The following is a 56,893-nucleotide window of genomic DNA, read 5'->3' on the forward strand; positions in this document are numbered from 1 at the left end:
GCCATCAGGTTTCCGTTTCCTGCGCTGAGGGCGACACAGGCTACGTTTATGATCAGCTGCTCGACTTCGACGTCACCAGTTCGCAGGTCGATTCACTGCCTGAACTGCCGCTGAAAATCATGATGAACGTGGGCAACCCCGATCGTGCTTTTGATTTTGCCTGTCTGCCGAACGAGGGTGTTGGCCTGGCGCGGCTGGAATTTATTATTAACCGAATGATTGGCGTCCACCCTAAAGCGCTGCTTGAATTTGATCAGCAGACGCCGGAACTGCAGCAGCAGATCCGTAAAATGATGAAAGGATTTGATAATCCGGTGGAGTTTTACATCGCTCGTCTGACCGAGGGAATTGCCACGCTTGGTGCAGCATTTGCACCGAAACGCGTAATTGTCCGACTTTCCGACTTTAAAACCAATGAATATGCCAACCTCGTTGGCGGTGAACGCTATGAGCCGCAGGAGGAAAACCCGATGCTGGGATTCCGTGGTGCAGGTCGCTATGTGGCGGATAACTTCCGCGACTGCTTTGCGCTGGAGTGTGAAGCGGTAAAACGCGTTCGCAACGAGATGGGCCTGACCAACGTCGAAATCATGGTTCCGTTTGTGCGTACTGTGGATCAGGCGCAGGCCGTGGTGGAAGAGCTGGCCCGTCAGGGGCTGAAGCGCGGTGAGAACGGGCTGAAGATCATCATGATGTGCGAGATCCCGTCTAATGCGCTGCTGGCAGAGCAGTTCCTGCAGCACTTTGATGGCTTCTCTATCGGCTCTAATGACATGACGCAGTTGACGCTGGGGCTGGACCGCGATTCCGGTGTCGTCTCCGCGCTGTTTGACGAGCGTAACGAAGCCGTGAAAGCGCTGCTTTCCATGGCCATCAAAGCAGCCAAAAAGCAGGGCAAATATGTTGGAATCTGTGGGCAGGGACCGTCAGACCATCAGGATTTCGCCGCATGGCTGATGGAAGAGGGCATCGATAGTCTGTCGCTGAATCCGGATACCGTAGTGGAAACGTGGGTGAGTCTGGCACAGTTAAACAAAACCGCCTGACACCGCTTGCAGAAATGATGAAAGGCCCGCACTGCGGGCCTTTTTCTGTTATAGCTGGTCAGGTTCAGGCAAAAAAAAAGCCCATCACAGGGGATGGGCAAAGACTACACACAGCAATTCTTTACGCTACTCAGGGGAATCAGGTTGTCTGAAAATCAATAGCTTGACTTCGAACATAGGAAACATGTTATTCATACCGCTGGCTGGCGTCTTTAAGAATCCTCTTATTAGTTTAAAGCCGATAATCTTTTGTCACCTTTACTTCGCCGTTTGACTTAAGAAACAGTGCAGAAAGTAATCTTTTTTAGGCCGCAAAGGTCAAATAAAGGCCAAAGATGGCTTTTTTCTTAAAAATCGCTAATGGAAAACAGAATTTATCTGATTGGTGAGAGTAGGTGCGGTTAATCATCATTAACCGCACTAATCAATGCTCAAAAGGGGGATTGGCGAAACGCGTTACTGCATCGCATCAGACGGCAGGCGGGGTTCCCTCATGATCGGCCAGCGCATCCGCCACGGCCAGCGGGTCATTATCTGGCGCTGGCGCTTCATGAACCCAGACGGAAACGAGACGGTAAGAAACAGCCAGAACTACCGGCCCGATAAACAAACCAATCATGCCGAAGGCAAACAGGCCACCTATTACGCCAGAGAGGATCAGGATCATCGGCAGATCGGCACCCATCCGGATTAACATGGGGCGCAGAACGTTATCCATTGTACCGACCACACAACTCCAGACCAGCAGCACGGTCCCCCAGGTTGTATCGCCGCTCCAGTAGAGATAGATAATGGCCGGGACCAGCACCAGCAGCGGGCCAAGCTGAACCAGACAGCAGAGGATCATCAGCACCGTTAACAGCGTGGCATAGGGAATGCCGGAGATCGCCAGACCAATACCGCCCAGCACGCCCTGCACCAGTGCCGTCACTACCACGCCAAGCGCCACGGCACGAATGGACTGTGCTGCCAGCAGCACGGCGGCATCACCGCGCCGTCCCGCCATGCGGAAAGCAAAGTGACGGATGCCCTGGGCAGCCTGTTCGCCACGCCAGTAAAGCAGCACACTGAATAGCAACATCACGCCCAGATGGATCATAAAGCGGCCAAAATGACCGGCCTGCGCGACAAAAAAGCCGGTAGTACGGCCAATGTAGGGCTGAATTTTGGCCATGATGCCGGCACCACCGCTCGCTACCAGCGTGTCATAACTGACATAAAGCTTTTTGCCGACCATCGGCACATCCCTGAGCCACAGCAACTGCGGCATCGTATGACCCTGGGTAACCCAGGCGATAACCGGGGCACTGTTATCGATCAGGCTGCTGACCAGCAGTGCGATAGGGATGATAAACAGCAGCAGCAGCAGCATTGTCATCACGATCACCGCCAGCGAACGGCGCCCCCATAACAGTCGCTGGAATTTCAGCATCAATGGCCAGGTCGCAATCACCACCATGCTGGCCCAGGCAAAGCCCAGAATAAACGGCTGCACCACCCATAAGCAGGCGACGATCAGCAGCAGAATGAACATCAGGGTGAAGAGTATTTGCGGTAAATCCATATCCCGGTACTGGCTTTTCATCATTGACTCATAACCTCGTCTTAATCCTTCATTTCAGGGCATTCGGATGCCCGTTTTTATCATGATCTATTTGCCAGGGTTTAAACAGCGTCGCGGAGAAAGGTTTTTGTCTTTTCTGAAAAAAGGGCAGTCGCAGAAAAAATATGATAAAACGAGAAATCGCTCACGTATAAACGCAAACGTTTACAACACCTTCGGTCAGACAATCATGATCCCACAGATTTCGCAGGCACCGGGCCTCGTTCAACTGGTGCTGACGTTCCTTGAGTCGCTGAAAGAGCAGGGTTTTACCGGCGACATTGCAACCAGCTATGCCGATCGTCTTTCACTCTCCACCGATAACAGCATCTATCAATTGCTGCCCGACGCGGCGCTCTTTCCGCGTTCGACGGCGGACGTTGCGCTGCTGGCCCGTGTGGCTGGAGAAGCACGTTTTGCCAGCCTGGTGTTCACCCCGCGCGGCGGCGGCACCGGCACCAACGGTCAGTCGCTGAATCAGGGCATTGTGGTAGACATGTCGCGCTACATGAACCGCATCCTGGAAATCAATACCGATGAGGGCTGGGTACGCGTCGAAGCCGGCGTCATCAAAGATCAGCTGAATGCCTGGCTGAAGCCTTTCGGCTTTTTCTTTTCGCCTGAATTGTCCACCAGTAACCGCGCCACGCTGGGCGGCATGATCAATACCGACGCGTCGGGCCAGGGATCGCTGGTCTATGGCAAAACCTCAGACCATGTACTGGGCCTGCGCGCCGTGCTGCTGGGCGGCGATATTCTTGATACGCGGCCGATGGCCACCGCGCTGGCTGAAACGCTGGCACAGACGGCAACCCTCGAAGGCCGTATTTATCAGCAGGTGCTGACACGCTGCCGCGAGCACCGCGATCTCATTGTGGAAAAGTTTCCCAGGCTGAATCGCTTCCTGACCGGATATGACCTGCGTCATGTCTTCAGCGACGATATGCAAACCTTTGACCTGACACGTCTGCTATGTGGCGCTGAGGGCACACTGGCCTTTGTCACTGAGGCGCGTCTCGATATCACCCCGCTGCCGAAAGTGCGGCGGCTGGTGAACATTAAATATGACTCCTTCGATTCTGCCCTGCGTAACGCGCCCTTTATGGTGGAAGCGCAGGCGCTGTCAGTTGAGACCGTTGATTCCAAAGTGCTGAACCTGGCGCGGGAAGATATCGTATGGCACTCGGTACGTGAATTGATTGCTGACGTACCCGATAAAGAGATGCTGGGTCTGAACATCGTTGAGTTCGCGGGTGACAATGCCGCGCTCATCGATCAGCAGATCGAAAAACTGTGTGCCCGGCTTGATGCGCTGATGCAGCAGCAGCAGGGCGGCGTGATTGGCTATCAGTTCTGTAACGATCTGGCGGGCATTGAGCGCATCTATAACATGCGTAAAAAAGCGGTAGGTCTGCTGGGAAATGCTAAAGGCCGGGCTAAGCCGATTCCGTTTGTCGAAGATACCGCCGTTCCGCCGGAAAAACTGGCGGACTACATTGTCGAGTTTCGCGCGCTGCTCGACAGTCACGGCCTGAGCTACGGCATGTTTGGTCACGTCGATGCAGGCGTCCTGCACGTGCGTCCGGCGCTGGATATGTGCGATCCGCAGCAGGAGATGATGATGAAACAGATCTCTGACGAAGTGGTGGCGCTGACCGCGCGCTATGGCGGCCTGCTGTGGGGCGAACATGGCAAAGGGTTCCGCGCCCAGTACAGTCCGGCATTTTTCGGTGAGACGCTGTTTAATGAGTTACGTCGCATCAAAGCGGCGTTCGACCCGCTTAACCGCCTGAATCCGGGCAAAATCTGTACGCCCTTTAACAGCAACGACGAGATGATGCAGGTTGATGCGGTTAAGCGCGGAACATACGATCGGCAGATTCCGTTAACGGTCCGGGATGAATGGCGTGGAGCGATGGAGTGTAACGGCAACGGGTTATGTTTCAATTTTGATGCCCGCAGCCCGATGTGTCCCTCCATGAAGATTACCCGCAACCGTATTCACTCGCCAAAAGGGCGGGCAACGCTGACGCGGGAGTGGCTGCGGCTGCTGGCCGGGCAGGGCGTTGATCCGCTGGTACTCGAAAAACAGCTGCCGGAAAACAGCCTGTCGCTACGCGGGTTGATCGCCCGTACCCGCAACAGCTGGCACGCCAGCAAAGGGGAGTATGACTTTTCACACGAGGTGAAAGAGGCCATGTCCGGCTGTCTGGCCTGTAAAGCCTGTTCCACCCAGTGTCCGATTAAAATTGACGTACCTGCTTTCCGTTCGCGCTTTCTGCAGCTCTATCACACCCGTTATCTGCGCCCGGTCAGCGATCATCTGGTGGCGGCAGTCGAAGGTTATGCGCCTCTGATGGCGAAGGCACCAAAAGTGTTCAACTTCTTCCTGCGCCAGCCGTGGGTGAAAGAGTTAAGTAAAACGCATATCGGCATGGTCGATCTGCCGCTGCTTTCGTCTCCTAACCTGAAACAGCAGCTCAGCGGCCATCCCGCCATGAACATGACGCTGGAACAGCTGGAGGGACTGACAGCCACGGAACGCGCCAGCTGTGTGCTGGTGGTACAGGATCCCTTTACCAGCTTCTATGAGGCACAGCTGGTGAACGATTTTGTCAGGCTGATTGAGAAGCTGGGTTACCGCCCGGTGCTGCTGCCTTTCTCGCCAAACGGTAAAGCGCAGCACGTGAAAGGCTTCCTGCAACGTTTCGCACGCACGGCAGCCCGTACCGCCGATTTTCTCAATCGGGTCGCAAAACTGGAACTGCCGATGGTCGGCGTCGATCCGGCTACCGTGCTCTGCTATCGCGATGAGTATCGTCACACGCTGGGTGAATCGCGCGGCGACTTCAACGTATTGCTGGTGCATGAATGGTTAGAGCGTGCCCTGGCAGAACGTGAGGTACAGGCCACGGGCGGGGAGTCCTGGTATCTGTTTGCACACTGCACTGAGGTAACAGCGCTGCCTTCAGCGCCCAACCAGTGGCAGGCGATTTTCTCCCGTTTTGGCGCAAAGCTGGAGAACATTAATGTAGGTTGCTGCGGCATGGCGGGCACTTATGGGCACGAAAGTCAGAACCTTGAAAACTCGCTGGGGATCTATGCGCTCTCCTGGCATCCCCAGCTTCAGCGACTGCCGCGCCAGCGCTGTCTGGCCACCGGCTATTCATGCCGCAGCCAGGTCAAGCGTGTGGAAGGCAACGGCATGCGCCATCCGCTACAGGCATTGTTAACGCTAATGTAAAAAAATTGTGCGCGACGTCACGCCGTGACTGGATTAGAATATCCAGCCTGCGTGACGCACGAAGTCACTTTGCAGCACGGCGGCTTTGTTCCACTCTCCGACCATAGCCAGTTGATGGCAGAGGCGGGTCAGGGACAATCGCGCCAGTTGATAGGCCTGAAGGCGAAACAGGCGATCGCGATCGTTGTTTCCCATCTCCTGCACCAACCGGTGATGCAGTTTACCCATCGCATGCAGGTAACTCTGATCGTCACCGTTCAACTGGCAGACTTCTGCCATATCCTGGCAGGCATCGTTAAACTGACGTAGCTGATGAATCGTGCAGTCGGCCCGGTCGAGTTTTGCCTGCGCCATATAAAAGTCGACGGTGATATCACGCACCGAAAACTGGTACTCGTCGATTTTATGCTGCAGCCAGGCGGAGACAGAAAGCATTATGGCGTCACCCTCAATGTTAATGATAATAATTATCATATTCATTTGGGGCGCGATTGCAATTGCAGGAGAGAAAAATTTATCGATTTATCCTGCCTGTCGGTATAATCGGAAATAACAATCTGTTTACATCAGAGAAAGGCGTAACCTATCAATAAGCATTTTTATCAAAAATGGTTATTTCAAATAGAGTGATTTATTAATAGGTTATCACTGGCTTATTGAGACTGACTCTGTTCACACAGGATGAACGGAAGCAGCTATGCTTAATAATTGAGCGAATAAAACAGCACAAGATGATTATCCCTGCAAAACAAGAGGTTGAAGTGATTGGTCAGATCACTACCATAGGGGGATAGCCTGAAAAGGTCCGGACTCAAGAGGTATCAACATGGCATCTGTTAATACAGACTCTTTCTCACCCGACGATTTTGTCTGGAAAGGTCTGACGCTGACTGAAACCGCAGCGCAACAAATTCTCAATCTGGCGGCTCAGGACCCTGAAGTCAAGGGGCTGCGTCTGGGCGTAAAACAATCCGGCTGCGCCGGTTTTGGCTACGTCATGGATCTGGTGAAAGAACCCGTCGAAGACGATCTGCAGTTCTCATTCCACGGCGCAACGCTGTTTGTGCCGCTACAGGCGATGCCATTCGTTGATGGCACTGAACTGGATTACGTTCGCGAAGGCCTGAATCAGATTTTTAAATTCAATAACCCTAAAGCTCAGCACGCCTGCGGGTGCGGTGAGAGCTTTGGCGTCGAGTAAGTGAAATATGTCACGACACAGCGAAACATCTGACGATGTACAAATCTGGGAAGGCAAGCTCAACTACAAAGAGGGCTTCTTTACCCAACTGCAGACCGAAGAATTTGCCAACGGCATCAATGAAGATGTGGTGCGGGCGATCTCGGCTAAGCGTAACGAGCCAGAGTGGATGCTGGAGTTTCGTCTTAAAGCGTTTCGTGCCTGGCTTGAAATGGAAGAGCCGCACTGGCTGAAAGCGCACTACGAAAAACTCGACTATCAGGATTACAGCTACTACTCCGCGCCCTCGTGCGGTAACTGCGATGATACCTGCGCCTCAGAGCCGGGTGTGACGCAGGCTTCAGGCAGCGCGCCAGCCAGCGACTACCTGACGCAGGAAGTGGAGAACGCTTTTAATCAGTTGGGTGTGCCGGTGCGTGAAGGGCGGGAAGTGGCGGTTGACGCCATTTTTGACTCCGTCTCTGTGGCAACCACCTATCGCGGCAAGCTGGCGGAGCAGGGGATTATCTTCTGTTCATTCGGCGAAGCGATTCAGGAACACCCGGAGCTGGTGAAGCAGTATCTCGGTACGGTGGTTCCGGCTAACGATAACTTCTTTGCCGCACTGAACTCGGCGGTGGCCTCTGACGGCACCTTCGTCTATATCCCGAAAGGGGTGCGTTGCCCGATGGAGCTGTCGACCTATTTCCGCATTAACGCAGCAAAAACCGGTCAGTTCGAGCGCACCATCCTGATTGCCGATGAAGACAGCTACGTCAGCTACATCGAAGGCTGTTCAGCCCCCGTGCGTGACAGCTATCAGCTGCATGCCGCCGTGGTGGAAGTGATCATCCATAAAAATGCTGAAGTGAAATATTCGACCGTTCAGAACTGGTTCCCTGGCGGCGAAGGCGAGGGCGGTATCCTCAACTTCGTGACCAAGCGTGCGCTGTGTGAAGGTGACCACAGCAAGATGTCCTGGACCCAGTCTGAAACCGGTTCAGCGATCACCTGGAAATACCCGAGCTGCATTCTGCGCGGGGATTATTCGGTGGGTGAGTTCTACTCGGTGGCACTGACCAGCGGTCGTCAGCAGGCCGATACCGGCACCAAGATGATCCACATTGGTAAAAACACCAAATCGACCATTATCTCCAAAGGGATTTCGGCCGGTAAAAGTCAGAACACCTATCGCGGCCTGGTAAAAATCATGCCAACTGCCACCAATGCCCGTAACTTTACGCAGTGTGACTCAATGCTGATCGGCCCTGATTGCGGCGCACATACGTTCCCGTATGTCGAAACCCGCAACAATACTGCCCAGCTTGAGCATGAAGCCACGACCTCACGTATCGGCGAAGACCAGATGTTCTACTGTCTGCAGCGCGGTATCAGTGAAGAAGACGCCATCTCGATGATCGTGAACGGCTTCTGTAAAGACGTATTCTCGGAGCTGCCACTGGAATTTGCTGTGGAAGCCCAGAAATTGTTAGCCATCAGCCTTGAGCACAGTGTGGGCTGATGCCGTCACACGCCTTGCCGGAAGCAATGTGAAGGAATAAGAATGTTAAGCATTAAAGATTTGCAGGTCAGTGTTGAAGATAAAGCCATTCTGCGTGGCCTGAATCTCGAAATTAAACCGGGCGAAGTGCATGCCATCATGGGGCCGAACGGCTCAGGTAAAAGCACGCTGTCAGCCACGCTGGCAGGCCGCGAAGATTATGAAGTCACTGGCGGTTCAGTCAGCTTCAAAGGTAAAGATCTGCTGGAGCTGGCCCCTGAAGAGCGTGCCGGTGAAGGCATTTTTATGGCGTTCCAGTATCCGGTAGAGATTCCGGGCGTCAGCAACCAGTTTTTCCTGCAAACCTCGGTTAATGCGGTGCGCAAATATCGTCAGCAGGACGAGCTGGATCGCTTCGATTTCCAGGACTTCATTGAAGAAAAAATTCAGCTGCTGAAGATGCCGGAAGATCTGCTGACCCGTTCAGTGAACGTTGGCTTCTCAGGTGGTGAGAAGAAACGTAACGACATCCTGCAGATGGCGGCGCTTGAACCTGAGCTTTGCATCCTGGATGAGACTGACTCCGGTCTGGATATTGATGCCCTTAAAATCGTGGCTAATGGCGTGAACAGCCTGCGTGACGAGAAGCGTGCCTTTATCATCGTCACTCACTACCAGCGTATTCTGGACTACATTAAGCCAGACTTCGTTCATGTTCTGTATCAGGGCAAAATCGTGAAATCTGGCGACTTCTCGCTGGTGAAACAGCTGGAGGAGCAAGGTTATGGCTGGCTTACCGACGAAGAGTGATTCTGCGCTGCAACAGTGGCATCACCTGTTTGAATCACGTGGCGACGTGCGTTCTCTGCAGGCACAGCAGCACTGGCAGCAACTGATGCGGGTTGGCCTGCCAACCCGCAAGCATGAAAACTGGAAGTACACGCCGCTGGATACGCTACTGTCCCAGCAGTTCGTGCTGCCCGATGCGCCGCAGACCCTGAGTGCTGAACAGGTTGATGCACTGGCCCTGCCGCTGGATGCGATCCGTCTGGTGTATGTCGACGGTCAGTTCCAGCCCGCCTTCAGCAGCCGCGACGTCGAACTGTTTGAGATCCAGCACAGCGTGGCCGCCGAGCGCCGTCCGCTGCCTGCAGCGGTTCAGCCGGAAGTCTTCCTGCACCTGACCGAGAGTCTGGCAGAAGCGGTGACGACACTGCGTCTGGCACGCGGTAAAGCCGCAGCCCGTCCGGTCTACCTGCTGCATATCACCAGCGGCCAGCAGACGGGCATGAACACAGTTCACTATCGTCATCACCTGCAGCTGGAAGAGAGTGCCGAGGCGGAAGTCATTGAGCACTACGTTTCACTGGATGAGCGCGCCCATTTCACCGGCACGCGCTTTACCTTTGCGATTGGTGACAATGCGAAACTGACTCACACCAAGCTGGCCTTTGAAAGCAGCGCCAGCTACCACTTTGCGCATAACGATCTGGTGATTGGTAACGATGGCCAGGTCAGCAGCACCAGCTTCCTGCTGGGTGCGGGCCTGTCGCGTCACAATACCAGTACTCAGCTGAATGGCGAAAATACCACGCTGGCAATTAACAGCCTGGTTCTGCCGGTGAAACAGGAAGTGGCGGATACCCGTACTTACCTGGAGCACAACAAAGGCCACTGTGTCAGCCGCCAGATGCATAAAACCATCGTGCGTGACAAAGGGCGTGCGGTTTTTAACGGTCATATCAAAGTGGCGCAGCATGCACTGAAGACCGACGGGCAGATGACCAATAATAACCTGTTGCTGGGCAAGCTTTCTGAAGTCGATACCAAACCGCAGCTCGAAATTTACGCGGATGACGTTAAATGCAGCCACGGTGCTACCATTGGTCGTATTGATGATGAGCAGATGTTCTATCTGCGTTCTCGCGGTATTGAGCAGGATGCGGCACAGACCATGATTATTCATGCGTTTGCAGCTGAACTCACCGAAACACTGGAAAATGAGGTGATGCGTCAGGCCGTGCTGCAGCGTATCGCGCAACGTTTTCCCGGAGGCGACATATGATGAACTTCGATCTCGAACGCGTCAGGGCTGATTTTCCTATCCTGAAGCGTGAGGTCAACGGTCATCCGCTGGCCTATCTTGACAGTGCGGCCAGCGCACAGCGTCCACTCTCGGTGATTAACGCCGAGAGTCATTTCTATCAGCACGGCTATGCGGCCGTGCATCGTGGTATCCATACGCTGAGCCAGCAGGCGACCAGTGATATGGAGAACGTGCGCGATCAGGCTGCCCGTTTCATTAACGCCGGCTCACAGGAAGAGATTATCTTCGTTAAAGGCACCACCGAAGGCATCAACCTGGTGGCGAATACCTGGGGCAGCAGTAACCTCAGGTCTGGCGACAACCTGATCATCACGGAGATGGAGCATCACGCCAATATCGTGCCGTGGCAGATGCTGGCACAGCGTACCGGTGCAGAAGTGCGTGTTCTGCCATTAAATGACAACGGTGAGTTGGCGCTGGAGCAGCTGGCGGGGCTGATAGACAGCCGCACGCGCCTGCTGGCGGTCACGCACGTTTCTAACGTGCTGGGCACCGTTAACCCGGTTAAAGCCATCGTGGCCCAGGCAAAAGCCGCTGGCGTGATTACGCTGGTGGATGGCGCGCAGGCCGTGATGCATGACAAAGTGGATGTGCAGGATATCGGCTGCGACTTCTACGTCTTCTCCAGCCATAAACTCTATGGTCCGAATGGCGTCGGTATTCTCTATGGGCGCAAAGCACTGCTGGATGAGATGCCACCGTGGGAAGGCGGCGGTTCGATGATCGGTCAGGTTCTGCTGCCCACCGGCACCACCTGGAACAGTGCGCCGTGGCGTTTTGAAGCAGGTACACCGAACACCGGCGGCATTATCGGCTTTGGCGCGGCGATGGCCTATGTGCAGGCGCTGGGACTGGATACCATTCATCAGCGTGAGACGGCATTGATGAATTACGCGCTCGATAAGCTGGGCACCGTTCCGGATATTCAGATCTATGGCCCGCAGTCTCGTGCCGGTGTTATTGCCTTTAACCTGGGCAAACATCATGCTTTCGATGTCGGCAGTTTCCTGGATCAATACGGTATTGCCATCCGCACCGGACATCACTGTGCGATGCCACTAATGCAGCACTATAATGTCCCGGCGATGTGCCGTGCTTCCTTCACCTTCTATAACAGTGAAGAGGAAGTGGATCGTCTGGCTGCTGGTTTGGCACGCATTCATCGTCTGCTGGGCGGCTGAACAGTTTTAACGGAGTCACTGATGGCAAATTTGCCTGAAAAAGAGAAACTGGTTCGCAACTTCAACCGTTGCGCTAACTGGGAAGAGAAGTACCTCTACATTATCGAACTGGGTTCAAAGCTTCCGGAATCTTCTGAAACGTTACACCAGCCGGAAAACGCGATTTCGGGTTGCCAGAGTCAGGTGTGGATTAGAATGACCCCGCAGGCCGATGGTTCCATCGCATTTGAAGGTGACAGTGACGCTGCTATTGTTAAAGGTTTGATTGCTATTGTATTTAGTCTCTATCAGAACCTGCCACCCGCTGAAATTCTGGCGCTGGATGTGCGCCACTGGTTTGGCGAACTGGCACTGGTGCAGCACCTGACGCCCACCCGATCGCAGGGGCTGGAGGCGATGATTCGGTCTATTCGCCATACCGCTCAGAACCTCAGCTAAGTTACACTCGACAGACGCCATCCGGCGTCTGTTTTTTTATCTGACGAGAAAATTGCATGAAACCTGCTTTACGTTTAGCCGGTGCATTGCTGCTGACCTGCTTTGGGCTCTCTGCACCCGCATTCGCCACCGAATACCCGCTGCCACCGCCTGACAGTCGCCTGATTGGCGAAAACGTTCTGACTCAGGTTCCTGATGATAAACAACCACTGGAAGCCATTGCAGCCCGCTACCAGGTCGGGCTGCTGGGCATGCTGGAGGCGAATCCCGGCACCGATCCCTGGCTGCCCAAAGCGGGTACCCAACTGACGGTACCGCTGCAGATGATCCTGCCCGACACGCCACGCGAAGGGATTGTGGTGAATCTGGCCGAGCTGCGTCTCTACTACTATCCCAAAGGGGAAGATAAGGTTATCGTCCATCCCATCGGCATTGGCCAATTGGGTGCGGCAACGCCGGTCATGGTGACCCAGATCAGCCAGAAAATCCCGAATCCGACCTGGACCCCCACGGCTAACATTCGCAAGCGCTACGCCAGAGAGGGCATTACATTGCCTGGCGTGGTACCAGCCGGACCGGATAATCCAATGGGACAGTTCGCCATGCGTCTGGCTCGGGGTACCGGCCAGTATCTGATCCACGGCACCAATGCGAAGTTTGGCATCGGCATGCGGGTCAGTTCAGGCTGTATCCGTCTGCGTTCAGAGGATATAGAAGCGCTATTCAACGCCGTCCCCAAAGGCACGCGTGTTCAGATCATCAATCAGCCGGTTAAGTACGCGGTGGAGCCGGATGGAAAACGCTACGTGGAAGTGCATCAGCCGCTGTCGCGTAACGATAAAGACGATCCACAGACCATGGCCATTGCGATCGGCAGTGACCTGAAGAAATTCATGAAGAGTGAGAAGAGTGATAGCGCGCTGATTAAAGCCAGCTTAACGCGACGCTCAGGCATGCCTGTACTGGTCAGCAGTGGCGAGCCGGTGCAAAGTGATACCGTGCCGCCTGCGGGGCTGGAGAGTGCATCTGTGGGGGCTGATAGCCCGGTGACACAGGCTGAGGGTAACGCGGTTCAACCCTGACTGGATAAGTGTCTGTGGAGGGCACTGAATTCGGAGCAAAAAAAATGGCGCCATAAAGGCGCCATTTTTAAACCAGAACTCTTACTTACGGTAAGAGTGAGCCTGGTTGTCCAGACGCTGGTTAGCGCGAGCTGCGTCATCTTTAGCAGCCTGAACGTCTGAACGCACTGCGTTCACGTCGTTGCTCAGCTGGTCAACTTTAGCGTTCAGAGTCTGAACGTCTGAAGACAGCTGGTCGATTTTAGCGTTGCTTGAGCAACCAGCCAGCATAGTTGAAGCCAGAACTACCGCGCCCAGTACCAGTTTAGTACGATTCATTATTTATACCCTCTAGATTGAGTTAATCTCCATGTAGCGTTACAAGTATTACACAAAGCTTTTTAAGTTGAGAATAAATTTTTGATGAGAAGATGCTTAAATTTGATCGTTCGCTCAAAGAAGCAGCGAATCCCAGAATATGATAAAAAAATTTAGCGAAAACAGAGAGATTTAATCGGATTAACCTTAATATTAAGAGTATTTGAATAGTTATTTTCGATTGGAATTTTCCCGGATTTGGTTTAAGTAGAAATAAAAAAAGCGCCTCATTAAGGCGCTTTAAAATAATGGCAAAAAAGAGTTTTACAGTACGTGTACAGAGGCAGTGTTGGTAGTTCCGCTTGGTACTAATGCACCTGACACCAGCACCACAACATCACCTTTCTGTCCATAACCACTTTCCAGCGCGGCTTCTTTACCCAGACGATAGAAATCATCGGTTGAGGCGATTTCAGTGACCAGACGGGTCTCGATCCCTTTGCTCAGGATCAGCTGACGTGCGGTGGTCTGATTGGTGGTCAGTGCCAGAATGGTGGCGTTCGGGAAATATTTACGTACGGCTTTAGCAGACTTACCACCTTCGGTCGCGACCACAATCAGTGGCGCTTCCAGCTTCTCAGCCGTCTCTACCGCACCACGGCAGACTGCTTCAGTGATACGCAGCTTGCGGGTATCGTTCTGGCTGTCGATGCGTGACTTCATGACGCGGTCGGTACGCTCACAGATGGTCGCCATGATGGTGACCGACTCCAGCGGATAACGACCCTTAGCGCTCTCACCAGACAGCATGACTGCATCGGTACCGTCGAGGATGGCGTTCGCTACGTCACCGGCTTCTGCACGGGTAGGGCGCGGGTTCTTGATCATGGAATCAAGCATCTGCGTCGCGGTGATAACAACTTTGCGTGCTTTATTACATTTTTTGATCATCATCTTCTGCGCGAAGATCACTTCTTCGACCGGGATCTCAACACCCAGGTCACCACGCGCAACCATGATGCCGTCTGACGCTTCGAGAATTTCGTCGAAGTTATTCAGGCCTTCCTGGTTTTCGATTTTAGAGATGATCTGGATATGCTCGCCGCCGTGCTGTTTCAGGTGCTCACGAATTTCCAGGACGTCTGAACGCTTGCGGATGAAAGAGGCGGCGACAAAATCTACGCCCTGCTCACAACCAAAAATCAGGTCGCGCTTGTCTTTCTCAGCCAGAGCAGGCAGCTGGATGGAGACGCCCGGCAGGTTAACGCCTTTGTTCTCACCCAGATCGCCATTGTTCAGGACTTTGCACACGACGGTATTTTCAGTGACTTCGGTCACTTCCATGCCAATCAGTCCATCATCGACCAGCACGGTGTTACCAATTTTCAGGTCGGCTGTGAAACCCGGGTAGGTCACCGCAACGCGTTCGCTGTTGCCGATCACACTCTGGTCGGTAGTGAAGGTAAAGGTCTGGCCAGCTTTTAGCGCCGCATCGTTGCCGCCTTCCAGCTTCATGGTGCGGATTTCAGGGCCTTTGGTGTCCAGCAGGATAGCCGCCTGACGACCGGTTTTTTGCATGACGGCACGCATATTAGTTATGCGTTGACCATGCTCAGCGTAGTCGCCGTGAGAGAAGTTAAGACGCATAACATTCATGCCCGCTTCAAGCAGTTGAGTCAGCATCTCTTCGGATTCGGTTTTCGGGCCGATTGTACAAACGATTTTAGTCTTTTTCATGACGGATTTTCTGTAAGTTGTGATGGATGAATAAGGGCGAAATCCGATGGCAGCGCATCGAAGTGAAAATTCTGATTGAGACTGAAATGGGCAGTACTGAGTAAGAATAGGTGACGAAGGCCAGGCGTGCAGGGAAGTTGTGTGGTTACGGTTGGTAACCACCACGCTGTTGTTGCGCAAATCATTTGAGTTATCGCAGTAAGCACGTGATCGCTGAAACCTTTCAAGTAAGCAACGCGGGACAGTATAGACGCTAAGTATGCGAAAACCAATCAAAAAGCAGAGGGGGGAGCGATGCAGATCAATAAAAGGGAGAGTTGCGCAAGCTGAAGAAATTCTGAAAGTGGTGCGCTCTAATGGACTCGAACCATCGACCCCCACCATGTCAAGGTGGTGCTCTAACCAACTGAGCTAAGAGCGCATACTGAATATTGGTGCGTCCGAGTGGACTCGAACCACCGACCCCCACCATGTCAAGGTGGTGCTCTAACCAACTGAGCTACGGACGCACTTGGTGCGCTCTAATGGACTCGAACCATCGACCCCCACCATGTCAAGGTGGTGCTCTAACCAACTGAGCTAAGAGCGCAACATGCTGTCAGGGCGACAGCGGGGACGAATATTAACGGCAGCGCAGAAGCCTGGCAAGGGGAAAATAGTTTTTTCGCCATGACTGAGCAGCAACTGTGCTAACCGTCGTTTTTTTCGTCATCGCGGGCCATAATTAACCCGCTTTTACGGTTATCGCGCCGCGCGCGCCAGAATGATTTCCGCAGGTGACCGCTGTAAGCGTCTGATGCGCCAGATCATCATGACTGCCGCCGAGGTCAGACCGATAATAAAGCCGCACCAGAAGCCTGCTGGCCCCATCTGGGGCACCAGCCAGTCAGTCAGCGCCAGCAGATACCCGGCGGGCAGTCCCAGCAGCCAGTAAGCGATAAAGGTAATAAAGAAAATGGACCTTGTGTCTTTATACCCACGCAGGATCCCGCTGCCAATCACCTGTATCGAGTCCGAGAACTGATAAATCGCTGCCAGCAGCATCAACTGCGCCGCCAGTGTGACCACTTCAGGGTTGTCGTTATAGAGCAGGGCAATCTGGTGACGAAACGTCACGGTAAAAATCGCGGTCAGCGCTGCCATGCTGATGCCCACACCCTGAGCGGTCCAGGCGGCGACTTTTGCCTGCTCGGTAGAACCCTGACCCAGACGATAGCCGACGCGGATGGTGGTTGCGACGCCCAGCGACAGCGGTAATACAAACATCAGTGAACTGAAGTTCAGCGCGATCTGGTGACCGGCCACATTCACGATCCCCAGTGGTGAAACCAGCAGGGCCACAACGGCAAATAGCGTGACCTCAAAGAACAGCGCCAGTGCCACCGGCAATCCCAGCGTCATGAGACGGCTCAGAATCGGACGCGAAGGCGGCGACCAGCGGCTCTCCATACGGATATCGCGCATGCTGCCCATCCGGCGCACCCAGAAGCGCATGCAGATAAACATCACCCAGTAGACCGATGCCGTTGCCACGCCGCAGCCGACACCGCCCAACGCGGGCATGCCGAAGTGGCCGTAGATAAAGACATAGTTCAGCGGGATGTTAAACATCAGGCCCAGAAAGCCCAGCACCATGCCGGGTTTGGTTTTCGACAGCCCCTCGCACTGATTACGCAGTACCTGAAAGAAGAGATAGCCTGGCGCGCCGAACAGCAGGGCATGCAGATAGCCCTCGGCTTTAAGCGCCAGCGCGGGATCGATGTCATGCATCGCCCGGATAAGATAACCGGCGTGCCACAGCAGCACCATAATCAGCAGTGAGACAAAAAAGGCGAGCCAGTAGCCCTGGCGGATCTGTTCGCCGATGCGTTCGCGGCGGCCTGAACCGTTGAGTTGCGCAACGGTGGGCGTCAATGCAAGCAGAAGACCATGACCAAACAGGATGGCCGGAAGCCAGACAGAGGTGCCGACAGCAACGGCGGCCATATCCGTGGCGCTGACTGCGCCGGCCATAATGGTATCCACAAATCCCATTGCGGTTTGGGCCACCTGAGCAAGGATGACCGGAATCGCAAGGGCCAGCAATTGACGCGCTTCTGTTAAATACTTCTGCACGTTAACACCTGACTTATTAAATGAATTAAAAGGGCAGAAAAGCCCTTGGGAATAGCGCGAACCAGTGTAACCGGGGTAACAGAATTCGCCAATCTTTGTCACACAATGCGTTTTGCCACAGATTACAGAGGCGGCGCGGGCTGAATTCTAACAGCCTACCGGAGCTGTGATAAACTAGCGTAAACTTCGCAGAGGCAAAGACTATGTTTACCGGTATTGTGCAGGGCACCGCAGAAATCGTGTCCATTGAAGAAAAAGAACTGTTTCGTACCCACACTGTCCGACTGCCGGAAGAGCTCTTACCGGGCCTGGCGCTGGGCGCATCTGTTGCCCATAACGGTTGCTGTTTAACCGTAACGGCCATTGAAGGCGATTGCGTCAGTTTTGATTTAATTAAAGAGACGCTGCGGGTCACTAACCTTGGCGATTTACGTCAGGGCGATGTGGTTAATATTGAGCGTGCAGCGAAATTCAGCGATGAAATAGGCGGTCATCTGATGTCAGGTCATATTATGACCACCGCTGAAATCTGCAAGATTATCCAGTCAGAACACAATCGCGAAGTCTGGTTTAAAATCCAGGATCCAATGCAGATGAAATATATCCTGCATAAAGGTTTTGTCGGTATCGACGGCATCAGTCTGACGGTAGGCGATGTGACAAAGACTAAATTCTGTGTCTATCTGATCCCGGAAACGCTGGAGCGCACCACTCTGGGCACGAAGACGTTTGGCGACCGGGTCAATATTGAGATCGATCCGCACACGCAGGCAATTGTAGAGACCGTTGAGCGGGTGTTAGCACAGCGCGATGCCGCGGCAGCAATGAGCATGCTGACCGGCCATTCAGCCTCCGAGAATGAATAAAAGGCGTGTAAGCGCTGCAGGCAGCCAAATCGGTTTTAATCTGTCAGCATTATAAAAGTTCAGGGCGCAGGGAATCAGGTCAGAAGAGGAAAGCGTCTCGCGCTATGGACAAAAACGCCAGGCGTTTTTGAACAACGCAACGTGTTGGCCCGTTAACGGGCGCACCTCAGGGATGAGGTGCGTAATCGCGCGGGCCGAACATGTCAGGGATGACGGGTTTTGCGACTTTCCGATCTGACCCCGTTTCGTGCGCAACGCTCCCTGTTAAAGCAAAACAGACCTTTCTTTTCAGGTCTTCGGCCGGGAAAGCGCCTTCGTAATTACCAGCTTTTATACTCCCTATCGCGCCACCCGTAATCCACCCTCAACACCGCGGCTGAACACAATCTGCCACAGCTGAATATCGCGCGCCCGGAAGGCACCGGCACAGGCATTGAGATAATAGGAGAACATTCGCTTAAAGCGTTCGCCATAGTTGTCTGCCAGCGCCGGCCAGGCCTGCAAAAAGCGCTCATGCCAGGCCATCAACGTTTTGTCGTAATCGGCCCCGAAGTTATGCCAGTCTTCCAGAATAAAATGGGGCTCGCTGGCATCCGCCACGTGACGCACTGAAGGCAGGCAGCCGTTAGGGAAGATATATTTGTCAATCCAGGGATCGACGCTCATATCGGTTTTAATCGCGCCAATGGTGTGAAGAAGGAAAATACCATCAGGTTTTAAATTACGATCAACCACATCAAAATAGGTGGCGTAATTCTTTGGCCCGACATGCTCGAACATGCCTACTGAAACGATGCGATCAAACTGCTCATTCAGATCGCGATAATCCTGCAACAGAATCGTGACATCTAATCCGCTACAGCGCTGCTGCGCCAGTTTCTGTTGTTCGGCGGAAATCGTCACGCCATGCACTTTAACGCCATAATGACGTGCGGCAAATTCCGCGAGTCCGCCCCAGCCACAGCCGATATCCAGCAGCGACATTCCCGGTTCCAGCGCTAATTTACGGCAAATCATATCCAGCTTGGCTTCCTGCGCCGTCGCCAGGGTCGTGGCCTCTTTCCAGTAGCCACAGGAATATTGCATATAGGGGTCAAGCATCAGTGAAAAGAGATCGTTACCCAGGTCGTAATGCTCTTTACCGACAATCCAGGCCCGCTTTTTCGACTGCAGATTGGTTAAGCGGGCAGCGGCGATGCGCAGCGTATCTTTAAAGTGATGCGGGAGTTGCTGATCGAGTTTATGTTTAAGCACCTGATGGAAGAAAATATCCAGCCGGTCGCACTCCCACCACCCATCCATGTAGCTCTCACCGAGCCCAAGCGATCCTTCCTGCAGAACGCGCTTAAAAAAGCCGGGATGATTAATATGAATATCCCAGGGACGTGAACCATTAATTTCAATATCCGCTTTTTCCAGCATTTCGTGGACGATGCGATACCAATGGTTTTCTTCAGGGCTCACTGCTTCTGCATAAGATGAACTCATAGCTTTTCCACCACCTGTCCAATCTGAACCTGAACAAAGAGTAGTCAATTTTGTCAGGCATTGAGAAACGGTACGGATGATTCCGCACACCGGTTGACTGTGTGATACAGAGGACTGGAATAGCCTGCAGCAGGTCGGTCAGGCTAAGAATAACGCGCGCGAATACCGTCCCGGCAACAGGGTGCCAATCAGATTATTACGTTAGTATATTATTGATTTATTACAGGTTTGTTGACCCGAATGAGTATATTCTCACGCGGGTCAATATTCAATGACTTATTGTTAGGATGCTAACGAAAAAGTCAATGTGTCACTGGTTATCCTGGCAGGCAGGTTGCGGAGAGGCAACAACAGATTGTGCGCTTGCGGTACGCTGCATGGCGTAACCGAGTAGCGCCAGCAGAATCGTTACCGTCATTATCAGCGTAGTGGTAAACAGCGCCTGGGTTAATCCGGCAGAGACTGCCAGGCTTGCAGCGAAGCAGAGTCCGAGTTGTAAGGTGTTCTGCAATGCGGCCGCTTTACCGGTGGCGTGCGGGAAGGGCGTCAGCGCACTGGAAACCACAATCGGATAAATTGCGCCGTTAGCCAGCGCCATCCCACAGAACGGCACCATCAGGCTCACCAGCGTACTGTTGCCTGCAAGTGCAACAGCAAACAGCGCCAGAATGCTCAGGCTGTAGACGCCTAACAGCCAGGGGAGCAGCTGTGCGCCGTTAAAGCGGTTGAGCAGGGCGCGACAGCCAAATCCACCGATTAAAAAGGCGAGGGTCTGGGGTACATAACTCAGGCCGATATCGGCGGGCGAGAGACCCAGATCCGCCAGAATGAACGGCGATCCGGTCAGCCAGGCAAAGAAGCTGGCAGAACAGGCAGAGTAGATCAGCACGTTGCCGCTGTAGACCCGGGATTTCAGCAGGGTGAGAAAGCCGGGCTGTGCTCCTTTTTCGCGTGCTTCCGGGCGTACTGTGGGCAGACGCAGGGTGGTCAGAATCAACGCCACCGCAATCAGTGTCAGCACCAGAAAAATCGAACGCCAGTGGAAGTGACCGATCAGCCAGGCACCCAGCAACGGGGCCAGCGCCGGGGAGAGCGCAACCAGCGGCATAATCGTTGCAAAGACTTTGTTGGCGCGCGCGGCGGGGTAGCGATCCACCACCAATGCCTGCCAGCTCACGGCGGCAGCACAGACGCCAATGGCCTGCACAAAGCGCAGCGCCAGCATCAGAGTAATATCATTCACCCACAGCATGCCCGCACAGCCGACGCCAAACAGGGTCAGTCCGGCCAGCAGCACCGGCTTACGGCCGATGCGGTCGGAGAGCGGTCCCCAGAAAAGCTGACCCACGGCAAAGCCTCCCAGAAAGAGGCTCATACTGGCGCTAATCAGGCCGGGCGAGGTATTAAAGGTGTGCTGCATCGCACCAAAGGCGGGCAGATACATGTCAGTGGCTAAAAAGCCGAGCATGCTCAGCAGGGCAAGATAGGGCATAAATCCTTTATTCGACAGCATCTCATTCTCATTTTTGCAGGATAAACGCGGCAGAGTGTAAAAGGTGCGTTTGCCGCTGTGAAACGGTAATATTTGCCGGTTGCTGTTAAAATTTTTGAAGGCAGATTATGTGGTCAGAATATGCATTAGAGGTCGTTGACGCGGTTGCCCGAGGGGGCAGCTTCAGCGCAGCCGCGCAGGAGCTGCATCGGGTACCTTCTGCCATCAGCTATACAGTGCGTCAGCTGGAAAACTGGCTGGCGGTGCCGCTGTTCGAACGCCAGCATCGTGAAGTGGTGCTGACGCCAGCAGGCGAACATTTTGTCCGGGAAGGGCGCAGCGTCATCAAAAAAATGCTTGCTACACGGCGGCAGTGTCAGCAGCTGGCCAATGGCTGGCGCGGGCAGCTCAGCATTGCCGTTGACCGTATCGCCAAACCTCAGCGCACCCGGCAGCTGGTCAAAGATTTCTATCGCCACTTCCCCGATATGGAGCTGATCATCAGCTATGAAGTTTTTAATGGTGTCTGGGATGCGCTGGCCGATGGCCGGGTAGAAGTTGCGATTGGGGCCACCCAGGCAATTCCGGTGGGCGGACGGTTTGCGTTTCGCGATATGGGTACGCTCAACTGGCGCTGCGTGGTCGCGCCCGATCATCCGCTGACGCAGGCGAGCCAGATAGATGACGACACGCTGCGTAGCTGGCCGTCCCTGGTGCTGGAAGATACATCACGCGCACTGCCGCGTCGTATGACATGGACGCTGGATAACCAGCGCAGGCTGGTGGTGCCGGAGTGGCAAACCGGACTGGAATGCGTGCAGGCGGGCTTGTGCGTGGCGATGGTGCCGGGGCATCTGGCCAGGCCACTGCTCGACAGTGGCGAGCTGGTGGAGCTAACGCTTCCGGTAGCATTTCCGGACAGCCCCTGCTGCGTTAGCTGGGCCGAGGATCGCGCATCACCGGCGACAGGCTGGTTGCTCAGCTATCTGGGTGATGCGCAAACGCTTAATCAGGAGTGGTTAAGCGAGGATTAGCGGCGATAGTCGCGGAACGGACCATCGGTCACTGAACGGCGCTCAATCAGCGTCGGATGGACTTCAATCGTTTGTGACACTTCGCGCTTACTGGTGATGCGGTCGAGCAGCATATCCAGCGCCTTCTCACCCAACTGGGCTTTAGGCTGATGCACCGTGGTCAGGGCAGGGGCGAAATAGCGTGCGTTGCGCACATTGTCATAACCGATTACCGAAATATCCTGCGGCACGCGCAGACCCATCTCGTCGGCGGCGCAAATGGCCCCCATCGCCATGATGTCGCCGCCGCAGAAGACGGCGGTCGGGCGCTGCTTTTGCGACAGGATCTGCTGCATCGCCTGATAGCCCGACTCTGGCTCAAAGTCACCCTGCACAATCCACTCCGCGCGCGGCTGAATTCCCGCTTCTTCCAGTGCCTTCAGGAAACCGGCATGGCGTCCGCCGCCGGTATTGCGCTCCATCTGACCCGGAATGGCACCGATATCGCGGTGTCCGCGTTCAATCAGATAGCGTCCCGCCAGATAGCCGCCCTGGAAGGCATTATCGAGAACCGTATCGGTAAAGTCGGCGCGCGATTCGCCCCAGTCCATCACCACCATCGGGATATTGCGGTTCTCTTCCAGCATCTGCAGCAGATCGTCCGGATACTCAGAGCACATCACCAGCAGGCCATCGACACGCTTCTGCGCCATCATGCTGAGGTAGGCGCGCTGTTTTTGCAGGTCGTTATGCGCATTACCCAGAATCAGCGTATAGCCTTTATCAAAACAGTGATTTTCAACCGCCTCAATAATTTCAGCGAAATAGGGCGCTTCGCTGGAGGTGGCAAGCAGACCCAGCGTCTTGGTGTGGTTTACTTTCAGACTGCGTGCTACAGCGCTCGGCGAGTAGTGCAATTCTTTAATTGCCTGCCAGACCGCCTCGCGCGTCTCTTCAGCGACAAAGCGGGTTTTATTGATGACGTGCGAAACGGTGGTCGTTGAGACGCCAGCGCGTTTCGCCACATCTTTAATTGTTGCCATGAAAATCGGACTCCAGTGCTTACCTAACTCTATGATAAGCGTAATGTTAAACGTTTGCGTCTGCTCAGGGTTTTTTCCGCAAAAATGCGGCTTTTCTGGCCGGTAAACAGGCTTCTGGCGGAGAAAAAACGCCTCAAAAGATGCGCAAACGGAATCAGGGTTGCACGCGTTGCGCAACAAAGGCGAGATTCTAACAAGGCTGAACGGATAAAACGAGATTTTTACCGGACCCTGTGGGAAAATGCCATATCCCTACAAAGTGTGTGACTAAGGAGCAAACAATGAGTACCGATCTTAAACTGGCGTTAATGACCACTGTCGGCTGTCTGCTGATGATTGTGGCTTTCAGTTTTACCGCCATTCTGCACTAATAAAAAAAGCCGGGATAATCCCGGCTTTTTTCGGACTGTAGTGCTGCTCAGCGAATGGTTTTCGGCGTCATCACCCGACGGGCACCAATATAGTGGCGCTGCCAGTAATCTTCGCCTAATGCACTGATCTGAATATCTTTGCCGGTACGTGGCGACTGAATAAACTTGCCATCGCCCAGGTAAACGCCGACGTGGTCCGCCGTACCGCGACCGTTAATGCGGAAGAAGACCAGATCGCCTTTCTCCAGCGATTCACGCTTAATCGGTGCTGCGTCACGCAGGTGATACATCTCGTTAGCGGTACGCGGGATCTTAAACTTCACCAGATCTTTATAGGCATACCAGACCAGACCGCTGCAATCGAAACCAGTATGTGGTGAGGTGCCGCCCCACTGATACGGTTTACCCAACTGTCCCATCAGCTTCGTCATCGCGGTTTCTCGCGCTTTCTGGTAGCGCTGACGGTGTGATTTGCTCATTTTAATCGTGCCAGGTTCGCTGGTGGTGACCTCAGCGGTTTTCAGCAGGCGCTGATGACCATAGCGTTTTTTTTCTTTATTTTTTTCTTTGCTTTTGCTGATACGGGCGGTTTTAAGCGAGGTCTTCTTAGCAGGCGTCTGTTTAGCAGTGAGTTCGACTTTTTTCTGTTTTTTCGTTTTGAGTTTTTGAACAGGGCTGAGGCGAGTTTTTTTGGTCACCGTTTTTACCTGGCGACGCTTGCGGCGCTCATCATCGCGCGCACTCTTTTTTTCTGCTTTATGCGTACTGACGTTCACCGGCGTGTGCGGGGAAGCAGCAGCGACGTTGAAAAACAGTTGCGCAAAGGCCAGCATGAAAAGCGTAATGATTAAACGCATAGTCCGTTGATTAGTTAAGTTGTCAGGGCCACTACGCACCGCGACAAAGTTGAGATTAATCTGATCCAGGATCAGTGCCCAGGCCATTCTAGTCCAGTTCTTTTAAAAACTGTAATGCCTTTTAATATTAATCTTTGCAACCCATGCAATCGCGCTGAAAATGAACATTTTCAGCATCTTATCTCGACGAAATTATTACGAATTATTAAACTGTTACCAGCTGTTAATAATCAGGCATTCAGGCGTCCCGAGGCGGAACTTAACAATGATGGCGATTTAATCGGACAGCGGTAAAATCTCGTTTTCAGTCACGCTGCGAAGTCGCTACAATAAACAAACACGAAGTAACGAATTAAGGAAGGCAATTATGAGTACTATAGAAAAAATTCAGCGCCAGATCGCAGAAAACCCGATCCTGCTGTACATGAAAGGTTCCCCGAAACTGCCAAGCTGCGGTTTCTCTGCACAGGCGGTGCAGGCGCTGTCAGCCTGCGGTGAGCGTTTTGCTTACGTGGATATTCTGCAGAACCCGGACATTCGTGCCGAGATGCCGAAATTCGCTAACTGGCCGACCTTTCCGCAGCTGTGGGTCGATGGTGAGCTGGTTGGTGGATGCGATATCATCGTTGAGATGTTACAACGTGGTGAGCTGCAGACACTGATCAAAGAGACTGCAGAAAAGTTTAAAGAAGCAGAATAAAAAAAGGCCGACATCATGTCGGCCTTTTTCATTGTGGCATCCCTTATGCGGAGGCGCAGGCGTCTGCGTCGCCCTCGGCGAAGGGCAGTGGCCAGCCGCCTAACCGTTTCCAGCGGTTTACCAGCTCGCAGAACAGTGTCGCTGTCTGCTGAGTGTCATAGAGCGCAGAATGCGCCTGCGTACTGTCAAACTCCATTCCCGCCGCAATACAGGCTTTCGCCAGCACCGTCTGACCCAGCACCAGTCCGCTCAGGGCCGCAGTATCAAAGGTGGCAAACGGGTGAAACGGGTTGCGCTTCAGGCTGGCACGTTCTGCTGCCGCCGACATGAAATTCAGATCAAACGTGGCATTGTGCGCCACCATAATGGCGCGATTGCAGCCGCTGTCTTTAATACCCTTGCGGACCATTTTGAAAATGGCATGCAGTGCTTCATATTCACTGACTGCGCCGCGCAGCGGATTACTCGGATCGATACCGGTAAAGGCCAGCGCTTCCGGATGCAAAAGCGAGCCGACAAAGGGTTCGACGTTGAAATGCAGCGTCTGATCAATCTGAATCCATCCCTCTTCATCCATTTTCAGCGTGATAGCGGCAATCTCCAGTAACGCATCGGTTTGCGCATTGAAACCCGCGGTTTCAACGTCGATCACCACCGGATAGAAGCCACGGAAACGTTGATTGAGTGCATTAGGGGAATTCGATTCAGACATCAGGATCTCGTTGCAGAAAAAGGGCAGCGCGTATTATGGCAAAAAACAGGGCCGGGTGCAGCAGATGAAGCGCAGAGAAGGGGATTCAGCCCACCTGATCAGGCAGGCTGAGAGGCAGGTTTAGTTGCCCAAGCCGTTACCGGCATCTTTGTTTTCGATCAGTTCGATTTTGTAGCCATCGGGATCTTCAACAAAGGCAATAATGGTGGAGCCGCCTTTGACCGGGCCCGCTTCACGGGTCACATTGCCGCCATCTTTGCGGATACGTTCGCAGGCTGCTGCTGCGTCATCGACGCCCAGCGCGATATGACCATAAGCATTACCGAGGTCATATTTATCAACGCCCCAGTTGTAGGTCAGCTCGATCACCGCACCTTCGCTTTCGTCGGTGTAGCCCACGAATGCCAGGGTATATTTATATTCGGTGTTTTCACTCTGACGCAGCACGCGCATGCCCAGCACACGGGTGTAGAAATCGATTGAACGTTGCAGATCGCCAACGCGCAGCATGGTATGAAGTAAACGCATAACATCCTCTTTTAAATAAAACGCCATCGCCGGATGACCCAGGCGCTAAGTATAGCGACGAAAATCGCCATTGAATAATGGCTGCCGTCATCGTCCCGGACGGCAGCCCAAACGGATTACAGCGTCGGGTAGTCGATATAACCTTCCGCGCCGCCGCCGTAGAAGCTTTCCGGACGCTGTGGGTTGAGTGGGGCATCCTGCTGGAGACGCTCAACCAGATCCGGGTTAGCAATGTAATCACGACCAAACGCAACCGCATCGATCAGACCGCGACCAATCAGATCATCTGCTTTCTCAACGGTGTAGGCACCGGCACCAATGATGGCACCCGGGAAGAGATCACGCACTTTCTGACGGAATGCGTCGGTGTAAGGCTGACCACCGGCCCAGTCTGGCTCTGAGAGATGCAGATAGGCGATGTTGCGTTTTGCCAGCTCGCCAATGTACCACAGCGCCGCTTCTTCTTCGTCCGGACCGTTGTCCAGATTCTGGAAGCTGCCGATAGGCGAGACGCGGATACCAATACGATCGGCAGACCAGTTAGCGATCACCGCATCGACCACTTCCAGCGCAAAGCGACCGCGTTTTTCGATGCTGCCGCCATATTCGTCAGTACGCTGGTTTGAACCCGGCGCCAGGAACTGATGCATCAGGTAGCCATGCGCGGAGTGCAGCTCAAGCAGGTCGAAGTCTGCTTCACGTGCGTTCGCCGCAGCCTGACCAAAATCGGCTACGATCTGCTGGATCTCAGGCACGGTCAGTTCGCGCGGTACAGACGTGTCTTCGCGATAGACGCTGCCATCTTCAGCACGCAGTGACGTACGCGTACCCGCAGCAATGGCTGATGGCGCGACCGGTGCTTTGCCTTCCGGCTGCACGCTGTTATGCGAGATACGGCCGGTGTGCCATAACTGTACTGCGGTGTGACCGCCCGCCTGATGGACACCTTCGTTAATCACTTTCCATGCGGCAATCTGTGGTTGAGTATGCAGGCCTGGCGCACCGGCATAGCCTTTTGCCTGGAAAGAAATCTGGGTTGCTTCGGTGATGATCAGACCGGCGCTGGCGCGCTGACGGTAATACTCCGCCATCATCGGGGTAGGGATGTCGCCTGGCTCAATGCTGCGCAGACGGGTCAGCGGTGCCATAAATACGCGGTTTGGGACGGTAATTGCGCCAACTTTCAGCGGACGAAACAGCTGGGTACTCGCCATAATAGCTCCTGATTAGTAGACCAGTCGTCTACAAACACGTTTTTTAAAAATCAGTGGCTTTTAAGCCACTGCTCGATGGTACTCAGTGCCAGACGCAGTGGCTGCGCCTCGCGGGAAATTTTGCTCTGCAGGCTGGCGCCCAGCCACAGCAGCGACAGCAACTCAGCCATCTGCGCGGGGGGCTGCGGCAGGCTCAGCGACTCCTGCTGCTCTGCGGCAATCAGCGTCCGGGCATAAAGCGCGGTAATCTTTGCTGCACCCTGCTGCAGTGCATCACGCATCGGCTCAGAGAGATCGCACACCTCAGCAGAAACTTTCACGCCCAGACAACCAACGATGTGACCCTGCTGCACAAACAGCTCAACGGCAGCACGAAAATGGTTAAGCAGACGTTCACGCGGCGTGCCGTCTGTCTGGTTGAGCTGTAACTCCACATCCTGCAGGTAACGCACAAAGTAGCGTTCCAGTAACGCCACACCAAACGCTTCTTTAGATCGGAAGTAATAGTAGAAGGACCCTTTCGGCACCGCTGCCTGAGTCAGCAGTTCACTAAGGCCCATTCCGGTAAAGCCGCGTTGCAGACAGAGCTGTTCACCTGTCTGGAGCAGGTGTTCGCGGGTTTCATTGCGTTGTAGCGTCTTATTCATGGCAGAGAGAGTAGTAGACCGGTTGGTCTAATGCAACGCGGCACCGGGCATTTGGCACAGAGTGTTCATGCACCCGCTAAAGAAAAGGATAATTCTGACGGGGCATGGCTTAATTCCTGCGCAACCAGGCTACGCTTTTTACTGGACTGTTTATTCTGTGAATCCGGAGTCATGGTGGCCGAGCAGCTTGAGTTTTTCCCGGTTCCCAGCCCCTGTCGCGGCATCTGCCAGACGGATGCGCGCGGCTACTGCCTGGGATGTTTACGCAGCCGCGATGAGCGGTTCAACTGGCTGCGCTTCAGCGATGCGCAAAAGCGGGAGGTCATTCGTCTCTGTCAGCAGCGTCGTCTGCGCCTGCAGCGGCAGCAGAAAGGTGAGGAGCCACCTGAGCCACAACAGCCGGAGTTATTCTGACGACTTTCCGCTTTCCGTTATACTCTCTGACACATTAATTACAGCCAACGCGCAACAGGGAGAACGCCATGTTAGAACCGCAGGCCATCGCTTTACAGGGCCCCGATTTTTCACCGCTGGTTATGGGGTACTGGCGTCTGATGGAGTGGGGCATGTCGCCGCAGGAGCGGGTTGCGTTTATTGAGCACCATCTGAGGCTCGGCATTACTACCGTTGATCATGCGGACATTTACGGCGACTACCAATGTGAGGCGGCTTTTGGTGAGGCGCTGAAGCTGGCTTCCGGACTGCGCGATCAGCTTCAGATTGTGACCAAGTGCGGCATCGCTACCCGCGCCCGGCCTGAACATCAGATTGGGCACTACATTACCGACAAAAATCATATCCTGCAGAGTGCTGAAAACTCACTGCGTCATTTCCATACCGATCGTCTCGACCTGCTGCTGATCCATCGCCCCGATCCGCTGATGTCGGCCGATGAAGTGGCCGAAGCCTTTATGGCACTTCATCAAAGCGGCAAAGTGCTGCATTTTGGCGTCTCGAATTTCACGCCATCCCAGTTTTCACTGCTGCAATCCCGTTTGCCGTTCTCGCTGGTCACGAATCAGCTGGAGATTTCACCCGTCCAGCAAAGCGTGCTGCTGGATGGCTCGCTGGATCAGTGCCAGCAACTGCGCATTCGTCCGATGGCCTGGTCCTGTCTCGGCGGCGGACGCCTGTTTAACGATCCTCACTTCCAGCCACTGCGTAATGAACTGGAGGTGGTGCGGCAGGAAACCGGTGCGACCAGTCTGGAACAGGTGGTTTATGCCTGGATACTGATGCTGCCGTCGCAACCGCTGCCCATCATTGGTTCAGGCAAAGCGGCGCGGGTCAGCGAAGCCGCCGGGTCACTGAATTTGTCCCTGTCCCGGCAGCAGTGGTTCCGTATTCGAAAAGCGGCGCTGGGATTTGATGTGCCCTGAAGCGTAAAACTGCGTCAATCTTCGGCAAAATAGTGCAACAGCGGCCAGACTTATCTCAAACCCTGGGATACAAATGGAGTCACCATGAAAATGAAAGCAGTTGCGCTTTTTGCCCTAATCGCCTGCGGCTCAGCACAGGCTGCCAGCGAGCAGGTTACAATCCATCAGGTTACCGCTGAAGGAACAGGAAAATCGCTGGGCACCGTTAAGATTGACGAGACCCAGTATGGTCTGCAGTTTACGCCGGAACTGCAGGGACTGAAGCCGGGCATTCACGGTTTTCATGTCCATGCTAAAGGCAGCTGTGAGCCAGGCGAATCTGAAGGCAAAGTGGTCGCTGCCGGTGCGGCAGGCGGTCACCTTGATCCGGCTAACAGCGGCAAACATCTGGGGCCCTATGCTGAAGGGCATCTGGGCGACCTGCCCGCGATTTATGTCGATGAGAAAGGCAACGCCTCCTATCCGGTGCTGGCACCACGGCTGAAGTCGTTGAAAGAGATCAAGGGTAAAGCGCTGATGGTGCATGCTGGCGGGGATAATCATGCCGATCATCCTGCCCCGCTGGGCGGCGGCGGAGCGCGTTATGCCTGCGGCGTTATCTGAATTTCCGGGCGGCAGGCGATAGCCGCCCTTTTTTATCCCGCCTGTTTATGAATTGTTATACCATCCCTGACATTTCCCCCCTATGATATTGATTCAGGTAAGAAAGCGTGATGGGGAAAGGAGCAGGAAAATGAAATTCAAGGGCGCATTACTGCTGTGTCTGCTGCTGGTGGGATGCGATAAACCCAATGATACGCAACTGGTCACTGAAACCGGACGGGAGCTTCAGCGCACCATCGATACCAGTCCGATGCGTGTCACCTGTGAAAAGATTGCTAAAGGTCGTGAATGGCTCAGCCGCCACATGGTGCGCAAGCTGGAAGCGCAGGGATGCGATCAGGTCTTTCGCAGCGCAACTGAAACCAATTTTACTGACACCACGATCTATCGCCGCACCATGACTATGGTGTGCGGTGGCATTCATGGTCAGAGTTTCACCGGCACTGAACTGACACGCCGTTTTATCTTTTCACCTGATGAGAAAGCGCTGGTGATTGAACCGATGACCGAGATGGATAAAACCCGTTTTGAGGGCCATAAAACGCTGCAACAGCTGCAGGATGATTTTAACCGGCAACAGCAGCAGTATTGCCAGTAATCACTCCGGCACAGCCTGCTTCAGCTGTGCCAGTGAACAGCGTAACCGCCAGATAATCCCCGCCAGTTCGCTGGCCTCGTTGTTTTTCAGGGCCAGTAACGCGGTAATCGTCGCTTCCAGTTCCGTCAGCATCTGATCCAGCGAAATGTGCCGTACGCCGCGGCTGCTAATAATCTGCTGCAAATTCTGCAGGCTGTTATCGCGAAACGCCATCAGCGTTGCCGAACCGGCGCGCCATTCACGCAGCTGCCAGACGATATGCGAGCAGTTAAGCAGCACCACTCCCCAGCGCAGTAACCAGACACGCGCCTGCTCATCCCGGCTGTGACTGAGCTGGCTGATGCGATGGTAAATCTGCGATTCAAAGCGGCTCTCGCTGAGCCGTGGCCGTTGCCGCAGTTGATCGAGAAATGCCAGCCGCAGCGCCCGGATATGCCGCCGGCTGCGTCGCGCATCGGAGCTGGGCCGCAAAATCTGAAACGCCAGCCAGGCGAGCAGCACTCCGCAGACTTTGGCGATGTTATCGTTAAAAAAGTCCTGATAATCCCAGGTGGGCGGATTAGTCACCGCGATAAACGAGCCCATAAAGACGATGAACTGTCCCCACATCCCGGCGCGCTGTTTCTGCTGCAGTTTGAAGAGTTGCAGCGTCACCAGCAGCGGAAACAGAAACAGTAAAAACGGCCATAGCTGACCGATCTGCACCATCAGGCCAAACTTCATCACAAAACTAAATGCAAACAGCCACAGCAGCGTTTTCAGCAGCAGCGTGACGCTGCCGCCGGGTGAAGGGGCAGAGGCATAGAGCACGCAGGCAATGGCGGTCAGAGTGAGCGCCGAGGCCCCGGAAGACCATTGCGTATTAATCCAGAAGGCGCAGCCCAGTACAATCGCACAGAAGGTGCGCAGGGCGCTCCAGCCCGCTTCGGCACTGTCACTGTCACGCGCCAGCGCCGGAACCGGCGGCGGCTGAAAGCGGGTATCGGCATCGGCGCGATCCAGCAGGCGGATCCAGCGCAGCACGTTGAGGTACATCCAGCAGAAGTAGCGCAGCCGCTGACAAAAGGCGCGCTGCCGGTAGTCCCCCTCTGCCGCAGGCGTCACGCTACGCAGGATTTGCGCCAGACGATATTTATCACACGCCGGTTTCGCCAGCTCCGCCAGCAGTTGCTGCAGCGCCTCAAACAGCGCCTCTGGCGCGTCGGGCCAGTTCAGCAACATGCGGCGCAGGCTGGAGAGCACGCTGGTGAGTCGCAACTGCTGGTGCAGCACATAGTTCAGGACGTTGTTCTGTCGGCGAAAGCGGTAGTGGCTCCAGAACGCCTGAATCCGCAGCAGGTTCATGGTCAGGATCTGGCTGATGACGTTTTCATGTGCGGTGCGAATGGTGTCGCTGGTCGAGGGCTGCAGCAGTAACACCGCATGTTCCAGCAATCGCGCATGCATCTGTTTCAGGGAGGTAATCAGCGTTTCGCCATCGGAGGTGCTCGGCAGCACCATCATCATCAATCCAGCGCAAAGAATACCGGAGATCACCTCACAAACGCGTGCCTGGGCGATCGTCCACAGTGAGGTGATATCAGTGATATTGACGCTGCTGAAGGCGATAATAGCGGCGGTGTAGCCCGCCAGCGAAAAGGCGTAGGCAACGTTGTTCTGGTAGTGGTTTGCAATGCCAGTGCACAACGCCAGCCAGCCGGCAATCGCAAAGGTAAACAGCCAGGGTTCATTCAGGGTATGTCCGGCAATCAGCAGCGCGGCGCTCGCCCCAAGCAGACTGCCAACGATGCGGCCAAGACTTTTACTGATTGCGCCGCCAACGGTAGGAAAGCTGATTACCGCAGCAGAGGTCATTGCCCAGTAAGGTTCATCAAGATCCAGGCCATAGGCGATGCTCAGCGCCAGACACATCGCGATAGCATTCCGCAACGCATAGCGCCACTGACCGGCATTCGCCTTAATCCAGGGCAGTTGATCCCAGGCCAGCCACTGAACATTCATGGCTGGATGGTGATGGTGCAGCTGGTGCCTGCCACCAGATTGGCATCAACCGGTAGCGTATCGAGACGAATGCGCACCGGCACCCGCTGCGCCAGCCGTACCCAGGGCACATTGGGTTTGATATCGGGCACCAGGCCGCTGTCAGTCTCAATGCTCTGGTCATAGATAGCGCGGCCAATGCTGTCCACCTGGCCCTGCAGCTGCATGCCATTACTGTAAAGCACCACCTGCGCCGCCGCGCCTGTGTGAATATGGCGCAGCTTGGTCTCTTCGAAATAGCCTAAGACGTAGTAAGAGTGGCTGTCGACCAGCGCAAACAGGGGCGATCCCGCTGTCGCATAGTTGCCGGGACGAAGTGTCAGATTCGTGATCCAGCCATCAGTCGGTGCAGTAAGCGTCGTTTGCTGCAGATTCCAGCGCGCCCGCTCCAGCTCCGCCTGCGCGGCTTTGGCACTGGCGGCGGCGGCTTCCGCGCTTAAGCGTGCCGCATCAAGATCCTCGGCGGAGATGATGTTGCGCGGCAGGCTGCTGCGCCGGTGATATTCGTGCTGCGCTTTCGCCAGGTCCGCCTGCGCTTTGCTGAGCTGAGCGGCAGCGTTGTCGAGCGCAATCTGCCATGGCACCGGGTCCAGCGTTAACAGCAGCTGGCCCTGATGCACGAACTGATTGTCTTTGACTTTTAGTTGCGTAATCCGGCCCGACACCTGGGGCGTGATATCCACCAGCTCCGCCCGTACTTTCCCGTCACGCGTCCAGGGCGACTGCATGTAGTAGTTCCACAGCCAGCCAGCAGCCAGCAGCGCCAGCGCAAACACAATCAGCGTTGAGAAATATTTTACCGCGTTAAATTTCATATCGATTATCCGTGACCGATGAGCCAGAGTGCGGCGGTAACGCACAGCACAAACAGAGAGAGATCAAACAGGGTGGGATGCCAGACATCGCCGGAGTAGATCCAGCCGCGCACCAGCGGGTGAATCAGCAGCCAGAAAAAGAAGCCGAGCAGTACCGCTTTAAATATCGGCGGGAAAAAAAGCGAGGCGCCCACGACCAGATCGGTTAGCGGTTTCGCACCTGAAAAAGCAGGAGTGAGCACGTGATAACATCCTTCGTTAACCCAAACGGCAGACTGAACGCGCTGCCGCGTAATCGTAGCCTGGTCCGGGATTTGTAATTTGTCCTGTAAACTCGCAGAATAGTGTAAAATCTGGCTTGATAGCTAGCAAGCTAATTATAAGGAGATGAAATGGATACGCCCCTCGGAACGGATTTATCTCGCCTGGTGCGCATCTGGCGCGCGTTGATTGATCAGCGGCTCAAGCCGCTTGAGCTGACTCAGACTCACTGGGTGACGTTGCATAATATTCATCAACTGCCGCCCGAACAGTCGCAGATTCAGTTAGCCAAGGCGATTGGTATTGAACAGCCTTCTCTGGTGCGGACGCTGGATCAGCTGGAAGAGAAAGGACTGATTACCCGGTCGACCTGCGCCAACGATCGTCGTGCCAAGCGCATTAAGCTCACGCAGCAGGCTGAGCCGATTATCGAACAGGTTGAGAGTGTGATTGATGAGACGCGGGATGACATTCTGTCCGGCATCAGTCGGGAAGAGATCAGTCAGATGGTGACGCTGATCGCCCGGCTTGAGAAAAACATTCTCGAACTTCAGCACAAAGAGAAATAAAAAAACCGACGCCTGCGCGTCGGTTTTTTGTTTTGCAGCCTTAGCGAGGTGAAACCGTCACCTGGCTGCCGTTGGACGCCATCGCTACACGCTGGCCAACGGAGTAACGTGAGGCAGCCTGCTTCTGAACCACCATGATGGTGTTGCCATCATCCTTGCGGATTTCCAGCTCAACGCCATCGGCTTTATTGACTGCGCCCTGTACGCCCTGGCCTGCTACGCCGCCCAGCACCGCACCACCGGCTGTCGCCAGGCTACGTCCGGTACCGCCACCAATGGTGTTACCCAGGAAGCCACCCAGTACCGCACCACCGATTGCACCGATGACGTTGCTCTCATCACCGCCCTGGATTTTCACCGGACGCACAGAGACCAGAGTACCGTACGACACGCTCTGCACCTGCTTCGCTTCACTGGCACTGTAGGTATCACCCGACAGCGTACTGGTATTGCTACAACCTGCCAGCATCGCACCGGCCAGAGCGACCACAATTACACGCTTAATCATTTGAAACTCCTTTAGTCGAGAAGGCGCCACGTTTATCGCTGTATCCTGCACACAGTATAAGACACAAAACTGGCAAATTAATCCCTGTCCGAATAAAACACGGTTGGACGAAGCATAGACTATGTAAGATCAACAATAATTCAATCGTCGTTTAAAAATAGTCCCGTAACGTAACTGGTTAGCACGATCGGATAAAAAGAATTTAATCATAGAATTAGCGATCATTATTTGTCAGGCTAGCCGCAGATGAATCGCACTTCCCGCCGGAAGTAAGGAATGGTTATGAAATCAGGACGCTTTATCGGGGTAATGTCAGGCACCAGCCTGGATGGCGTGGATGTGGTGCTGGCCGCCATTGATGGGAATATGGTGGCGCAGCAGGCGAGTTACTGCCATCCGATGCCATCTGCACTGCGTCAGGCCATTCTGGGGATTTGCCAGGGACAATCCCTGACGCTGTCACAGCTCGGTCAGCTTGATACCCGCCTCGGCCAGCTGTTTGCAGAAGCCGTGGTGACATTAATGAAGCGCGAGTCGCTGGATGCCAGCGATATCACGGCGATTGGCTGTCATGGTCAGACCGTCTGGCATGAGCCCCAGAGTGACGCGCCGAATACGCTGCAGATTGGTGACAATAACCAGATTGTCGCGGCAACCGGCGTCACCGTGGTGGGCGATTTCCGCCGTCGTGATATGGCGCTGGGCGGGCAGGGCGCGCCGCTGGTGCCCGCTTTTCATCAGGCGCTGCTGATGGATGCCACGGAACGCCGCATGGTGCTGAATATTGGTGGCATCGCCAATCTCTCGCTGCTGATCCCGGGACAGGCGGTACGCGGCTTCGATACCGGTCCCGGCAATATGCTGCTGGACGCCTGGATCTGGCGGAATCAGGGACAGCCGTATGACAAAGATGCGCAGTGGGCGCGCAGCGGCTCGGTGATCCCGGCACTGCTGGAGGCGCTGTTACGTGAACCCTGGTTTGCGTTGCCGCCGCCGAAGAGTACCGGGCGCGAACACTTCAACCTGGGCTGGCTGGAGCAGCATCTGCGCTATTTCCCGGGTCTGGCACCGCAGGATGTGCAGGCCACGCTGGTGGAGCTGACCGCCATCACCATCACACAGCAGGTGTTACTCAATGATGGCTGCGATCGTCTGCTGGTGTGCGGCGGCGGCAGTCGCAATCCACTGCTGATGGCGCGGCTGGCGGCGCACCTTCCCGGAACGGAAGTGGCGACCACCGATGCGGCGGGTATCAGTGGTGATGACATGGAAGCGCTGGCGTTTGCCTGGCTGGCATTTCGCACGCTCTCCGGCCTGCCGGGCAATCTGCCTGCGGTGACAGGCGCACGGGAGAAAAGCGTAATTGGCGCAATCTATCCGGCTAACGCTCTCTATCGACGCTAAGCAGGAGTACGGGGGCAAGTTCTGCCCCCTGATGTTACAGGCGGCCGTCAGGCGGCGCCGGAGAGATGCGTCAGATTACGAACCCCGGTGATCACCGTGGCAACCATGGTTTCACGTCGGGTAATCACCTCAACCTGATAAAACCGGCTGCGGTAGGCGATGGAATAGATGATGGGATGGTACTTATTACCTTCTCCGTAGCGGGCGTAGTGCGCTTCGAGCGCACGGGTCGCTGCCAGGATATGGGAGGGTTCTTTATCACCGCGGATGATTTGCTTCATTCAGTTCCTCAAATGCTGTCCCTGGAGTCACGTCGCACGTAATGGCGCGTAGCGCTGGCCTAACACTGAACATCTGACTGCTAAACATTTAATCACTGATGGGGGTTATGACTGACTGTGACGCAGGAAGATGACAGAAAGATGATCCTCCGACGCTGTTAATTATTTAGCAGCAGCCGGATGATCCAGCAAGGCAGGGAAGCGTAAATTCATCCAAATCGCAGGGGTTAAATCAGCTCCGGCCAGGCGACGGCCGCAACGCCATTCAGTTCAGGCCTAGAGAACAGGAAGCCCTGAAACTGGGTCACGCCCGCGGCTTCAAGCCACATCCACTCTTCCGGTTGTTCTATGCCTTCGGCGATAACGCCAATCTCCAGTGAGGCGCAGCATTTCAGAATGGCATGAATGATTGCCTGTTTGGGCCCACTTTTATGCACGTCAGAGATGATGGCGCGGTCGATCTTAATCTTGTCGGGCTGAATGCGGGTCAGCAGCGACAGCCCGGCAAAACCGGCACCGAAATCATCCAGCGCCAGGCTGATGCCGGCTGCTTTCAGCTGCCTGATGGCGGCTTCAAATGCCTCCGGCTGCGAGATGATTTCATTCTCGGTAAACTCAACCATGACCTGCTCTGGCACCAGTCCCTGGGCCGCAATCTCATTCAGCAAAAAGGGGACGGCGTCGGGCACTTCCACCAGGGTCATCGGCAACAGATTAATCGACAGGGTCATCCCCTTAATCTCCAGCTTCTTCGCCTGAGCAAAGGCGATCTTTTTTGACCGAAGATCGACCTGATAAAGCTCTTCGCGTGTCAGTCGGGCAAAATAGTCGAGCGGCGATTCTCCCTGCGGACCGCGCAGCAGTGCTTCCAGCGAAACGATCTCGCAGGCGAAGGGATCAACAATAGGCTGAAACGCAAAGCTGACTTCATTCGTAGCCACCAGCGCCGCATCGCCTTCGCGCTGCTCTGTCTCGTTACGAATAAACGTCCAGCCGCTGGCGGCAGGGATCTCGAAATAGTTCTCTTTTTCGCGCGCTTCAACAAAGGTGCGCAGGAACTGCAGTGCGCGATCGGCATAGGTCATCTGATATTTCGTGGTGCATTTTTCCAGCACTGACTCCAGCACGGTTTCCTGATCGTGGAGCCGCAGATCGAAGAGCTCCATACCAACATGACCAAAACGTCGCGCCGGGGCGTAATCGCGCAGCAGTTCGACCAGATTATGGTGGCGCGGATCCTGGCAAATCCGGCTATAGACCGCCTTTACTGCCGCCTCCGGACCCTCCAGAAGCTGGAAAAAATGCGTGCCATTGAACAGTAAAATTCCGGTGACATTGGACGATTTGTTGATTTTATTTGCTTTCCGCGCCAAATCATTCAGGGTCTCGAGCTGCACATTTTCAGTGAGGTGGCTGCGATAGATGATTGTCGACAACATAAAGGTTTCCCGACTTTTTTATTTTTTTGTTAAGGCACTTTACCAGAAGCTTCTCCTGGGGAAAACGAGGGCCAGTATGACTTTCTTATTCTTACGCTATTATTTTAATCAACTGGCGGCGTGGTATCGCCGGTTCCCAAAGAACGTTGCATGAAAACGGTATCCAGCCAGCGGCCCTGTTTGAAACCCACCGAACGCAGGATGCCTGTCATCTCAAAACCTGCTGCCTGATGCACGGCAATCGACCCCTGGTTCTCGCTGTCGCCCACGTTGGCGATCATCTGACGAAACCCTGCCTGCTCAGCCCAGGCAATGGCATGCTCTAACAGACGTGAGCCGGCACCACGCTTCTGAAAGCCGGGATCGATATAAATCGAGTCTTCCAGCGTATGCCGGTAGGCGTAGCGCGGGCGATAAGGTGCCAGATAGCAAAATCCACGTACGTCGCCGTCGCTGACAGCAATGAACCACGGCAGCCCCGCCTGTTGAATCTTACGCATTCGCTCGCCCATCTCTGCAGCGTCAGGGGGCACGGTCTCAAATGAGCCGGTGCCGTTAAGGACATGCCAGGCGTAGATCTGCTGAATCGCCGGGATATGGCGTTCATCTGCATCAAAAATTTCCATCATGGGGTTTTGCCCTTATCGTCTGCACCTGTTGGAAAACAACGGTATAGCGGGCGCTCATAGCGCGCAATGTAATTCTCGTGCGCATTAGCAATTTTATTATGGGCGCTTCCTCCAGGACTATTCCTGGCGAAAAAGAGAGACTCATTCCTGCCGGTTGAGTCCCGCTACTGAATGGCGGTTAAGCCTATTCTGAAAACAGCGTTAGCCGGATGATTCATGCCGTGGTTAAGGCTATTATCTGTGCCGTTCCGATAGGGTTAATAATTCACGGGAGGCGCAGCGTGATGCGATTTGTTGATTTTCTGAATAGTAAGCAGGGGCTGCGTGCAGCACGAAATCACTGCTTCGAATTAAATGGGGTCGTGCTGGGCCATTTCACAGCGTTATTCCTGCAGGATAATCAGATTATTTTCACCAAAGATGGTAAGCAGTGTGCGGTGCCATATTATCTGGGGCCCGATGAAGATTTGCTTCAGCAGAAGGTCAATCCACGAATTAAAAATATCCGCGCGATCTGAAAAGCGTCGGTGCTGCCTTTATCCGTTTAATTATAAAGTGACATGGTTATTCCTGATGAGCCGGACAGTTCTGTTTTACGCTGTCTGGCAAATAATATAACCAGTTAACTCCCCGGCTTTATGCTGCTTTTAATTATTAACGTCTTATTTATCTGATGCGTTACTATTCTGCGACGGTGTAATAAACAGCAGGAGCAGGGCACTGAGTGCAAACAGCGTTAATGCCGTAATGGCACCCAGCGCGGCGTAAAGCTGACCAAACAGCAGCGATCCTGCGACCTGACCAGCTGCCAGCATAAAAAAAAGGATACCGACGCCTGTCGCGGGCTCTTCAGCTGTGGCCTGTGCTCCCCACACCAGCAACACGCCCGACAGCGTGACGTAACCTGCGCCGCAGCAGGCCACCGCAATCAGTAAACCGGCAGATTCACCGTGACTGAAGGCCAGAACCAGCAGTGGCAATGCCATTCCGCACAATGACAGCCGGTAAACCGCGTTCAGCCCGATACGGGCAGCGACCGGGCCGGTTGCGGCACCCACAATGCCTGCACCTCCGGCAACCAGCCAGAGTAAACGGGCGGTCTCTGCATCAACGCCGACATGCTGGCGCAGCAGCGCCGACCCAAAGCTCCACCAGGCCGCACTGACAAGACCCGACATCAACGCTATGCCCATCAGCCGCCGCATCGCGCGACGGTAAAGACGCTGGTACCAGCGGGTGACGCGGGCGGCGCGACCAGCCCCATGAACCGACAGCACGCGCATCACCGGCAGCAGACAGGCCAGTGACAGCAGGGCGAACAGCAGGCAGGCGGCCCACCATCCGCCAGGCAGCACGCTCAGGATCACCACGGTCAGAATGATACCTGCGCTGGTGCCAGCGTTGATCAGGGTATTGATGCGCGGCTGATCGGCAACCGCAATCCGGTTACTGACTGCCGCGGCCAGAGCGGGCGATGCCAGCCCTGAACTCAATCCTGCAACAAACAGTCCTGTCGCCAGCAGTAGTGGTGAGGAGGCACAGGCGAGCAGCAGCAGCCCTGATGCTGCACTCAGGGCCGCCAGCAGCGCGGTCTGTCGGGCACCATAGCGGTCTGCCAGTGCGGCTGCGGTGAGAATAGTGAGGCAGTAGGCCACAAAGCTGCAGGCTGACAATAATCCCGCCTGCTGCGGGCTGAACGGAATATCTGCTGAAATCGAAGGCAGCATTAACCCCCACGAGAAGCGCGCCATGCCGTAAGTCACAGCAATCAGGCTAAAGCCTGTCAGCGCCAGCGTGGCGGGTGACCTCATCAGACCGCACCACTCTGCAATAACTGGCTGGCGACCTGTTCCGCCTGCCGCACAGCGTCAGGACCGGTAATCAGCGCTGTGGTAATCGCCCCCTCAAAGAGTATCCAGATGGCATCACTCAGCTGCTGATTAACGCCGCCGCGCAGATGCGTCACGCATTGCGTAATGTAAGCACGCATCGTGGCGCGAAAGGTCAGTGCCTGCGATGCCAGCTCACTATCCCGCTCGGCATACTCTCCCCAGGCTTTCAGAAAGAAGCAGCCACGCGCGCCGTTTACTACCGTCCACTCATTCAGCACTGCAAACAGATGCGCGATTGCCTCAGGCTGTTGCGCTGGCAACAGTTCCGCCATAAAGCGCTGCTCGCGGGCGTCAAGCACCGCGGCGGTAAGTGCTTCGCGAGAGGCGAAATGATGATAAAGCGTGCGTGTTGAGACGCCCGCTTCGCGACAGAGTTGATCGGTACTGGTGGCGTGGAAGCCATGGGTATAGAAGAGCCGCTCGGCGGCCTGAAGAATATCGTCTCTCTTTTTCATTCCTTAAAAGTAAACCGATCGTTTTACTTTTTCAAGCCAGTTACGGTTAATTACTCCCGCCGGTATTGATAAACCCCTGACTCTGCCTGTATCAGCGCTTCGCTAAAAGAGAGGCGCTCTGCCGCTTTCACACTTTTTCAGCCTCAGTTTATCAATACTCATAAGTACCCCTGCGGCGAGTAATATCGTTTGTTGTGGCTCTAATCATAACGGCCGTGACATATCAGGCTGGCTATAGTGAAATTTCAAATAAATGACTGTTTTATAACGATTATTAGGGTTACTGGTTTTTTATTGATGCATTAGAACCCTAAATGAAAGCGGGGCTGTAAAGCGGGGCGGGAAGTTTAAGCGCGCTGAATGACTGAAGCGATAATCGTGGCTGAAAAGGGCATATTCTCAAAGTCGGTTTGAGTGACGCAATAAAGTGGTTTTAGGGATAATTCTCAGTTAGTTTAATAAAGCTTCAGATTACAAATAAAAACTCTTACGAATTTTGGTTCGTTTTTTACGATACATACAGCAACTATCAGGATGACTACCATGCTCAAAGCCAGCTATTATTATCTGTGCCCGCGTCCCATGGGTGGATGGATTTTACACAAAGAAGGTTGCGTAAATCTGTCAAAGAACGATAAACGCGTTTTTATTGGTTCGCTTTATACCCGACAGCAGGCGCTGGCGGTGGCGAAAGTCCATCACGCTAATGCCATATTGTGTAATGCCTGTCTGAGCACCTTTATTTGCCCGACCACAACCAGCACGGCAATTAAACCGGCCCGGGCGGCAACGCCAACCCGCCACACGCCAAAACATTGATTGCTGAAATTAAATGGCAGCAGTAAAAGAGAATAAAAGGAATTAACAGGGCGGGGCGTTCAGAATAAAAAAGGCAGCGTAATACGCTGCCCTGATACTTATGCCTGCTTAGGCTGGCCATTTGAGGCGGTAATTCCGCCATCAACCGGCAGATTGACGCCGGTAATATAACTGGCTTCATCGCTGGCAATAAAGAGAATCGCACGAGCAATATCATCCGCTTCACCGGCACGGCGCAGCGGAATACGATCGTAAAAACGCTCCAGCAGTTCCTGATCCTGTTTGGCATCTTCGGTGAGATCGGTAAAGGTGAATCCGGGACAGATAGCATTGACCCGCACGCCATCCGCACCGTAATCCATCGCCAGCGCACGGGTGAAGTTGGTAATCGCCCCTTTAGCTGCGTTGTAGATGCTCATACCCCAGTCGCCGCCTAAGCCGGAAACGGAGGAAATGTTGACGACGTTACCTTTGCTCTTCAGCAGCGCTGGCATGAAGTAGTGAACACCATGGAAAACGCCGTCGAGGTCAGTTTTCATCAGGGTTTTCCATGCGTCGAGGTCGACTTCATGGATGCGACCCTGAACGATAACGCCCGCATTATTTACCAGCACATCTACACGGCCATACTTCTTCAGCACCGTTTCTGACAGCTGTTTAACCTGTTCGGCTTCTGAGACGTCGCAGGCAGCCACCAGATGATCGCCCGCCGTCATTTCGGCCAGCGTCTCTTCCAGTTTCTGTCGGGTGCGTCCTACCAGCACCACGGATGCCCCTTCTTCAGCAAAGCGCTTTGCGCTGGCTTCGCCAATGCCGGATCCGGCACCTGTCACAACCACAACCTTCTGTGTAAATCTGGACATTATGCCTCCTTATCAGCATCAATTCTTACTGTTAACAACCGGTTAAGCCTGGCAACGATCTGCAAAAAAACAAGCGCAGCGCGAAATGCGCTGCGCCTGATGCCTGATTTTTAACCTGTTCAGTGACTAGGGACGTCTGAACAGGGCAAAGCTGCGTCCTTCCAGCTCGAAATCCTTCTCTTTGGTGATCACCAGTCCCCGCTTTGTCACGTCGCTGGTGGTCAGCTCCAGCACCCAGCCGCCTTCGCCAAACTGTGGAATGCGGAAGGGCACATTGCCTTCGAACGGATTAAGCAGCATCAGGACGTCATGCCAGATGCCTTCCTCGGTCTGCAGATCCGGCCGGCCGATATAGACGCCCAGCGTTGAGCCTTCATCCCACTGCTCACTCTGCTGGAAGCCGCCACCGGCGTTAAACCACTTGATATCCATGCCGTCGCGCCAGTTTTCACGGCGCAGCAACGGTTGCTGAGCACGCAATGTCAGGATCTGACGGGTGAACTCGCGCAGCGCCTCGGCAGATTCCGGCAGGTTATCCCAGTGTACCCAGGAGATTTCGCTGTCCTGGCAGTAGCCGTTGTTGTTGCCCATCTGGCTGCGGCCAAACTCGTCGCCTGCCAGCAGCATCGGCGTGCCGTGGGAGAAGATCAGCGTGGCGAGGAAGTTGCGTTTCTGTCGCTCGCGCACCGCGTTAATGCCTTCGTCATCGGTCGGGCCTTCAACGCCATAGTTGTAAGAGCGGTTGTCGTTGTGGCCATCGTTGTTGTCTTCACCATTCTCATCGTTATGTTTGTCGTTGTACGACACCAGATCGTTTAGCGTGAAGCCGTCGTGCGCGGTGATAAAGTTGACGCTGGCCCATGGACGCCGACCATGCTGATCGTAGAGATCGCCGGAACCCAGCAGGCGGGCAGCAAAGTCTGTGGAGACGTTGTTGCCTTTCCAGTAGTCACGCACCGTATCGCGATACTGATCGTTCCATTCTGCCCAGCCTGGCGGGAAGCTGCCCACCTGATAGCCGCCCGGACCGATATCCCAGGGTTCACCAATCAGCTTTTTCTGCGACAGGATCGGGTCCTGCATGATGGCATCGAAGAAGCCGCCGCGCGGGTCAAAGCCATCCGGTTCGCGCCCCAGAATCGTACCGAGGTCGAAACGGAAACCGTCGATATGCATCGACTCAGACCAGTAGCGCAGTGAATCGAGCACCATCTGCAGCACACGCGGATGCGAGGTGTTCACGGTGTTGCCGGTGCCGGTGTCGTTGATGTAGTAACGATGCTGGTCGGGCATCGTACGATAATAGGAGAAGTTATCGATGCCTTTAAATGATAGCGTCGGCCCCAGTTCATTGCCCTCGGCGGTGTGGTTGTAGACCACGTCGAGGATGACCTCAATACCGGCATCATGGAAGGCACGCACCATGTCACGGAAGCCCTGAATGCCGCGCGGCCCGAAGTAGCGGGTCGCGGGCGCAAAGAAGCCCAGCGTGTTGTAGCCCCAGAAGTTTTTCAGCCCCTTATCCAGCAGGTGCTGATCGTCCGGGAACCAGTGCACCGGCAGCAGTTCGACCGAGGTAATGCCTAAGCTTTTGATATAGTCAACGGTCGATTTGTGGCTCATGCCGTCAAAGGTGCCGCGCATTTCAGGTGGCAGTGCGGTGTTGAGTTGCGTAAAGCCTTTCACGTGGGTTTCATAGATGACGGTTTTCGGCCACGGCACATTCGGGCGGTTTTTATCCTGCCAGTCGAATTCATCAGGGTCGATCACCCGGCACTTTGGCGTAAACGGCGCGCTGTCGCGGGTGTCGAACGTCAGATCTTTATCGTCATGGTAGAGATCGTACGCGAAGTGCGCCTCGTTCCAGGCGATGTCGCCCGCCAGTTCACGGGCGTACGGGTCGAGCAGCAACTTGTTCGGGTTAAAGCGGTGACCATTTTCCGGGTCATAAGGGCCATAGACGCGATAGCCATAGAGCGCGCCGGGCTTCAGACCTGGAATGTAGCCGTGCCACACTTCATGGGTATATTCCGGTAGCTCCAGCCGGGCAATTTCCGTTTTGCCGCTGGGATCGTACAGACAGAGTTCAACCCGCTCGGCGTGGGCGCTGAACAGGGCGAAGTTCACGCCCTGGCCATCAAAATTGGCCCCCAGCAAATGGCTGTAACCCGCCGTAATTTCAAAACGCTGACTGTTTGACATTTATGCCTCGTTATTCAATGAACAGATTGACGCGTAATAAACAAATTCTTTCTGACTTCACTGTGCCACCAGCACGGCGCACCACTGTGACGCCAGTGCGGTAAGCGGCAGCGGGTCGCCTGCATTGAGGGTTTTACCGCTCAGCACATCCTGATAGCCGCGCTGACCGAGTGCCGCGGGCAGGGCGATATGCGTATCAGCCCAGCGCGCCTCAGACGGCTGATCGAGATTCTCCGGCAATGCGTTAAAAACCCGGCGTGAGACAATCACGATGACCGCCTGATCCTCATGGGTGCGGGCAAAGGCGAGCACGTTATCCTGCTGCGCGCCCTCCGCGGACAGCGGCAGGTAGTCACCGTGGCGGAACAGCGCAGGCTGCTGCTGACGCAGCGTTAACAGCTTTACAATCGCCTGCTGATTGACCTGACCGCGCAGCCAGTGCGTCTCACTGTCATCGTGCTGTGGCGCGTTAAGCATCGCCGCCAGCGCATCAAAGTCGGGTTCGCGGCGGTTATCGGGATCAACCAGGCTGAAGTCCAGCGCCTCGCTGCCCTGATAAATATCGGGTACGCCAGGTGCGGTCAGTTTTACAACGGTCTGGGTAAGGCTGTTGACCAGTCCGGCGCGCATAAAGGGTTGCAGCGACTGACAGAAATCAGTCAGGAAGGTGCTGTTGCCGGGCGCAAGCAGATGACGGGCATAGCTCAGCACCGCCTCTTCATAGTCATCGTTATTGTCGGCCCAGTCGGTGCGCAGTTTGGCTTCACGCATCGCTTTCTCAACATAGACCACAAAGCGGGCTTCCAGCGCCGCCAGACCTTCCGCATCCTGCGGCTGCAGGGTGGTCGGCCAGACGCCGGCCAGCGCTTCATACAGCATCCACTCAACCGCCGGTTCCGGTGCCGGGCCATCTTTCAGGCGTACGACGTGATCCCTGTTCATCTCCCGCCAGCGGCTCACGCACGCCGCCCAGCGCTGTGGCGCTTCGGTCAGGGTATAGAGCCGCGCACGGGCATCTTCACCGCGCTTGGTGTCGTGCGTTGAGGTGCCCGACAGCGCATCGGGTTGATGTTCGCGCCGCGCCTGCATTTCCGCATGGAATTGATCCAGCGAGAAGTGGCGCGCCAGCGGCTCAGCGCCGACTTCATTCAGCGCCAGCGCCATATGCTGGCGGAAGAAGAGGGTGTCCTCGACGGATTTCGCCATCAGCGGACCAGTCAGCTGCTGGAAGCGGGTGCGGAACTGCGTGGCATCGTCACGAGCCGCGTTGCCCACCTCTGCACGCAGAATGCGGGTCAGGAAGTCGAGCGCCTGTGTGTCGGGCGCGTCTTCGCTGGCTTTGACCTGGCTGACCACCTGGTCCAGCAGCGCGGTATCGGCTGGCGTCAGGCCTTCCGGCGTGCCATAGGTGCGGTAAACCGGGAACGCGACCAGCAGCTCACGCAGGGCATTTTTCAGCTCTGCTTCCGGCTGAGTCGTGCCTTCTGCCTCAGCAATCTTCAGTGCCAGTTGCAGTAAGCGGTTAAATTCGCCAGCAAAGTTGCGGTTGGCCATCAGCAGCTTAGCGGCACGCAGCTCCGCTTTCATGTCGACGGTTTTGCCAATCACGGCCTGATAGGCTTTACGCAGTCCGCTCAGGCGATCGCTGTCGACCAGCAGATTAGCGAGTGCAGCCATAAACTCATAACCGGTGGTGCCGGAGACCGGCCACTCGTCCGGCAACTGTTCATTGTCACCAAGAATTTTTTCCACGGTGAGATAGCAGTCGGGACCGGCAGCCTGGCGTAACTGCTCCAGATAGCCGCGCGGATCGGCCAGACCATCCACGTGGTCGACGCGCAATCCCTGCACCGCGCCGCTGTGGACCAGTTCGAGGATCAGCTGATGAGCGGCATCAAAGACAGCCTTGTCTTCCACGCGCACGCCGACCAGACCGGTCACTTCAAAGAAGCGGCGGTAGGAGAGATCGTTGGGTGCGTCGCGCCATGACATCAGTCGCCACGGCTGCTGGTCGTGCAGCTCGGCGATCTCTGCGGCATCGCGCAGGGCGAGTACCGCCTCTTCACGATCCTGCCAGGTCTCAGGTTTCAGCGGATAGAAATTGTCAAAGTAGGCCAGCGCCGGTTTACCGGTCTGCGGATCGCGCTGCACGCTGATATCACCGTTTTCCAGCACCGCCTCAAACGTGTCACCGAGGAACGGCAGCGTCAGGCGGCGTGACCAGTCGATATCGAAATAAGTGGCATAGCGACTCTGTTGGCCATGCTCAATGACGTCGCGCCACCACGGGTTCTCCAGCGAGGCGGCCATATGGTTAGGCACGATGTCGAGGATCAGTTCCAGCCCGGCCGCTTTCAGCGCGGCCACCATGCGGTCAAAACCTTCCCGGCCGCCAATCGACGGCTCAATCTGGTTAACGTCGGTCACGTCATAGCCGTGGGTTGATTCAGCGGTAGCGCTGAAGATCGGCGAGGCATAAAGATGGCTGATGCCCAGCTGTTTCAGGTAGGGCACCAGCGCCGCCGCACGGTCAAAGGTCATGCCATTGCGGAACTGGATGCGGTACGTTGCGGTTGGAATAGTCATTCTGCTTCTCTCTTAGCCAGACGCACCACGATAGCGTTGGGAATCAGTTCGGTTGCGGTCTGCGGCCAGGCAAACAGCGTTTCACCCGGCAAATCCGGGATTGGCTGCGTGCTGTCGCCAACGTTCAGCGCCAGTGATAGCGTGCCCAGCGGGAAGTCCCAGCGCACCGCCAGGAAATCGTCTGCTGTTTTCACTATCTGCCCGGCATCACCACCAGCGGTCTGTAGCAGCGGCACAATATGTTCCTGACGCAGCGCCAGCAGATGACGCGTCAGCGCCAGCCACTGCTGACCTTCAGGCGTTTCTGTACGCGGCCAGTCGAGTTTCGACTGTTCAAAGGTGGTGATATCGTTAGGATCCGGCACGGTTTCGCCGTGACCGGCATGGCCTTCAAACTCGCGGGCGCGACCTTCACGCACCGCTTTAGCCAGATCGCCGTGGAAATCGGTGAAGAACAGGAACGGTCGGGTTTCGCCATACTCTTCGCCCATAAACAGCAGCGGAATGTGTGGCGAGACCAGCAGCATGGCCAGCAGCACCTGCGTCCGCTCTGCACCCGCCAGCGAGACCAGCCTTTCGCCCTGCGCACGGTTGCCCGTCTGGTCATGGTTCTGGATGAAGTCGACAAAGGCGACCGGCGGCTGACTGCTGCTCTTCACGCCGCGCGGCTCACCCGACTGCTTTGAGATTTCGCCCTGATAGACAAAGCCTTCTGCCAGCGCCCGCGCCACCCGCTGCGCCGGCTGGTCAGCGAAATCCTGGTAATAGGCGTGAGTTTCACCGGTTGCCAGCACATGTACGGCGTTGTGGAAGTCATCGTTCCATTCGCCGGTAAACAGCGGAGCGTCTCCGTTTTCGTCGCGCGGATGCAGGAAAGTGACGTTGCGGCAATCTTCCGTGGTGAGATGAATGGGGCGATCGGTAATGGTGGCGCGGATGCGCTCGGCAATCTCAACCAGCACATGCTTTTCGCTCGGGTCATCAATCTGATCGATGGCATCAAAGCGCAGGCCATCCAGATTAAACTCCTGCAGCCAGTAGAGCGGTGCTTCCACGATATAGCGGCGTACTGCATCAACGTCATAGGCGATACCGGCGCCCCACGGCGTCTGCCGCTCTTTATGGAAGAAGTCTGGCGCGAGCAGCGGAAGATAGTTGCCCTCCGGGCCGAAGTGGTTCAGCACGATATCCAGCACCACCGACAGGCCGTGACCGTGCGCCGCATCGATAAAAGCTTTGAAATCATCGGGTGATCCGTAGGCGGCATGCGGTGCATAGAGCAGCACGCCATCGTAGCCCCAGCCGCGATTACCGCCAAACTGCGACACCGGCAGCACTTCAATCATGGTGATGCCGGTCTCAGCCAGCACTGGCAGTTTCTCAATCGCCGCCCGGAAGGTGCCTTCCTGGGTAAAGGTGCCGATGTGCAGTTCATAGACCACTGACTCTGTCCATGGACGACCCTTCCAGCCCATGTTCTGCCACTGATACGCGTCAGGATCGATCACCAGTGAGGGACCGTTGACCTCCGCTTTCTGGGCGCGGGCGGCGGGATCGGGCACTGCCGTGCCATCTGCCAGCACAAAATCATATTCGGCATTCGCCGCCACACCGGCGACCTGGGCTTCAAACCAGCCGTCAGCCTGCGGTGTCATCTCAATGTCTTGACCGGCGAGACGCAGCGTCACGCGTTGCTGACCGGTTGCCCAGAGGCGGAAACGCACCTCGTCACTGGCAACCCGTTCAGCGCCCCAACTTTTAGAAAAAGATTTGGATTCCATTCAGTTGCCTCATTTAGCCTGGAATTACGCGATGGTGACCATCGCGCGAATAGGATGTCGATGACGCAAGCGTCAAAAAATCGTAAAGCTATCAGTGAGACCCGGATGCCAGGTGGGCTGGCGCGCCTCTTCAGCCAGGAAGCTGGACTGGTATTCAGCGTGGTGCGTCGGGAAGGGAAAAGTGAGACCGCTTCCACGCGGCATACAGAGAGTAATCATAGACTAAGATGTTGCAGTCGCAGGGCGGCAGGCGGTTCAGGCGCATTAATTTGCGTTAATTGCCTGGAATCGGCCTCTGACAGGGGGAAATCATGGAAGGCAGGTTCAGAAAACCCTGCCGGATGGCGCGGATTCGCTATAAGCTTAAGCGCGATCGCGCCGGTCACGCGGGAGGACCTGCGACACTGAACATATCAAAAGGATATTACGTGAGGAAACGCGTTCTGTTAGTCACGCTGCTGCTACTGATTTCCGCCTGTTCTAACCGGGTCGGGCACCGGCTGGACAGCCGTAATCTGCAGCAAATTCATGCCGGTCAGACGACTAAAGCCCAGTTGATCGCGCTGTTTGGTCAGCCTGACAGTGAGACGCCTTATCCGGACGGTCAGCGGTTGCTGAAGTGGACCTACAGCGAGGCGCGCACGCTGAACACCACCGAGGGGCAGACGCTGACCGTGCAGATGAAAAATGACAAAGTGCTGAACTATGCACTGAGTAAGAGTTAATGACCTGAGCCTCAGTGAGCTGCTGTGGCGGTGCGGGACTGCCCCAGCAGGTCACCGGTTACGGCATGCCGTTTGGCTCTGCATCCCCGCTGACGGGACGCGGCTGCGCCAGACGGGCGAAATCAGACCCTGCCGGATGCTGGTAAATCTGTAGCTCAAAGTGGCGGGCCATGGCAAAAATATACTCAAAAATCGCCGCCTGGGTATTTTCATAATCGGCCCAGAAAATGGATGAGGTGAAGCAGTAGATCTCCACCGGCAACCCATCCGGCGACGGTTTCAGTGGCCGTACCACGATATACATCTCTTTCTTAATATCATCACGCTGCGCCAGCCAGGCGGTCAGGAATTTACGGAACACCATCAGGTTAGTGATGCCGTTCTCCATAAACCAGCGGTCGCCAACGGCGCTGATATCCCGTCCATCCAGCAGCTCAGTAATTGATTCGCTGGCGATGCGGATCTGGCTCATCGCCTGCAGCATCTCCTGATTTACAAAAGTGATCGATTTCTGATCAAGATAAAAGCTGCGCATGATGCGGCGTGCGCCCGAGGAGAACATCGCCTGCCAGTTGGTATAGGTTTCGGTCAGGAAGTTCTTGGTCGGAATGCGCGAAATGGTGTTATCCCAGTTGCGGATGGTGATGGTATGCAGCGCAATATCGATCACCTCGCCGCTGATATTTCTGTCCGGCATCTCAATCCAGTCACCCAGTTGCAGGACATCGTTGGAGGAGAGCTGGATATTCGCCACCAGCGACAGCAGCGTATGCTGGAAGATCAGCATCAGCACCGCGGCGACCGCACCCAGCGAGGAGATGATAATCGCGGGCGACTTGTTGGACATAATCGCCAGAATCATGATCGCGGCAATAATATGCACCAGGATTTTGCCAATCTGGATATAGCCCTTGATCGAGTGATTCTTGCGCTTCGATTTGCGTGAGTAAGAGTTGTTAACAATCTCCAGCACTTCGTTGAAGAAGATCGAGAGATAGACAAAAAACAGGATGCCGCAGATGGTCTGAATCGCCACTTTCAGGTTTTCAGGCAGGCCCGGCATAAATTGCAGGAAATTGTAGACCACAATCACCGGCACAAAATTTGACAGCTTCTGAGAGAGGCGGACATCTTTATCCAGCGGAACGTCTTTTTTATGACCGCTGAAAAAGACCTTCCTGATCACTTTGACGATGAAAAATTTGCAGATCAGGTGAGTGACCATCCCGGCCATAATCAGCAGCAGCAGGCTGAAGCCGATCGACAGCACCCGGTTTCCCTCAATAAAACTCATCAGACTCTGAATGTAATGCATGTTAACCACGTGCGAAAAATGTAAGGGGCGAATTCAACCACAGCATGGGGTTGCTTGTTAAGCGCGGAATGCGTTCAGGCCCCGTCGCCCCCTTTTTTCAGTGCAGTACGACGGGCTGGCTGCATCCGGCGTGTTGCGGAGAGCAAGCTTCTCAGCGACTGTGCTCAGATAAATGCCTCGCTGGCCGATAACAGCTTTATCTTCTCTGATATGAGTCTGCGGACATGCTTAAAAATCTTAAAATAACTCACGGTATTCTGGCGGTGCTTGCCGTCTTTATTACGTTACTGACCCTGACCGGATTTCTGTTCTACAACGGCGTATCCAAAGCCGACAAAAACTTTGTGGCGGCCGAGCAGTTGACGCTGCAGCAGCAGCACCTGAGTGATGCCGTAAAAACCCTGATAAAAACCCGCGTCACCATCAACCGCGTGGCGATCCGCTTCCTGAAAAATCAGCAGGACCCAAAATCCCTTGCGGCGATGGCTGCGCTGCTAACACAGGCAGGTCAGTCAGCGGAAAAAGCGGATGCAGACTTTAAAGCGTGGCAGGCGATGCCGCGTAAAGCAGGACAGGGCGAAGCCCAGTCAACGCAGGTTCAGACTGCCTATCAGCAGATGCGTGACACCATGCTGGCCTCCATTACCTTTCTGAAGCAGGGCAACTACCCGGCGTATGGCAATCTCGAAGCACAGGCGGCGCAGGACCAGCTCGACACGGCCTATGAAGCCTGGCGTGCGGTGAACATCCAGCTCATGAAAGATACCTCTCTGCACAACCAGCGCAACCTGACCGACGCGCTCTGGGCGCTGCTGACTATCGGCCTGATTACGGCTGTGATTGGTGTGGCAGTCTGGATGGGACTGCAGAAGCTGCTGATTAACCCGCTGGCCAGGCTGACCGCGCATATGCGCGCTATCTCGGCCGGTGATTTAACCTCTGATATTCAGCACGAGGGCCGCAACGAGATGGGCCAGCTGATTCAGGAGCTGCAGCAGATGCGCGATGCGCTGGTGGTCACCATTACCTCGGTCGATGACGCCACCCGCTCGATCTTCACGGGTGCAGCGGAGATTTCCGCCGGCAGCACCGATCTCTCCTCGCGTACCGAACAGCAGGCAGCCGCGCTGGAACAGACTGCCGCCAGCATGGAGCAGCTTACCTCGACGGTGAAACTCAACGCAGACAATGCGCAGCAGGCGACCACGGTGTCGAAAGAGGCATCAGCTACGGCTCTGCAGGGCGGTGAGACCGTTGCCCGGGTGATCGCCAACATGGATCAGATCAGCGAAAGCTCGAATCAGATCGCCGGTATTATCGCCATTATCGACAGTATCGCCTTCCAGACCAATATTCTGGCGCTGAACGCTGCGGTTGAAGCCGCGCGTGCCGGTGAGCAGGGTCGTGGATTTGCAGTGGTAGCGGGTGAAGTGCGCTCGCTGGCCGGACGCAGCGCCAGCGCCGCGCAGGAAATTCGCGGACTGATCGACCGCTCAGCTGAGCGCATCAAAACCGGTGCCGGCCATGCTGCGCAGGCGGGCACCGCGATGGAGAGCATCGTGAAGTCGGTGAGCCGTGTGACGCAGCTGATCGAAGAGATCGCCGCCTCCTCGACGGAACAGACCCGTGGCATTGAGCAGGTCTGCATTGCGGTTTCTGAGATGGATGGCGTGACGCAGCAGAACGCCGCGCTGGTGGAGGAGTCAGCCAGTGCTGCCGCCTCGCTGGAGGAGCAGGCGAGCTACCTGCGTAAAACGGTATCGGTATTTAAAACCGGCACGCTGCATACGGCGTTCTCTGCCGCACCGGTAGCGAAGGCGATTGTTGTGCCAAAACGTCAGCCTGTCGCTGTGATGGATAATGAGAACTGGCAGACCTTCTGATAATGGAACGTCTGACGGATCACCGCACATGCGACAGTGCTCCGGTTTTCAGCATAAAAAAACCGCCCCTGGAGGCGGTTTTTATTCACTCAACGCATCAGGCCGGAACGGACTGTGCCTTCTGGCTACGGGACCAGACGCGGTGCGCTTTCATCGCCTGCGTGAACTCTGACATCAGTGCGCTCTCCGCCGAGTCGCCCTGCACAATACCTTCTTCCTGATCGGCATCTTCCAGACCGAACTGCGCTTTAAAGCGACGCGCGTTACCCACCAGACCAATCACCTTAAGGTGCTTGTAGGCTTCCAGCAGGAAATAACGGGCATCGCCGCTTAACAGCAGGGCATCGATATTGCCATCCGGTACGATGACCGCATCAAAGGTCAGAGAAGGCAGGCCGGCAAAGGTGGCATCAACCGGCAACACAGAGCCGTCATCCGCGCGCACCTGACCCATATGCGGCGCCAGCAGTTTGGCATGCACACCTTCCGCTTTCAGCGCCTGCAAAATCGCCAGCACATCAGCGGCTTTTACACCATCGCTCAGCAGCAGCGCCACCTGACGACCTTTAATCTCACCATCCGGGATAGCGTAAAGGCTCAGGCTGTCATCTTTGGTCAGGCCGTTCACCGCAGCCGGTGGCTGGAGATTGAGCTGCTCATCAGTCAGGGCAAGTCCGAGGTTATCCGCCACGCCCTGCGCCAGTCTGGTATCAATGCGTGCCAGATGATCGACCACACGCTCACGAATATAGGCGCGCGCCACTTTACTCAGCTCAAACGAGTAAGCACCGATGATGTGCTGCTGCTCGACTTCAGTCTGGCTGTTCCAGAACAGGCGCGGCTGGGAATAATATTCGCCGAATGACGGGCTGCGCTCGCGCACTTTGTGGCCCTCAACCCGCTCCTGATAGCTTTCGAAGCCGCCGCCTGTTGCAGCAGGTGGGGTTTCGCGCGGCCAGTTGTCGTTGATTGAGTTCGGCTCGTAGTTTGCCGGATTGGTGTCGATATCCTGACGATGCATGCCCTGACGCTGGAAGTTATGGTACGGGCAGGTCGGTCGGTTGATCGGGATCTCATGGAAGTTCGGTCCGCCCAGACGACTGATCTGCGTGTCGGTATAGGAGAAGAGGCGACCCTGCAGCAGCGGATCGTTGGAGAAATCCAGACCCGGCACGATATGGCCAGGGTGGAACGCCACCTGCTCGGTTTCGGCAAAGAAGTTGTCCGGGTTGCGGTTCAGCACCATCTTGCCGACAATTTCCACCGGCACCAGTGCTTCCGGGATCAGCTTGGTGGCATCCAGAATATCGAAGTCGAATTTGAACTCATCTTCTTCCGGGATCAGCTGCAGGCCCAGCTCATATTCCGGGAAATCACCCGCTTCAATCGCTTCCCACAGATCGCGGCGATGGAAATCGGGATCGCGACCGGTCAGTTTCTGCGACTCGTCCCACAACAGCGAGGCTTTACCCGCCACCGGCTTCCAGTGGAAACGGACAAAGGTCGCTTTGCCTTCGGCGTTAATCAGGCGGAAGGTGTGGATACCGAAGCCTTCCATGGTGCGATAGCTGCGCGGAATGCCGCGGTCAGACATCGCCCAGATGACGTTATGCATGGTTTCCGGCTGCAGAGAGACATAATCCCAGAAGGTATCATGGGCACTCTGGCCCTGCGGGATTTCGTTGTGTGGCTCTGGCTTCACGGCATGCACAAAGTCAGGGAATTTGTGCGCATCCTGAATGAAGAATACCGGCGTGTTGTTGCCGACCAGGTCAAAGACACCCTCTTCGGTGTAGAACTTGGCGGCGAAACCGCGAATATCACGCACGGTATCAGCCGATCCGGCACCGCCCTGAACCGTAGAGAAACGCACGAAAACCGGCGTGGTCTGCTCGGGATCGCTGAGGAACTGCGCTTTGGTCAGATCTTTCAGGGAGCGGTAAGGCTGAAAATAGCCATGTGCGGCAGAGCCACGGGCGTGCACGATGCGCTCCGGGATACGCTCATGGTCAAAGTGCGTGATCTTCTCACGCATAATAAAGTCTTCCAGCAGCGTCGGACCGCGCGAACCGGCACGCAGTGAGTTTTGATCGTTGGCGATGCGTGTGCCCTGGTTGGTTGTAAGGGCGCGGTCGGTGCCGTTTTTACGGCTGGCTTCAAGCTGGTCAAGTTTGGCGTTGTGCGTCTGTGGTGCTTTCAGGCTGCCTGGGGCGGTAGGCTGCTTGCCTGGCGGGGTCGGTTCGGCTGGGGGCTGATGCGAACCATCTTTCGGTGCCAGCGATCCCAGACCCGGCTCTGATGATTCCGGGCCGGTGGTCGGTGCGCGTTCGCTCAGGGGTTTCTTCTCAGTTTCTTTCGACATTAATTCATGCTCCAGCTGTTATTTTACGTTCGGCGACACTAAATATAGAACAACCTGAACAATGCTGAGGTTAATTCGGCCATTTAACTGTAGTGACAGCGCCTTTTTCATCCGACAGCAAAACCGGGCTTATCGCTGACTGCTGATTATCGCTTCGCTTATTTACACCTTGTGCCGTCTGGCTTAGCGGCCTGCCAGCTCGCGCCTGCTGTGCTGGCAACGCGCTTTACAACCCCGTCAGATTGCTCTGCGACAGGAGAAGGCTATGCACCAGAAGATGACTCTGATCATTAAAAAAATTAATAGGGCGACAGGCAGATTTAGGTTGAATTGTGAAATGTTATATCATAACATTTCATCCTGTTACATGAATCGGGGATCGGGCTTTGAAAAATCATGCAGGTAAATGGATAGGAATCGCAGGCACGCTGTTAATTAGTCAGCAGGCGCTGGCACATGGTACGCATGCCCATGGAAAACCGCTGTCAGCGATGGAGCAGAAGGCGGCTGAAGGCATCTTCGCTGACAGCGATGTAAAAGATCGTCCGCTCTCTGACTGGGACGGAATCTGGCAGTCGGTCTATCCGCTGCTGAAAAGTGGCGAGCTGGACCCGGTCTGGCAGAAGAAAGCCCAGCAGGACAACAGTAAAACGGCAGAACAGTACAAGGCCTATTATCGCAAAGGCTACGCCACCGACGTCGATACCATTGGCATCGAAAATGGCGTGATGGAGTTCCATGTCGGCGATAAGATCAGCGCCTGCCACTATCACTATTCAGGGCACAAAATCCTGACCTACACGTCCGGGAAGAAAGGGGTGCGCTATCTGTTCGAGTGTCAGGACGCCAGCAGCACCGCCCCGAAATATGTGCAGTTCAGCGATCACACCATCGGGCCGCGTAAGTCCGCCCATTTCCATATCTTTATGGGTAACGCCTCTCAGCAGGCCCTGCTGGCGGAGATGGACAACTGGCCAACCTATTACCCTTACCAGATGTCGAACGCACAGGTGCTGGATGAG

At 55.1% G+C, this 56,893-nt stretch carries 52 protein-coding genes, 3 tRNA genes and 1 other RNA gene (2 of these 56 cut by a window edge); 24 read left to right on the forward strand and 32 right to left on the reverse strand.

Annotated elements, in window-relative coordinates:
• Window positions 1-1,046, forward strand: the end of a protein-coding gene (gene ppsA, locus NIM72_RS20230) for a phosphoenolpyruvate synthase (RefSeq protein WP_253421748.1). The gene continues 1,336 nt to the left of window position 1, outside the view; only the last 1,046 of its 2,382 coding nucleotides appear in the window; its start codon lies beyond the left edge, outside the window; its stop codon occupies window positions 1,044-1,046.
• Window positions 1,047-1,115: 69 nt separating this feature from the next.
• On the opposite strand, the gene rprA is transcribed toward ppsA, so the two are convergent.
• An RNA gene (rprA, locus tag NIM72_RS20235) (antisense sRNA RprA) lies at window positions 1,116-1,223 on the reverse strand.
• Between the two features lie 292 nt (window positions 1,224-1,515).
• The gene (gene ydiK, locus NIM72_RS20240) at window positions 1,516-2,634 is read right to left on the reverse strand and encodes an AI-2E family transporter YdiK (protein WP_371876300.1); all 1,119 of its coding nucleotides are present in this window, start codon (window positions 2,632-2,634) and stop codon (window positions 1,516-1,518) included.
• A gap of 205 nt (window positions 2,635-2,839) precedes the next feature.
• On the opposite strand from ydiK, the gene NIM72_RS20245 reads away from it, so the two are divergent.
• Window positions 2,840-5,893 (forward strand): FAD-binding and (Fe-S)-binding domain-containing protein, encoded by a 3,054-nt coding sequence (locus NIM72_RS20245; protein ID WP_222924107.1) that lies wholly within the window; start codon window positions 2,840-2,842, stop codon window positions 5,891-5,893.
• Window positions 5,894-5,926: 33 nt separating this feature from the next.
• Here NIM72_RS20245 and NIM72_RS20250 read toward each other — a convergent pair whose 3' ends face one another.
• The gene (locus NIM72_RS20250) at window positions 5,927-6,331 is read right to left on the reverse strand and encodes a hypothetical protein (protein WP_161736479.1); all 405 of its coding nucleotides are present in this window, start codon (window positions 6,329-6,331) and stop codon (window positions 5,927-5,929) included.
• 388 nt (window positions 6,332-6,719) lie between these two features.
• On the opposite strand from NIM72_RS20250, the gene sufA reads away from it, so the two are divergent.
• Genes sufA through NIM72_RS20285 form a run of 7 tightly spaced genes read left to right on the forward strand, consistent with a single transcriptional unit; the run spans window position 6,720 to window position 13,382 of the window.
• Window positions 6,720-7,094, forward strand: coding sequence for a Fe-S cluster assembly scaffold SufA (gene sufA / locus NIM72_RS20255; protein ID WP_003853229.1), 375 nt, complete (start codon window positions 6,720-6,722; stop codon window positions 7,092-7,094).
• Between the two features lie 7 nt (window positions 7,095-7,101).
• Window positions 7,102-8,595, forward strand: a complete 1,494-nt coding sequence (sufB, locus tag NIM72_RS20260; RefSeq protein WP_013357696.1) for a Fe-S cluster assembly protein SufB — start codon at window positions 7,102-7,104, stop codon at window positions 8,593-8,595.
• Window positions 8,596-8,637: 42 nt separating this feature from the next.
• The gene (sufC, locus tag NIM72_RS20265) at window positions 8,638-9,384 is read left to right on the forward strand and encodes a Fe-S cluster assembly ATPase SufC (RefSeq protein WP_161736468.1); all 747 of its coding nucleotides are present in this window, start codon (window positions 8,638-8,640) and stop codon (window positions 9,382-9,384) included.
• Window positions 9,359-10,639: a Fe-S cluster assembly protein SufD gene (gene sufD / locus NIM72_RS20270; protein ID WP_161736469.1), complete on the forward strand. Its 1,281-nt coding sequence runs from the start codon at window positions 9,359-9,361 to the stop codon at window positions 10,637-10,639. The genes sufC and sufD overlap by 26 nt, the downstream gene beginning before the upstream one ends.
• Complete coding sequence (sufS, locus tag NIM72_RS20275; protein WP_161736480.1) at window positions 10,639-11,862, forward strand: cysteine desulfurase SufS; 1,224 nt, start codon at window positions 10,639-10,641, stop codon at window positions 11,860-11,862. Before sufD ends, sufS begins: the two co-directional genes overlap by 1 nt.
• Before the next feature lie 21 nt (window positions 11,863-11,883).
• Window positions 11,884-12,300, forward strand: a complete 417-nt coding sequence (sufE, locus tag NIM72_RS20280; protein ID WP_161736470.1) for a cysteine desulfuration protein SufE — start codon at window positions 11,884-11,886, stop codon at window positions 12,298-12,300.
• A 56-nt stretch (window positions 12,301-12,356) separates the two neighbouring features.
• Window positions 12,357-13,382 carry a L,D-transpeptidase family protein gene (locus tag NIM72_RS20285; protein WP_253421750.1) on the forward strand — a complete coding sequence of 342 codons (1,026 nt, stop codon included), beginning with the start codon at window positions 12,357-12,359 and terminating at the stop codon, window positions 13,380-13,382.
• A gap of 81 nt (window positions 13,383-13,463) precedes the next feature.
• Here the strand turns inward: NIM72_RS20285 and NIM72_RS20290 are convergent, their stop codons facing one another.
• The 6 genes from NIM72_RS20290 to NIM72_RS20315 form a co-directional block, all read right to left on the reverse strand.
• Window positions 13,464-13,700: a major outer membrane lipoprotein gene (locus NIM72_RS20290; RefSeq protein WP_003853216.1), complete on the reverse strand. Its 237-nt coding sequence runs from the start codon at window positions 13,698-13,700 to the stop codon at window positions 13,464-13,466.
• Between the two features lie 303 nt (window positions 13,701-14,003).
• Entirely contained in the window at window positions 14,004-15,416 is a 1,413-nt protein-coding gene (gene pykF / locus NIM72_RS20295; RefSeq protein WP_033732486.1) for a pyruvate kinase PykF, read from the reverse strand.
• A gap of 344 nt (window positions 15,417-15,760) precedes the next feature.
• Window positions 15,761-15,837 (reverse strand) — tRNA-Val (locus tag NIM72_RS20300).
• An 11-nt stretch (window positions 15,838-15,848) separates the two neighbouring features.
• Window positions 15,849-15,925 (reverse strand) — tRNA-Val (locus NIM72_RS20305).
• A 3-nt stretch (window positions 15,926-15,928) separates the two neighbouring features.
• A tRNA-Val gene (locus NIM72_RS20310) sits at window positions 15,929-16,005 on the reverse strand.
• A 152-nt stretch (window positions 16,006-16,157) separates the two neighbouring features.
• A complete protein-coding gene (locus NIM72_RS20315; RefSeq protein ID WP_253421753.1) occupies window positions 16,158-17,531 on the reverse strand; it encodes an MATE family efflux transporter in 1,374 nt (457 codons plus the stop codon).
• A gap of 203 nt (window positions 17,532-17,734) precedes the next feature.
• On the opposite strand from NIM72_RS20315, the gene NIM72_RS20320 reads away from it, so the two are divergent.
• Window positions 17,735-18,397, forward strand: coding sequence for a riboflavin synthase subunit alpha (locus tag NIM72_RS20320; protein ID WP_161736474.1), 663 nt, complete (start codon window positions 17,735-17,737; stop codon window positions 18,395-18,397).
• 339 nt (window positions 18,398-18,736) lie between these two features.
• On the opposite strand, the gene cfa is transcribed toward NIM72_RS20320, so the two are convergent.
• Window positions 18,737-19,885, reverse strand: a complete 1,149-nt coding sequence (cfa, locus tag NIM72_RS20325; protein WP_161736475.1) for a cyclopropane fatty acyl phospholipid synthase — start codon at window positions 19,883-19,885, stop codon at window positions 18,737-18,739.
• A gap of 310 nt (window positions 19,886-20,195) precedes the next feature.
• On the reverse strand, window positions 20,196-21,398 hold the full coding sequence (gene punC, locus NIM72_RS20330) for a purine nucleoside transporter PunC (protein WP_161736476.1): 1,203 nt from the start codon (window positions 21,396-21,398) through the stop codon (window positions 20,196-20,198).
• 107 nt (window positions 21,399-21,505) lie between these two features.
• Here punC and punR point away from each other — a divergent pair, with 107 nt between their 5' ends.
• Complete coding sequence (gene punR / locus NIM72_RS20335; protein ID WP_161736477.1) at window positions 21,506-22,411, forward strand: DNA-binding transcriptional activator PunR; 906 nt, start codon at window positions 21,506-21,508, stop codon at window positions 22,409-22,411.
• Here the strand turns inward: punR and purR are convergent.
• Window positions 22,408-23,433: an HTH-type transcriptional repressor PurR gene (purR, locus tag NIM72_RS20340; RefSeq protein ID WP_253421755.1), complete on the reverse strand. Its 1,026-nt coding sequence runs from the start codon at window positions 23,431-23,433 to the stop codon at window positions 22,408-22,410. The genes punR and purR overlap by 4 nt on opposite strands.
• 281 nt (window positions 23,434-23,714) lie before the next feature.
• On the opposite strand from purR, the gene NIM72_RS20345 reads away from it, so the two are divergent.
• Window positions 23,715-23,804, forward strand: a complete 90-nt coding sequence (locus NIM72_RS20345; RefSeq protein ID WP_095707274.1) for a YnhF family membrane protein — start codon at window positions 23,715-23,717, stop codon at window positions 23,802-23,804.
• A gap of 47 nt (window positions 23,805-23,851) precedes the next feature.
• On the opposite strand, the gene NIM72_RS20350 is transcribed toward NIM72_RS20345, so the two are convergent.
• Window positions 23,852-24,661, reverse strand: coding sequence for a C40 family peptidase (locus NIM72_RS20350; RefSeq protein WP_161736478.1), 810 nt, complete (start codon window positions 24,659-24,661; stop codon window positions 23,852-23,854).
• A 364-nt stretch (window positions 24,662-25,025) separates the two neighbouring features.
• On the opposite strand from NIM72_RS20350, the gene NIM72_RS20355 reads away from it, so the two are divergent.
• A complete protein-coding gene (locus tag NIM72_RS20355) occupies window positions 25,026-25,361 on the forward strand; it encodes a Grx4 family monothiol glutaredoxin (protein ID WP_253422150.1) in 336 nt (111 codons plus the stop codon).
• Window positions 25,362-25,404: 43 nt separating this feature from the next.
• On the opposite strand, the gene rnt is transcribed toward NIM72_RS20355, so the two are convergent.
• From rnt to NIM72_RS20375, 4 genes are all read right to left on the reverse strand, one after another.
• Window positions 25,405-26,073 (reverse strand): ribonuclease T, encoded by a 669-nt coding sequence (gene rnt / locus NIM72_RS20360; RefSeq protein WP_161732548.1) that lies wholly within the window; start codon window positions 26,071-26,073, stop codon window positions 25,405-25,407.
• 120 nt (window positions 26,074-26,193) lie between these two features.
• Window positions 26,194-26,601, reverse strand: a complete 408-nt coding sequence (gloA, locus tag NIM72_RS20365) for a lactoylglutathione lyase (protein WP_008926200.1) — start codon at window positions 26,599-26,601, stop codon at window positions 26,194-26,196.
• Between the two features lie 116 nt (window positions 26,602-26,717).
• Window positions 26,718-27,815, reverse strand: coding sequence for an alkene reductase (locus NIM72_RS20370; protein WP_161732546.1), 1,098 nt, complete (start codon window positions 27,813-27,815; stop codon window positions 26,718-26,720).
• A gap of 50 nt (window positions 27,816-27,865) precedes the next feature.
• Entirely contained in the window at window positions 27,866-28,462 is a 597-nt protein-coding gene (locus tag NIM72_RS20375; RefSeq protein WP_222924102.1) for a TetR/AcrR family transcriptional regulator, read from the reverse strand.
• Between the two features lie 174 nt (window positions 28,463-28,636).
• Between NIM72_RS20375 and NIM72_RS20380 the strand changes: the two genes are divergently transcribed.
• The 4 genes from NIM72_RS20380 (at window position 28,637) to NIM72_RS20395 (ending at window position 31,042) form a co-directional block, all read left to right on the forward strand.
• Window positions 28,637-28,876 carry a DUF1289 domain-containing protein gene (locus NIM72_RS20380; protein WP_107320176.1) on the forward strand — a complete coding sequence of 80 codons (240 nt, stop codon included), beginning with the start codon at window positions 28,637-28,639 and terminating at the stop codon, window positions 28,874-28,876.
• A 68-nt stretch (window positions 28,877-28,944) separates the two neighbouring features.
• A complete protein-coding gene (locus NIM72_RS20385; RefSeq protein ID WP_161732542.1) occupies window positions 28,945-29,841 on the forward strand; it encodes an aldo/keto reductase family oxidoreductase in 897 nt (298 codons plus the stop codon).
• 84 nt (window positions 29,842-29,925) lie between these two features.
• Complete coding sequence (gene sodC, locus NIM72_RS20390; RefSeq protein ID WP_161732540.1) at window positions 29,926-30,444, forward strand: superoxide dismutase family protein; 519 nt, start codon at window positions 29,926-29,928, stop codon at window positions 30,442-30,444.
• Window positions 30,445-30,574: 130 nt separating this feature from the next.
• Window positions 30,575-31,042: a hypothetical protein gene (locus tag NIM72_RS20395; protein ID WP_161732538.1), complete on the forward strand. Its 468-nt coding sequence runs from the start codon at window positions 30,575-30,577 to the stop codon at window positions 31,040-31,042.
• On the opposite strand, the gene NIM72_RS20400 is transcribed toward NIM72_RS20395, so the two are convergent.
• From NIM72_RS20400 to NIM72_RS20410, 3 genes are read right to left on the reverse strand one after another with little or no spacing between them, the layout of a single operon-like run.
• Complete coding sequence (locus NIM72_RS20400) at window positions 31,043-33,043, reverse strand: FUSC family protein (protein WP_161732536.1); 2,001 nt, start codon at window positions 33,041-33,043, stop codon at window positions 31,043-31,045. It abuts the gene before it with no gap.
• Window positions 33,040-33,897, reverse strand: coding sequence for an HlyD family secretion protein (locus tag NIM72_RS20405; RefSeq protein WP_222924100.1), 858 nt, complete (start codon window positions 33,895-33,897; stop codon window positions 33,040-33,042). The genes NIM72_RS20400 and NIM72_RS20405 overlap by 4 nt, the downstream gene beginning before the upstream one ends.
• Window positions 33,898-33,902: 5 nt before the next feature.
• Window positions 33,903-34,139, reverse strand: a complete 237-nt coding sequence (locus NIM72_RS20410; RefSeq protein ID WP_013357721.1) for a DUF1656 domain-containing protein — start codon at window positions 34,137-34,139, stop codon at window positions 33,903-33,905.
• A gap of 150 nt (window positions 34,140-34,289) precedes the next feature.
• On the opposite strand from NIM72_RS20410, the gene slyA reads away from it, so the two are divergent.
• Entirely contained in the window at window positions 34,290-34,727 is a 438-nt protein-coding gene (gene slyA, locus NIM72_RS20415) for a transcriptional regulator SlyA (protein WP_010245551.1), read from the forward strand.
• Window positions 34,728-34,767: 40 nt separating this feature from the next.
• Here slyA and slyB read toward each other — a convergent pair whose 3' ends face one another.
• Window positions 34,768-35,235: an outer membrane lipoprotein SlyB gene (gene slyB, locus NIM72_RS20420; RefSeq protein WP_161732532.1), complete on the reverse strand. Its 468-nt coding sequence runs from the start codon at window positions 35,233-35,235 to the stop codon at window positions 34,768-34,770.
• A 282-nt stretch (window positions 35,236-35,517) separates the two neighbouring features.
• Here slyB and anmK point away from each other — a divergent pair, with 282 nt between their 5' ends.
• Window positions 35,518-36,639 carry an anhydro-N-acetylmuramic acid kinase gene (gene anmK, locus NIM72_RS20425; RefSeq protein WP_253422159.1) on the forward strand — a complete coding sequence of 374 codons (1,122 nt, stop codon included), beginning with the start codon at window positions 35,518-35,520 and terminating at the stop codon, window positions 36,637-36,639.
• A gap of 47 nt (window positions 36,640-36,686) precedes the next feature.
• Here the strand turns inward: anmK and NIM72_RS20430 are convergent, their stop codons facing one another.
• From NIM72_RS20430 to NIM72_RS20440, 3 genes are all read right to left on the reverse strand, one after another.
• Window positions 36,687-36,920 carry a DUF4060 family protein gene (locus tag NIM72_RS20430; protein WP_013357724.1) on the reverse strand — a complete coding sequence of 78 codons (234 nt, stop codon included), beginning with the start codon at window positions 36,918-36,920 and terminating at the stop codon, window positions 36,687-36,689.
• A 227-nt stretch (window positions 36,921-37,147) separates the two neighbouring features.
• Window positions 37,148-38,359, reverse strand: coding sequence for a diguanylate phosphodiesterase (locus NIM72_RS20435; RefSeq protein ID WP_222924099.1), 1,212 nt, complete (start codon window positions 38,357-38,359; stop codon window positions 37,148-37,150).
• Window positions 38,360-38,463: 104 nt separating this feature from the next.
• A complete protein-coding gene (locus NIM72_RS20440) occupies window positions 38,464-38,985 on the reverse strand; it encodes a GNAT family N-acetyltransferase (protein ID WP_161732561.1) in 522 nt (173 codons plus the stop codon).
• Between the two features lie 224 nt (window positions 38,986-39,209).
• Between NIM72_RS20440 and NIM72_RS20445 the strand changes: the two genes are divergently transcribed.
• Complete coding sequence (locus tag NIM72_RS20445) at window positions 39,210-39,506, forward strand: hypothetical protein (protein WP_237566675.1); 297 nt, start codon at window positions 39,210-39,212, stop codon at window positions 39,504-39,506.
• A 144-nt stretch (window positions 39,507-39,650) separates the two neighbouring features.
• On the opposite strand, the gene NIM72_RS20450 is transcribed toward NIM72_RS20445, so the two are convergent.
• Both NIM72_RS20450 and NIM72_RS20455 read right to left on the reverse strand, forming a co-directional pair.
• Window positions 39,651-40,799, reverse strand: coding sequence for an MFS transporter (locus NIM72_RS20450; protein ID WP_253421757.1), 1,149 nt, complete (start codon window positions 40,797-40,799; stop codon window positions 39,651-39,653).
• On the reverse strand, window positions 40,799-41,335 hold the full coding sequence (locus tag NIM72_RS20455) for a TetR/AcrR family transcriptional regulator (RefSeq protein ID WP_222924097.1): 537 nt from the start codon (window positions 41,333-41,335) through the stop codon (window positions 40,799-40,801). The genes NIM72_RS20450 and NIM72_RS20455 overlap by 1 nt, the downstream gene beginning before the upstream one ends.
• 543 nt (window positions 41,336-41,878) lie before the next feature.
• Here NIM72_RS20455 and NIM72_RS20460 point away from each other — a divergent pair.
• Window positions 41,879-42,154, forward strand: coding sequence for a hypothetical protein (locus tag NIM72_RS20460; protein ID WP_033732518.1), 276 nt, complete (start codon window positions 41,879-41,881; stop codon window positions 42,152-42,154).
• Window positions 42,155-42,252: 98 nt separating this feature from the next.
• Here the strand turns inward: NIM72_RS20460 and NIM72_RS20465 are convergent, their stop codons facing one another.
• The 4 genes from NIM72_RS20465 to treZ form a co-directional block, all read right to left on the reverse strand.
• Window positions 42,253-43,017 carry an SDR family NAD(P)-dependent oxidoreductase gene (locus NIM72_RS20465; protein ID WP_150038030.1) on the reverse strand — a complete coding sequence of 255 codons (765 nt, stop codon included), beginning with the start codon at window positions 43,015-43,017 and terminating at the stop codon, window positions 42,253-42,255.
• Window positions 43,018-43,143: 126 nt separating this feature from the next.
• Entirely contained in the window at window positions 43,144-45,219 is a 2,076-nt protein-coding gene (gene glgX, locus NIM72_RS20470) for a glycogen debranching protein GlgX (RefSeq protein WP_161732524.1), read from the reverse strand.
• Between the two features lie 57 nt (window positions 45,220-45,276).
• Window positions 45,277-47,805: a malto-oligosyltrehalose synthase gene (gene treY, locus NIM72_RS20475; RefSeq protein ID WP_253421760.1), complete on the reverse strand. Its 2,529-nt coding sequence runs from the start codon at window positions 47,803-47,805 to the stop codon at window positions 45,277-45,279.
• On the reverse strand, window positions 47,802-49,586 hold the full coding sequence (gene treZ / locus NIM72_RS20480) for a malto-oligosyltrehalose trehalohydrolase (protein WP_222924093.1): 1,785 nt from the start codon (window positions 49,584-49,586) through the stop codon (window positions 47,802-47,804). The genes treY and treZ overlap by 4 nt, the downstream gene beginning before the upstream one ends.
• Before the next feature lie 428 nt (window positions 49,587-50,014).
• Here treZ and NIM72_RS20485 point away from each other — a divergent pair, with 428 nt between their 5' ends.
• Window positions 50,015-50,311 carry a hypothetical protein gene (locus tag NIM72_RS20485; protein WP_161732518.1) on the forward strand — a complete coding sequence of 99 codons (297 nt, stop codon included), beginning with the start codon at window positions 50,015-50,017 and terminating at the stop codon, window positions 50,309-50,311.
• Between the two features lie 58 nt (window positions 50,312-50,369).
• Here the strand turns inward: NIM72_RS20485 and NIM72_RS20490 are convergent, their stop codons facing one another.
• Complete coding sequence (locus NIM72_RS20490) at window positions 50,370-51,626, reverse strand: mechanosensitive ion channel family protein (RefSeq protein ID WP_161732516.1); 1,257 nt, start codon at window positions 51,624-51,626, stop codon at window positions 50,370-50,372.
• 224 nt (window positions 51,627-51,850) lie between these two features.
• Here NIM72_RS20490 and NIM72_RS20495 point away from each other — a divergent pair, with 224 nt between their 5' ends.
• Entirely contained in the window at window positions 51,851-53,509 is a 1,659-nt protein-coding gene (locus NIM72_RS20495) for a methyl-accepting chemotaxis protein (protein ID WP_253421762.1), read from the forward strand.
• 97 nt (window positions 53,510-53,606) lie between these two features.
• Here NIM72_RS20495 and katE read toward each other — a convergent pair whose 3' ends face one another.
• A complete protein-coding gene (gene katE / locus NIM72_RS20500) occupies window positions 53,607-55,871 on the reverse strand; it encodes a catalase HPII (RefSeq protein ID WP_253421774.1) in 2,265 nt (754 codons plus the stop codon).
• A gap of 386 nt (window positions 55,872-56,257) precedes the next feature.
• Between katE and zinT the strand changes: the two genes are divergently transcribed.
• On the forward strand, window positions 56,258-56,893 hold the 5' portion of the coding sequence (gene zinT / locus NIM72_RS20505) for a metal-binding protein ZinT (protein WP_222924090.1). 15 nt of this gene lie beyond the right edge of the window; 636 of the gene's 651 nt are visible here — the first part of the coding sequence; the start codon lies at window positions 56,258-56,260; its stop codon lies beyond the right edge, outside the window.

It is taken from the genome of Pantoea sp. B550, from assembly GCF_024158165.1.
GTDB lineage: Bacteria > Pseudomonadota > Gammaproteobacteria > Enterobacterales > Enterobacteriaceae > Pantoea > Pantoea alfalfae.

Excerpts from the sequence above, each read along its gene's own strand:
- ydiK (WP_371876300.1), bottom strand. The coding sequence starts at position 2,634 with ATGATGAAAAGCCAGTACCGGGATATGGATTTACCGCAAATACTCTTC.
- NIM72_RS20245 (WP_222924107.1), top strand. The coding sequence starts at position 2,840 with ATGATCCCACAGATTTCGCAGGCACCGGGCCTCGTTCAACTGGTGCTG.
- sufA (WP_003853229.1), top strand. The coding sequence starts at position 6,720 with ATGGCATCTGTTAATACAGACTCTTTCTCACCCGACGATTTTGTCTGG.
- sufB (WP_013357696.1), top strand. The coding sequence starts at position 7,102 with ATGTCACGACACAGCGAAACATCTGACGATGTACAAATCTGGGAAGGC.
- sufC (WP_161736468.1), top strand. The coding sequence starts at position 8,638 with ATGTTAAGCATTAAAGATTTGCAGGTCAGTGTTGAAGATAAAGCCATT.
- sufD (WP_161736469.1), top strand. The coding sequence starts at position 9,359 with ATGGCTGGCTTACCGACGAAGAGTGATTCTGCGCTGCAACAGTGGCAT.
- sufS (WP_161736480.1), top strand. The coding sequence starts at position 10,639 with ATGAACTTCGATCTCGAACGCGTCAGGGCTGATTTTCCTATCCTGAAG.
- sufE (WP_161736470.1), top strand. The coding sequence starts at position 11,884 with ATGGCAAATTTGCCTGAAAAAGAGAAACTGGTTCGCAACTTCAACCGT.
- NIM72_RS20285 (WP_253421750.1), top strand. The coding sequence starts at position 12,357 with ATGAAACCTGCTTTACGTTTAGCCGGTGCATTGCTGCTGACCTGCTTT.
- NIM72_RS20290 (WP_003853216.1), bottom strand. The coding sequence starts at position 13,700 with ATGAATCGTACTAAACTGGTACTGGGCGCGGTAGTTCTGGCTTCAACT.
- pykF (WP_033732486.1), bottom strand. The coding sequence starts at position 15,416 with ATGAAAAAGACTAAAATCGTTTGTACAATCGGCCCGAAAACCGAATCC.
- NIM72_RS20320 (WP_161736474.1), top strand. The coding sequence starts at position 17,735 with ATGTTTACCGGTATTGTGCAGGGCACCGCAGAAATCGTGTCCATTGAA.
- cfa (WP_161736475.1), bottom strand. The coding sequence starts at position 19,885 with ATGAGTTCATCTTATGCAGAAGCAGTGAGCCCTGAAGAAAACCATTGG.
- punC (WP_161736476.1), bottom strand. The coding sequence starts at position 21,398 with ATGCTGTCGAATAAAGGATTTATGCCCTATCTTGCCCTGCTGAGCATG.
- punR (WP_161736477.1), top strand. The coding sequence starts at position 21,506 with ATGTGGTCAGAATATGCATTAGAGGTCGTTGACGCGGTTGCCCGAGGG.
- purR (WP_253421755.1), bottom strand. The coding sequence starts at position 23,433 with ATGGCAACAATTAAAGATGTGGCGAAACGCGCTGGCGTCTCAACGACC.
- NIM72_RS20345 (WP_095707274.1), top strand. The coding sequence starts at position 23,715 with ATGAGTACCGATCTTAAACTGGCGTTAATGACCACTGTCGGCTGTCTG.
- NIM72_RS20350 (WP_161736478.1), bottom strand. The coding sequence starts at position 24,661 with ATGCGTTTAATCATTACGCTTTTCATGCTGGCCTTTGCGCAACTGTTT.
- rnt (WP_161732548.1), bottom strand. The coding sequence starts at position 26,073 with ATGTCTGAATCGAATTCCCCTAATGCACTCAATCAACGTTTCCGTGGC.
- gloA (WP_008926200.1), bottom strand. The coding sequence starts at position 26,601 with ATGCGTTTACTTCATACCATGCTGCGCGTTGGCGATCTGCAACGTTCA.
- NIM72_RS20370 (WP_161732546.1), bottom strand. The coding sequence starts at position 27,815 with ATGGCGAGTACCCAGCTGTTTCGTCCGCTGAAAGTTGGCGCAATTACC.
- NIM72_RS20375 (WP_222924102.1), bottom strand. The coding sequence starts at position 28,462 with ATGAATAAGACGCTACAACGCAATGAAACCCGCGAACACCTGCTCCAG.
- NIM72_RS20385 (WP_161732542.1), top strand. The coding sequence starts at position 28,945 with ATGTTAGAACCGCAGGCCATCGCTTTACAGGGCCCCGATTTTTCACCG.
- sodC (WP_161732540.1), top strand. The coding sequence starts at position 29,926 with ATGAAAATGAAAGCAGTTGCGCTTTTTGCCCTAATCGCCTGCGGCTCA.
- NIM72_RS20395 (WP_161732538.1), top strand. The coding sequence starts at position 30,575 with ATGAAATTCAAGGGCGCATTACTGCTGTGTCTGCTGCTGGTGGGATGC.
- NIM72_RS20400 (WP_161732536.1), bottom strand. The coding sequence starts at position 33,043 with ATGAATGTTCAGTGGCTGGCCTGGGATCAACTGCCCTGGATTAAGGCG.
- NIM72_RS20405 (WP_222924100.1), bottom strand. The coding sequence starts at position 33,897 with ATGAAATTTAACGCGGTAAAATATTTCTCAACGCTGATTGTGTTTGCG.
- slyA (WP_010245551.1), top strand. The coding sequence starts at position 34,290 with ATGGATACGCCCCTCGGAACGGATTTATCTCGCCTGGTGCGCATCTGG.
- slyB (WP_161732532.1), bottom strand. The coding sequence starts at position 35,235 with ATGATTAAGCGTGTAATTGTGGTCGCTCTGGCCGGTGCGATGCTGGCA.
- anmK (WP_253422159.1), top strand. The coding sequence starts at position 35,518 with ATGAAATCAGGACGCTTTATCGGGGTAATGTCAGGCACCAGCCTGGAT.
- NIM72_RS20430 (WP_013357724.1), bottom strand. The coding sequence starts at position 36,920 with ATGAAGCAAATCATCCGCGGTGATAAAGAACCCTCCCATATCCTGGCA.
- NIM72_RS20435 (WP_222924099.1), bottom strand. The coding sequence starts at position 38,359 with ATGTTGTCGACAATCATCTATCGCAGCCACCTCACTGAAAATGTGCAG.
- NIM72_RS20440 (WP_161732561.1), bottom strand. The coding sequence starts at position 38,985 with ATGGAAATTTTTGATGCAGATGAACGCCATATCCCGGCGATTCAGCAG.
- NIM72_RS20450 (WP_253421757.1), bottom strand. The coding sequence starts at position 40,799 with ATGAGGTCACCCGCCACGCTGGCGCTGACAGGCTTTAGCCTGATTGCT.
- NIM72_RS20455 (WP_222924097.1), bottom strand. The coding sequence starts at position 41,335 with ATGAAAAAGAGAGACGATATTCTTCAGGCCGCCGAGCGGCTCTTCTAT.
- NIM72_RS20460 (WP_033732518.1), top strand. The coding sequence starts at position 41,879 with ATGCTCAAAGCCAGCTATTATTATCTGTGCCCGCGTCCCATGGGTGGA.
- NIM72_RS20465 (WP_150038030.1), bottom strand. The coding sequence starts at position 43,017 with ATGTCCAGATTTACACAGAAGGTTGTGGTTGTGACAGGTGCCGGATCC.
- glgX (WP_161732524.1), bottom strand. The coding sequence starts at position 45,219 with ATGTCAAACAGTCAGCGTTTTGAAATTACGGCGGGTTACAGCCATTTG.
- treY (WP_253421760.1), bottom strand. The coding sequence starts at position 47,805 with ATGACTATTCCAACCGCAACGTACCGCATCCAGTTCCGCAATGGCATG.
- treZ (WP_222924093.1), bottom strand. The coding sequence starts at position 49,586 with ATGGAATCCAAATCTTTTTCTAAAAGTTGGGGCGCTGAACGGGTTGCC.
- NIM72_RS20490 (WP_161732516.1), bottom strand. The coding sequence starts at position 51,626 with ATGCATTACATTCAGAGTCTGATGAGTTTTATTGAGGGAAACCGGGTG.
- NIM72_RS20495 (WP_253421762.1), top strand. The coding sequence starts at position 51,851 with ATGCTTAAAAATCTTAAAATAACTCACGGTATTCTGGCGGTGCTTGCC.
- katE (WP_253421774.1), bottom strand. The coding sequence starts at position 55,871 with ATGTCGAAAGAAACTGAGAAGAAACCCCTGAGCGAACGCGCACCGACC.